Annotated in this window: 45 protein-coding genes, 1 tRNA gene, 1 pseudogene and 2 riboswitches (1 of these 49 cut by a window edge); of the genes and pseudogenes, 19 read left to right on the forward strand and 28 right to left on the reverse strand. The window is 41.4% G+C overall.

Annotated elements, in window-relative coordinates; all coding sequences use genetic code 11:
- The first annotated feature begins 546 nt into the window (after window positions 1-546).
- The 3 genes from RMX98_RS05150 (at window position 547) to RMX98_RS05160 (ending at window position 3,641) form a co-directional block, all read left to right on the forward strand.
- Window positions 547-1,020 carry a TspO/MBR family protein gene (locus tag RMX98_RS05150; protein WP_322676805.1) on the forward strand — a complete coding sequence of 158 codons (474 nt, stop codon included), beginning with the start codon at window positions 547-549 and terminating at the stop codon, window positions 1,018-1,020.
- 89 nt (window positions 1,021-1,109) lie between these two features.
- The gene (locus RMX98_RS05155; protein WP_322676806.1) at window positions 1,110-1,583 is read left to right on the forward strand and encodes a TspO/MBR family protein; all 474 of its coding nucleotides are present in this window, start codon (window positions 1,110-1,112) and stop codon (window positions 1,581-1,583) included.
- A gap of 1,227 nt (window positions 1,584-2,810) precedes the next feature.
- Window positions 2,811-3,641 (forward strand): dienelactone hydrolase family protein, encoded by an 831-nt coding sequence (locus RMX98_RS05160; protein ID WP_322676861.1) that lies wholly within the window; start codon window positions 2,811-2,813, stop codon window positions 3,639-3,641.
- A gap of 67 nt (window positions 3,642-3,708) precedes the next feature.
- Here RMX98_RS05160 and RMX98_RS05165 read toward each other — a convergent pair whose 3' ends face one another.
- Window positions 3,709-6,825 carry an MFS transporter gene (locus RMX98_RS05165; RefSeq protein WP_322676807.1) on the reverse strand — a complete coding sequence of 1,039 codons (3,117 nt, stop codon included), beginning with the start codon at window positions 6,823-6,825 and terminating at the stop codon, window positions 3,709-3,711.
- Window positions 6,826-7,554: 729 nt separating this feature from the next.
- Here RMX98_RS05165 and RMX98_RS05170 point away from each other — a divergent pair.
- Together RMX98_RS05170 and RMX98_RS05175 are read left to right on the forward strand one after the other, a co-directional pair.
- Window positions 7,555-7,758 carry a high light inducible protein gene (locus RMX98_RS05170; protein WP_322676808.1) on the forward strand — a complete coding sequence of 68 codons (204 nt, stop codon included), beginning with the start codon at window positions 7,555-7,557 and terminating at the stop codon, window positions 7,756-7,758.
- 41 nt (window positions 7,759-7,799) lie between these two features.
- Window positions 7,800-8,012 (forward strand): high light inducible protein, encoded by a 213-nt coding sequence (locus tag RMX98_RS05175; protein WP_322676809.1) that lies wholly within the window; start codon window positions 7,800-7,802, stop codon window positions 8,010-8,012.
- A 248-nt stretch (window positions 8,013-8,260) separates the two neighbouring features.
- Here RMX98_RS05175 and RMX98_RS05180 read toward each other — a convergent pair whose 3' ends face one another.
- The 4 genes from RMX98_RS05180 to ntrB all read right to left on the reverse strand — a co-directional run bounded on the left by RMX98_RS05180 (window position 8,261) and on the right by ntrB (window position 12,592).
- A complete protein-coding gene (locus tag RMX98_RS05180) occupies window positions 8,261-8,881 on the reverse strand; it encodes a universal stress protein (RefSeq protein ID WP_322676862.1) in 621 nt (206 codons plus the stop codon).
- Between the two features lie 219 nt (window positions 8,882-9,100).
- Window positions 9,101-9,310, reverse strand: a riboswitch (cyclic di-AMP (ydaO/yuaA leader).
- 16 nt (window positions 9,311-9,326) lie between these two features.
- A complete protein-coding gene (locus tag RMX98_RS05185; RefSeq protein WP_322676863.1) occupies window positions 9,327-10,163 on the reverse strand; it encodes a nitrate ABC transporter ATP-binding protein in 837 nt (278 codons plus the stop codon).
- 50 nt (window positions 10,164-10,213) lie between these two features.
- Window positions 10,214-11,656 carry an ABC transporter substrate-binding protein gene (locus RMX98_RS05190; RefSeq protein ID WP_322676810.1) on the reverse strand — a complete coding sequence of 481 codons (1,443 nt, stop codon included), beginning with the start codon at window positions 11,654-11,656 and terminating at the stop codon, window positions 10,214-10,216.
- An 84-nt stretch (window positions 11,657-11,740) separates the two neighbouring features.
- Window positions 11,741-12,592, reverse strand: a complete 852-nt coding sequence (gene ntrB, locus RMX98_RS05195; protein WP_322676811.1) for a nitrate ABC transporter permease — start codon at window positions 12,590-12,592, stop codon at window positions 11,741-11,743.
- 98 nt (window positions 12,593-12,690) lie between these two features.
- A riboswitch (cyclic di-AMP (ydaO/yuaA leader) is annotated at window positions 12,691-12,898 on the reverse strand.
- A 416-nt stretch (window positions 12,899-13,314) separates the two neighbouring features.
- Between ntrB and RMX98_RS05200 the strand changes: the two genes are divergently transcribed.
- Window positions 13,315-14,505, forward strand: a complete 1,191-nt coding sequence (locus RMX98_RS05200; RefSeq protein ID WP_322676812.1) for a HAMP domain-containing sensor histidine kinase — start codon at window positions 13,315-13,317, stop codon at window positions 14,503-14,505.
- 168 nt (window positions 14,506-14,673) lie between these two features.
- On the opposite strand, the gene RMX98_RS05205 is transcribed toward RMX98_RS05200, so the two are convergent.
- Window positions 14,674-15,984: an aminopeptidase P N-terminal domain-containing protein gene (locus tag RMX98_RS05205; protein WP_322676813.1), complete on the reverse strand. Its 1,311-nt coding sequence runs from the start codon at window positions 15,982-15,984 to the stop codon at window positions 14,674-14,676.
- A gap of 303 nt (window positions 15,985-16,287) precedes the next feature.
- Between RMX98_RS05205 and RMX98_RS05210 the strand changes: the two genes are divergently transcribed.
- Window positions 16,288-16,755 carry an NUDIX hydrolase gene (locus RMX98_RS05210; protein WP_322676814.1) on the forward strand — a complete coding sequence of 156 codons (468 nt, stop codon included), beginning with the start codon at window positions 16,288-16,290 and terminating at the stop codon, window positions 16,753-16,755.
- Window positions 16,756-17,164: 409 nt separating this feature from the next.
- Window positions 17,165-18,406, forward strand: a complete 1,242-nt coding sequence (locus tag RMX98_RS05215) for a VCBS repeat-containing protein (protein WP_322676815.1) — start codon at window positions 17,165-17,167, stop codon at window positions 18,404-18,406.
- 84 nt (window positions 18,407-18,490) lie between these two features.
- Here the strand turns inward: RMX98_RS05215 and RMX98_RS05220 are convergent, their stop codons facing one another.
- From RMX98_RS05220 to RMX98_RS05275, 12 genes and pseudogenes are all read right to left on the reverse strand, one after another.
- Window positions 18,491-19,258: an MBL fold metallo-hydrolase gene (locus RMX98_RS05220; RefSeq protein WP_322676816.1), complete on the reverse strand. Its 768-nt coding sequence runs from the start codon at window positions 19,256-19,258 to the stop codon at window positions 18,491-18,493.
- A 3-nt stretch (window positions 19,259-19,261) separates the two neighbouring features.
- Window positions 19,262-19,861 (reverse strand): aminodeoxychorismate/anthranilate synthase component II, encoded by a 600-nt coding sequence (locus RMX98_RS05225; RefSeq protein ID WP_322676817.1) that lies wholly within the window; start codon window positions 19,859-19,861, stop codon window positions 19,262-19,264.
- A 314-nt stretch (window positions 19,862-20,175) separates the two neighbouring features.
- A complete protein-coding gene (locus tag RMX98_RS05230; RefSeq protein WP_322676818.1) occupies window positions 20,176-20,631 on the reverse strand; it encodes a diacylglycerol kinase family protein in 456 nt (151 codons plus the stop codon).
- Between the two features lie 153 nt (window positions 20,632-20,784).
- Entirely contained in the window at window positions 20,785-21,273 is a 489-nt protein-coding gene (gene ybeY, locus RMX98_RS05235; protein WP_409880799.1) for an rRNA maturation RNase YbeY, read from the reverse strand.
- Window positions 21,274-21,351: 78 nt separating this feature from the next.
- Complete coding sequence (locus RMX98_RS05240) at window positions 21,352-21,507, reverse strand: DUF3285 domain-containing protein (protein WP_094350437.1); 156 nt, start codon at window positions 21,505-21,507, stop codon at window positions 21,352-21,354.
- Between the two features lie 141 nt (window positions 21,508-21,648).
- Window positions 21,649-22,771 (reverse strand): peptide chain release factor 2 gene (gene prfB, locus RMX98_RS05245; RefSeq protein WP_322676819.1). Its coding sequence is split into 2 segments (ribosomal slippage): window positions 21,649-22,698 and window positions 22,700-22,771, totalling 1,122 coding nucleotides; the frame shifts between segments, so codons are not numbered across the junction.
- Between the two features lie 123 nt (window positions 22,772-22,894).
- Window positions 22,895-24,044 (reverse strand): annotated as a pseudogene (locus tag RMX98_RS05250) (PCRF domain-containing protein).
- Window positions 24,045-24,175: 131 nt separating this feature from the next.
- Window positions 24,176-24,904 (reverse strand): Bax inhibitor-1 family protein, encoded by a 729-nt coding sequence (locus RMX98_RS05255; RefSeq protein WP_322676820.1) that lies wholly within the window; start codon window positions 24,902-24,904, stop codon window positions 24,176-24,178.
- Between the two features lie 113 nt (window positions 24,905-25,017).
- Entirely contained in the window at window positions 25,018-27,777 is a 2,760-nt protein-coding gene (locus tag RMX98_RS05260) for a pPIWI_RE module domain-containing protein (RefSeq protein WP_322676821.1), read from the reverse strand.
- Window positions 27,770-28,102: a hypothetical protein gene (locus tag RMX98_RS05265; RefSeq protein ID WP_409880771.1), complete on the reverse strand. Its 333-nt coding sequence runs from the start codon at window positions 28,100-28,102 to the stop codon at window positions 27,770-27,772. The genes RMX98_RS05260 and RMX98_RS05265 overlap by 8 nt, the downstream gene beginning before the upstream one ends.
- Window positions 28,068-31,250, reverse strand: coding sequence for a hypothetical protein (locus tag RMX98_RS05270; protein ID WP_322676823.1), 3,183 nt, complete (start codon window positions 31,248-31,250; stop codon window positions 28,068-28,070). Before RMX98_RS05270 ends, RMX98_RS05265 begins: the two co-directional genes overlap by 35 nt.
- On the reverse strand, window positions 31,250-32,557 hold the full coding sequence (locus RMX98_RS05275) for a Fis family transcriptional regulator (protein WP_322676824.1): 1,308 nt from the start codon (window positions 32,555-32,557) through the stop codon (window positions 31,250-31,252). The genes RMX98_RS05270 and RMX98_RS05275 overlap by 1 nt, the downstream gene beginning before the upstream one ends.
- A gap of 603 nt (window positions 32,558-33,160) precedes the next feature.
- Here RMX98_RS05275 and RMX98_RS05280 point away from each other — a divergent pair.
- Window positions 33,161-33,946: an RNA polymerase sigma factor SigF gene (locus tag RMX98_RS05280; RefSeq protein ID WP_229498888.1), complete on the forward strand. Its 786-nt coding sequence runs from the start codon at window positions 33,161-33,163 to the stop codon at window positions 33,944-33,946.
- 37 nt (window positions 33,947-33,983) lie between these two features.
- On the opposite strand, the gene bchD is transcribed toward RMX98_RS05280, so the two are convergent.
- A complete protein-coding gene (gene bchD, locus RMX98_RS05285) occupies window positions 33,984-36,011 on the reverse strand; it encodes a magnesium chelatase ATPase subunit D (protein WP_322676825.1) in 2,028 nt (675 codons plus the stop codon).
- A 91-nt stretch (window positions 36,012-36,102) separates the two neighbouring features.
- Here bchD and RMX98_RS05290 point away from each other — a divergent pair, with 91 nt between their 5' ends.
- From RMX98_RS05290 to rnc, 3 genes are all read left to right on the forward strand, one after another.
- The gene (locus tag RMX98_RS05290; RefSeq protein WP_322676826.1) at window positions 36,103-36,690 is read left to right on the forward strand and encodes a Uma2 family endonuclease; all 588 of its coding nucleotides are present in this window, start codon (window positions 36,103-36,105) and stop codon (window positions 36,688-36,690) included.
- 43 nt (window positions 36,691-36,733) lie between these two features.
- Window positions 36,734-37,342, forward strand: a complete 609-nt coding sequence (locus RMX98_RS05295) for a hypothetical protein (RefSeq protein WP_322676827.1) — start codon at window positions 36,734-36,736, stop codon at window positions 37,340-37,342.
- 263 nt (window positions 37,343-37,605) lie between these two features.
- On the forward strand, window positions 37,606-38,793 hold the full coding sequence (rnc, locus tag RMX98_RS05300) for a ribonuclease III (protein ID WP_322676828.1): 1,188 nt from the start codon (window positions 37,606-37,608) through the stop codon (window positions 38,791-38,793).
- Window positions 38,794-38,944: 151 nt separating this feature from the next.
- Here rnc and ftsH2 read toward each other — a convergent pair whose 3' ends face one another.
- From ftsH2 to RMX98_RS05340, 8 genes are all read right to left on the reverse strand, one after another.
- Window positions 38,945-40,831 carry an ATP-dependent zinc metalloprotease FtsH2 gene (ftsH2, locus tag RMX98_RS05305; RefSeq protein ID WP_322676829.1) on the reverse strand — a complete coding sequence of 629 codons (1,887 nt, stop codon included), beginning with the start codon at window positions 40,829-40,831 and terminating at the stop codon, window positions 38,945-38,947.
- A 421-nt stretch (window positions 40,832-41,252) separates the two neighbouring features.
- Window positions 41,253-41,747 (reverse strand): hypothetical protein, encoded by a 495-nt coding sequence (locus RMX98_RS05310; protein ID WP_322676830.1) that lies wholly within the window; start codon window positions 41,745-41,747, stop codon window positions 41,253-41,255.
- Window positions 41,748-41,969: 222 nt separating this feature from the next.
- Window positions 41,970-43,415, reverse strand: a complete 1,446-nt coding sequence (gene gltX, locus RMX98_RS05315) for a glutamate--tRNA ligase (protein WP_322676831.1) — start codon at window positions 43,413-43,415, stop codon at window positions 41,970-41,972.
- A 137-nt stretch (window positions 43,416-43,552) separates the two neighbouring features.
- Window positions 43,553-43,626: transfer RNA gene (locus RMX98_RS05320), tRNA-Asp, on the reverse strand.
- Between the two features lie 110 nt (window positions 43,627-43,736).
- Window positions 43,737-45,260: a serine/threonine-protein kinase gene (locus RMX98_RS05325; RefSeq protein ID WP_322676832.1), complete on the reverse strand. Its 1,524-nt coding sequence runs from the start codon at window positions 45,258-45,260 to the stop codon at window positions 43,737-43,739.
- A 95-nt stretch (window positions 45,261-45,355) separates the two neighbouring features.
- On the reverse strand, window positions 45,356-46,978 hold the full coding sequence (locus RMX98_RS05330; protein WP_322676833.1) for a serine/threonine-protein kinase: 1,623 nt from the start codon (window positions 46,976-46,978) through the stop codon (window positions 45,356-45,358).
- Between the two features lie 325 nt (window positions 46,979-47,303).
- Window positions 47,304-48,488 (reverse strand): esterase-like activity of phytase family protein, encoded by a 1,185-nt coding sequence (locus tag RMX98_RS05335; RefSeq protein WP_322676834.1) that lies wholly within the window; start codon window positions 48,486-48,488, stop codon window positions 47,304-47,306.
- A 71-nt stretch (window positions 48,489-48,559) separates the two neighbouring features.
- Window positions 48,560-50,020 carry a TM0106 family RecB-like putative nuclease gene (locus RMX98_RS05340; RefSeq protein ID WP_322676835.1) on the reverse strand — a complete coding sequence of 487 codons (1,461 nt, stop codon included), beginning with the start codon at window positions 50,018-50,020 and terminating at the stop codon, window positions 48,560-48,562.
- A gap of 130 nt (window positions 50,021-50,150) precedes the next feature.
- Between RMX98_RS05340 and RMX98_RS05345 the strand changes: the two genes are divergently transcribed.
- The 7 genes from RMX98_RS05345 (at window position 50,151) to RMX98_RS05375 (ending at window position 56,377) form a co-directional block, all read left to right on the forward strand.
- Entirely contained in the window at window positions 50,151-51,344 is a 1,194-nt protein-coding gene (locus RMX98_RS05345; protein WP_322676836.1) for an aminotransferase class V-fold PLP-dependent enzyme, read from the forward strand.
- Between the two features lie 72 nt (window positions 51,345-51,416).
- Window positions 51,417-52,499 (forward strand): glycosyl transferase, encoded by a 1,083-nt coding sequence (locus RMX98_RS05350; protein WP_322676837.1) that lies wholly within the window; start codon window positions 51,417-51,419, stop codon window positions 52,497-52,499.
- Between the two features lie 219 nt (window positions 52,500-52,718).
- On the forward strand, window positions 52,719-53,132 hold the full coding sequence (locus tag RMX98_RS05355) for a secondary thiamine-phosphate synthase enzyme YjbQ (RefSeq protein ID WP_322676838.1): 414 nt from the start codon (window positions 52,719-52,721) through the stop codon (window positions 53,130-53,132).
- 276 nt (window positions 53,133-53,408) lie between these two features.
- Window positions 53,409-54,158, forward strand: a complete 750-nt coding sequence (locus tag RMX98_RS05360) for a hypothetical protein (RefSeq protein ID WP_322676839.1) — start codon at window positions 53,409-53,411, stop codon at window positions 54,156-54,158.
- A 32-nt stretch (window positions 54,159-54,190) separates the two neighbouring features.
- On the forward strand, window positions 54,191-54,979 hold the full coding sequence (locus tag RMX98_RS05365) for a Nif3-like dinuclear metal center hexameric protein (protein WP_322676840.1): 789 nt from the start codon (window positions 54,191-54,193) through the stop codon (window positions 54,977-54,979).
- Between the two features lie 292 nt (window positions 54,980-55,271).
- The gene (locus RMX98_RS05370) at window positions 55,272-55,490 is read left to right on the forward strand and encodes a hypothetical protein (protein WP_322676841.1); all 219 of its coding nucleotides are present in this window, start codon (window positions 55,272-55,274) and stop codon (window positions 55,488-55,490) included.
- Between the two features lie 575 nt (window positions 55,491-56,065).
- The gene (locus RMX98_RS05375; protein ID WP_012408115.1) at window positions 56,066-56,377 is read left to right on the forward strand and encodes a DUF6679 family protein; all 312 of its coding nucleotides are present in this window, start codon (window positions 56,066-56,068) and stop codon (window positions 56,375-56,377) included.
- A 54-nt stretch (window positions 56,378-56,431) separates the two neighbouring features.
- On the opposite strand, the gene RMX98_RS05380 is transcribed toward RMX98_RS05375, so the two are convergent.
- Window positions 56,432-57,671: the 3' portion of an MBL fold metallo-hydrolase gene (locus RMX98_RS05380; protein WP_322676842.1), read on the reverse strand. 431 nt of this gene lie beyond the right edge of the window; only the last 1,240 of its 1,671 coding nucleotides appear in the window; the start codon falls outside the window, past its right edge — the gene reads right to left on this strand; it ends in the stop codon at window positions 56,432-56,434.

Genomic DNA, 57,671 nt, shown 5'->3' on the forward strand with positions numbered 1-57,671 from the left:
AGTTGCTACAGAGAAGATAAACAGATAAATTTTTTGGTTACGAAGGATTTTGGCCCCTTGCTTTCTCTGTTTTGTTGAGGGTTTTAGATTTGAGCGATCGCCTCGAAAATTGCCCGCGAATCTACCTAACTCATACCTCTCTAGTTACTAAAAGCTCTTAGTTAGAACGAGGTGCACCTCACCAAAAAAATAGAATTGTTGCATAAAGCGATGCTTAGGTTGGGCTACGCCAACGCCTCCAAAGCGATAGCGATGCCAATGCCCATAATAGACCTCTTGCAAAAGTGCTTTTTGCAAGAGAGGGGAAAAGGGAAAAGGTTATGGTTCGGCAAGCTCACCAACCAGGGGAAAGGGAAAATAACAAACCTTTCCCCCTTTCCCATTCCCCTTTTCCCGACTTTTGCAAGAAGTCTAATTTAAAATCCTGCCAAACGATGCGAAGGGTTCAAACTCAGGGATGATGAGTAATTAGCAATTAAATTGACAAAATCAGACTATAAAGAGTGATATTAAGCGATAGATAGCGCTTGTAAAGGACTAACGGGCATGATTAAATCTTGGATGGTGATTGGGGGCGTGGCTTTTTTGGTTGCTTTAGCCGCGAACGTGATTACGCCTAGCGATCGCCAATGGTTCAAGCGTTTACAACGACCAAGATGGCTAACTTTTGAGGGCGCAATTCCGATTATTTGGACTGTAATATTTATTTGCGGTGCTTGGTCAGCTTATATTGTCTGGGAAAAAGACCCAGGAAGCACCTCAACCTGGTTAATCATGGGTTTATATCTGCTATTAGAAATTGTCACCATTGCCTATACGCCTGTAATGTTCAAGCTTCGCAGTCTGAAAGTGGGCACAATTCTCGGTGGCACAGGTTTGATAATTAACGCTTTATTGATACTTGCAGTTTTAAATATTTCTGGTTGGGCAGCATTGCTATTAGTTCCTTATTTGCTCTGGAGTCCCATTGGTACTTATACCACTTGGCAGATGATCCGTCTCAATCCTCAAGATGCCTAAGAATCGCACCAGGGAATGATTAAACATCTAGCCTAAATTGTCAAACTTGCAGTGTATGACTTGACAAATACACAAAACTTGAGTGCATTATGATTCCATCTTGGATAATAATTGGGGCTGTAACTTTCTTTGTCGCCCTTGGGAGTTTCTTGATCACTCCGCGTGATGTTAAATGGTTTGCAAAGTTAAGTCGCCCTCGCTGGCTAGTTTTTGAGCCACTGATTCCAGTCATCTGGACTGTGATTTTTATTTGTGGTGCGGCTTCAGCTTATATTGTCTGGGAAAAAAATCCCGGAGGCATCATTACTTGGCTATTAATGGCTTTGTATCTTTTGGTGGAAATTATCACCGTTGCCTACATACCTATAATGTTGAGGTTTCGCAGTCTCAAAGCTGGGGAAATTCTTGGGCTAATCGGTTTGATTTCAGGTGTTGTTCTTGCAATCTGCGTTTTGCCAATTTCTTTAATGGCGGCGCTGTTACTCCTTCCCTATCTAGTTTGGACTCCCATAGGTACTTACACCACTGACGAGTTAAAAGAACTGAATCCTCAAGATGCTTGAATAAGAATTCAGAAGTCTGAATTCAGTAGCCAGAACGCATGAGGGATGAACGCTTATTCATCCCTCATGCGTTCTGCAAGAAAGATTTAGCGTTCGATTGAGCGCTCATACCAAAATCCGCTATAGGACTCATATTTGATTTTTGAAAAAAATTCGGTACACCTTAATCTTCTAAAATCCCCTTGCCTATTGCCTACTAAGCCAAGTGATTTCAGTAATCAAACCAGATTCCTATAGATTACTTATTAAACCTGAAGAACCCCACCCGCCAAAGCTATGCTTTGTCTCCCCTTGCTAAGGGGCTATCCATTAGTCGCATCTTTCTTAACCAGAATTTACGCAAAACCGACACAACAAGTTCAAGATTTTTTCATGAAAAATATTTTTTAGCGCCCAAAAATTAAAAGTTATAAGAAGTCATCACTTGCACCTTTGACATCAGAGCATATAGCTTCAATAATATTCTTACGTAAAAATCCGTACTCCTATAGAAATTTTATTTGATTTTTGCTAAATATACTGAGATCCAAAACCTAATCCGGTTAGCTCTGAGTCAGCTTGGCTTTGATAAATCAAATGGGATTTCTATATAAACTGGCATTAATTAGGGTTGCATTATGCTTTTCTCGAATTCAAAAACCAGCTTAAAAACTCGCAAAAAAAATAAAATAGGCACAGTTTTTTGGACTCATAGTAATATTGTTCTGCTTACTGGATATTTAATCATTTTCCCGATTTGTACGTTGATAACCTTATCCTTATTATTACCCTTATTCACTGCTAGCTTATTCGCTTCTATTGAAAACTCGTACCACTCTACATCAATTCCTTGGATAGATGATGCATCTGAATGTGAACATACTGGGAGAAATTGGAGCGATCATAAGTGTTGGGATAAGGAACACAATCCTATGTTCTAAATGAAGATTGTACTCAAAGAGTCCGCAAAGAATTTAAACAATTGTCATAGAAAGATAAAACAGGCTTTAGTCTGCCGACAATCTCAAGGCTTCTCTAATTTTCGCTGAATTGACACTCCAGCTTTAAATGCGGCTGGAGTAAGTTAATTTGATTATTTGTAAGCGATCGCTAAATATGGAACAAGAACACTTGGATAAGAAACGAAGCTAATTATTACGGTAAGCTGATTGATAAATTGTAGTATTTGTTTTAAAGTACTGTACGGCTAAGAAATAATCAAGTTTTTGGCAATTCAAGGTAGAGATGATGCAAGAAGTAACTCGCCGCAAATTTATTGCAACAGCCACCCTAGCAACGGGTTTTGCCCTCGCAGTCCAACCCATTTCTGCCCAAGTCATCACCACTGATGCCAAGGGATTAGTAGCTGGTGCGGTGAAAATTCCAGTCCGAGATGGCGAAATTCCTGCCTATAGAGCAGCACCTGCGACTGGTGGCAATTTCCCAATTGTTCTGGTAATCCAAGAAATCTTTGGCGTACACGAGCATATTCAGGATATCACTCGTCGCTTTGCTCGGTTGGGGTATTTAGCGATCGCACCAGAATTATTTGTGCGTCAAGGTGATGTCTCAAAGTTAAGCAACATAGACGAAATTCGCCCAATTGTTGCTAAAGTACCAGATGCCCAGGTATTATCTGATCTTGATGCCACAGTCGAATGGGCAAAGAAGTCAGCTAAGGGTAATGGTAATAAGTTAGGAATTACAGGCTTTTGTTGGGGTGGTCGCATTACCTGGTTATATGCAGCACATAATCCCCAGGTGAAGGCAGGCGTAGCGTGGTATGGACGACTCGTAGGTGATGCTACCGAACTTCAACCCAAATATCCCATCGATATTGTCTCGACGCTGAAAGTCCCCGTTCTCGGACTCTATGGAGGGAAAGATACAGGTATTCCCCTAGATACTGTAGAGCAGATGCGCGATCGCTTAAAGTCCAGTAGTAGCAAATCTGAAATCATCGTTTACCCCGATGCACCCCATGCATTTTTTGCCGATTATCGTCCCTCCTACCGTGAGAAAGAAGCCAAAGAAGGTTGGAAACGTCTTTTGGCATGGTTTAAGGAGTATGGCGTGTAAGTCTGCATAACATAAAAAAGCCTCCCATCATGGGAGGCTTAAAAGTTAGCAAAGACAAATTGTTACACTACCTAACTACAGCGAGCGCTCCTCCTAATGCAGAGAAAATGGCGGAGACGAGTGCTGTGGCAAACAACCACCAAGCGGCTGTAGCTGCGGCTTTGCGGGTTTCTTCTGCTTGCCGTTGTGCTTGATGCTTCACCTGTTCTAGGCGGCGTTGGGCTTCATGCTGTATGCGTTCTGCACGTTGCAATACTGTGTTGCGTGCCCGTTCAATTTGGTCGATGATCCGGTTGGCATCTTCCTCAGAGATGTCCTCACGAGAACTCATAATTGCCACTAGAGTATCACGGTCAAAGGAGGACAAGCGATCGCGCAGGGCATCAAATCCGGCTTGGGGATCGTCAAAAACTGTGCGAATATCGCGCTTAATACTATCATAGTTAAGTTCTGGGCGATCCAGGGAGTTGAGATAGTTACGAATGCGGGCAAAAACCCCGTCAATTGCATCTTGAATGCCCCGTTGGATGCTGCGTACTTGTTCGACAAATTGCTCCCTTACGGACACTATGTTATCGGCAATCCGCGCAGCTTCTTCATCAGAAATATCTTCCCGAATTTTCAGCAGGGCGATGATGGTATCACGGTCAAACTGGGAAAGGCGATCGCCAAAACTTTCTACACCGACTCGCGGATCGTGCAACAATAATTGCAAGTCGCGTTTGATACCTTCTGGGTTGAGTTCTTCTTTACCCGTTTGACGCAGATACTCTTCCAAATAACCTTTGAATGATTCCACTCTTTGTTGTGTACGGCTAGCTAGACGACGAGGCGCACGTACAAAGTTACGAATCGAAGTTTGGGTAGAATCAATGATTTCATTGACTTGTTCTTCACTCAAGTCTTGGCGTTGACTGAGCAATTTCACTAGTGTATCCCGGTCTACCTGCGACAACCGACGGCGCAATGCGACGGCTCCTTCTTTGGGATTTTCAAACAATTTGTTCAAATCTCGCTGAATTCCTTCAGGATTGAGTTCTTGTTTGCCAGTATTGCGGAGATAATCTGCGATCGTTGTCGTCACAGAGTCGTATTGCTCTTTAGCTTTACCGACTACAATTTGGGGTGTGTGGCGGATATTGTACCATGACTCCTCAGTAGCATTGATGATTTGATTAACTTGATCTTCACTCAAATCTTCCCGTTGACTCAACAACTGTACTAAGGTATCGCGGTCAAAGCGAGACAAGCGTGCCCGAATTGAACTAATTCCAGCTTGGGGATCTTCCAGTAGCTTTTTGAAGTCGGCGCGGATGGCATCAGGATTCAATTCTGATTTGCCGGTGTTACGCAGATATGATTCTACATTCAGCCACAGGGTTTCTGCTTGATATTGTGCCTGTTCTGCTAATCCTTTGGATTCTACCAAGACGCGATCGCGTTGTTTTTCCAACTCATCGACAATGCTATCTACTTCATATAACTGGACATCGTTACGTTGTAGCAATATCTGCCGAATTTCTTGGCGGTCAAGGTGCGCTAGTCGCAATGTCAGAGTTTCATAATCTGCCTCTGAGTCTTCCAGCAGTGGTTTAAAATTCTGCTCAATGCCTTCGGGTGTCAAATCTGCCTTGGAAGAAACGAGCAGATAACTTTCTACTGCGCGTTGCAAGTCTTGAACTATATCTCTTTCTTCAATAGCTCTGACTGTTACTAGCACTTCTTGGCGGACAGTTTCTAGCTGATTGGCAATGCGTTGAATTTGACCTTGAGTCAGCAATCCTCGTTGTTGCAAAATTTTGACGAAATCATTGCGGGATAGTCGTTCTAGTTCCCTACGGACGATTCCAGGATCGGCTGCTGGGTCGTAGATAACATCATGAAATTCCTGGGCAATTCTTTCTGGACTCAGTTGCCAAGCATAAGTATTGTACAGGTAGTTTTCGATATCAGCCCGAATTGGGCTATAGGGTTGTGATGGTGTTGGCAAGCCTAACTTATCTGCTTGTTCGGTGACTTTATCTTTCGCGCTAGTAAGACTACCTAAGATTTTTTCCACATCCAAATCAGACAAATCTGCGCGTCCCAACACAATGCCCGTTAAAGCAGATAATCCTTGCTGGAGTGTACTTTGAATTGGCCCTGAAGCAGTTTTTTGGTCAGATTCTTTGGAACCACCCTTTTCTGCTAGTAACCGATCTAGCTTGGCGTTGAGTTCATCTGTCTTGCTTTGTCCTGCGGGGAGTGATTTCAGATAATCGACTAACTCACCCAAACGGTCTTGGGTGGCTGGTTGCTGACTTACCACTTGCTGCCAAACTTTATACAGGGTATCAGCAATCCGGCTAACGTCTTTTTTGGAAAGATCGGTGCGGCTGCTGACTAACTCGATAAACTTTTGGCGGTCGATGTTGCGGATATCTGGAGTCCCCGCGATCGCTTTTAGTTGCGGATCGTTGAGTAAATTTTCAAAATCACTCCGAATCTTCGACACATCTAACTCTGGAGGTCGCAGCTTGTCTAAGTAATCTTCAATGTTTTCCCGGATACTCACGGGGTCGATGGCGCTTCCTAGTTCTCGACGCACGGCGGCGGCGGCGGCTTCAGCTGTCGCTACCACTTGGTTATTCACAGCTTTAGCGCCCAAGGCGGCGGTAGCAGTCCCCATAATCGCCTGAAACCCAGATGTTGCTGTATTCACAACTGAGCCGATTAAGGAGCCTACAGTGGTGGAACTTACCCAAACGAGGAGCAGAAAGTAAGCGCCCCAAATCACCAAACCGAGAATTGCTCCCAATGTTGGGTCTAGAATTACAAGGCTCAATTTTACCGCCAGAAAAGAAGCAATTAATAAGGCGATCGTCACAGTGACTAATGTCCAAATCCCCACTGCTGTGCCGATTTTGCGAATGCTGCCGCCCAAACTTCCTACTTCCCCATTATCTGAATCCGAGTCAGATGAGTGCCCCAGGTAGGAAATACCAGCTGCAAGAGAAAGATTAGTTAGAACTAATTGGAAAGCAAAGGCTAGAATCACGCCAGAGATTAAAGCCACAAAAAAGCGCGGCCCAGAAGTGAGAACCGATGCCTGTGCTGGCGTGACGTTTGAGCTATCTACTGAAGTCTGTGCCACCCATAATAGTGGTTTGTAGAGCCCCAGCATGATTTCCGTACTTTGGAACATTGGATTTCCTTCTTCTAAGTAAGTTTAAATTTGAGCGAATTAAGAATTTCTTGAGAAGCAACTCTTAGTATTTCTGTCTGTATCTATGGCAATATCCAACTCTCTTTAGCTCAGAATCGTAGAATTTAGCTGTTTAAAGCATCTCTCCAAAGATTGAAAACTGTATCCAACGGAAGATATAACTTTTACTTTCTCTCGGTGGTAATTTTAATAAAATTGACAATTACTATTAATTATGTATTGCTATCTTTTAATTGCTGATTTTTTGTAGTGATTAATTCTGTTTAAATTATAATTTTATTCTAGATACTTTACATTTGTTTACATATCTATTTTTGCTCACCCTCTTAAGGTGGATATCTTTACAAGAATAGATTTTTGATAATCGTCCAGAAGAAGTGCTTATAGTTTGTGCCTACAGGCAGAAAGAATTCTAGTTACAAATAGCTACATTAAAGTTAACAAACGAATCGTTGAGGATAAAAAGATGGCAAATCGTTTTTATAAACTAAATATTTGTCATTAATTGCAACAGAATAAAATCATTGCGATCGCAATGATTTTATGTTTGATGAAACTCCTCAAAGCTAAATTTTAAACGGTCGTTTTGCAATGATTGGCTTTCTTGCCTATTTAGTTTGGGATTTAGTTGGCTACAGAGTTTTGCACTTAATTAGTTACGAAAGCATTTAAAGAATAAAAACCAACTTGATTAGGAAGGAAAAAACAATGGAAACTCGTCCCTCTACTGATTTACCACCTGTTGCAGCAGAATACAACGGCATAGATCGCAATGCATTTTTGTTTGGCTGGACTCCTCAAGCGGAAATTTGGAATGGTCGCTTGGCGGCTATAGGCTTTGTTGCTTATTTGCTTTGGGATCTAGCTGGTTATAGCGTCTTGCGTGACGTATTGCACTTAATTGGCTACTAGAAACTAAACACCTAAAAAGCTACTAAATTTTGGAGAAAAAAATGGCAACTCAAGAAACTCGCCCTTCTACTGATTTACCACCTGTTGCAGCAGAATACAACGGCATAGACCGCAATGAATTTCTATTCGGTTGGACTCCTCAAGCGGAAATTTGGAATGGTCGCTTGGCGGCTATAGGCTTTGTTGCTTATTTGCTTTGGGATTTAGCTGGTTATAGCGTCCTACGTGATGTATTGCACCTAATTGGCTACTAGTATTCTGCCACAAGGATTCTGACATATTAAGTAAGTTAGTAGTAAGCACTTAAGTACTTACTACTAACTTACCAATATATCAAGCAACTTGCTATTCTACTGATTTAGCAATTGTTACATCAAAATATAAAAGTGCTAGTCTTCTACACTTACGTTATAGAGTTTAATTAATTGCATAATAGTGAAAAAAGCCACCTAGTTTTAGGTGGCTTCTCTATAATAAAAATTACTGAAATTTCCAACAACGATTATTCATCAATACAACTGGGAATACCCAAAACAGCACACGGAAAATTAAAACCTAAAGCCTCAATCATCGGATGATTGACAGAGTTGCAACCTAAAAACAGAATATCGGCAGTTTCTGATTCAACAACTTTCTTAAGTTCTATGGCAATGGAGCCAAACCGGAGGTGAGATTTGAAGGAACCTTGCCATTCTTCAGCCAGACTTCTAGCTTGCCAAAGAATTATATCTGCTTGTTGCAGGGGAGCGATCGCTGTCTGTAATTTAGGTTGAGTTAATACCTGTGTGATAGACTTTGATACTTCACTGAGTTCACATTCCAATGAAGACTTTTGTTGGGGAAAGCTTAAGATATTTGGATACTGATTGCTTTGATTATCTTCTACTACATAAACGGCTTGAACTGTAACTTCTGCATTAGTGGCTAAACGCGTTTGATGGGCAATCCAAAAGGCAATATCTAATGCTGTATGACTGTTAGGAGATGCGTCATAAGCAACAATTAGATTAACTGCTTTTGGTTCTTGAGATTTTTTAGAAAAAGGTTTTTTTGGTTCTGGTAACAGTACCATTTGTTCAATTAAGTCATCTCGACCTGTGGCACTTTGCAGACGTGCTAACATTGGCTTGATTTGCACAGCTTTACTTCTCCTAATGAAATGAATTAGCAATGAGAAGCAGGGAGACAAATTTTGGATTTTGGACTTCGGCTTACCTCGGCTCCGCTCGGCACAAGTCGCTCAGTCGAACGATTTTAGATTGAGTGACGATAACCAAAATCTCAAATCTTAAATCAGTCAAGGAAACCCCAATAATAACTGTATTACAGCCAAAGTCTTGGGGGTTCCTTCCATTGCCTACGGAGTTAGCTGACGGGCTAAGACTGGAAGGTGTCTCTCTCTTAGGAGTGCTGAGTGCTGAGTGCTAAGTTAATATTAATAATTCTTAACTTCTGACTCTTAACTCCTCATTTTCTATGAGATACGCCCCACAATATGGTTCCTCCGTTCCAAATCCAGCTTTCATGAATTTGAATTAGGCTACCCACTAAAAAAATGATAATCTAATTTACTCGTCTTGGGCAAAATATCGATCAAGGAAATTTAAGGCGTGGTTGCGGAGTTCAAAATACTCTTTTGAGTTTCGCATGGCAGCGCGATCGCGCGGATGCTCAAAAGGAATTTCTAAAATCTCCCCGATATTAGCAGCTGGGCCATTGGTCATCAAAACGATGCGATCGGACATATAAATTGCTTCGTCTACATCGTGGGTAATCATCATCACTGCTTGACGATTATTTTCCCAAATATCCAATACCTGCCGTTGCAATTTGCCACGAGTTAGTGCATCTAATGCCCCAAAAGGTTCATCCATTAGCAACATTTTGGGACGAATTGCTAAGGCTCTGGCAATACCTACTCGTTGTTTCATACCTCCAGAAATTTCATCGGGATATTTGTCAGCCGCCGCCGTCAAGTTTACCATTGCCAAGTGTTCATTTACAATGCTAATTTTCTCGGCACGATTAGCATTTTTTAACACTTCATCTACGGCTAAACGGATATTTTCTCGCACTGTTAACCAAGGTAACAGCGAATAGTTCTGAAATACCATCATCCTTTCGGCTCCCGGCTGACGAATTTCTTTCCCATCTAGCCTGACTGAGCCGGAAGTTGCTTTTTCTAAACCAGCGACTATCTTTATGAGAGTTGATTTCCCACAACCTGAGTGACCAATTACAGAAATATATTCATCTTCACCAATCGTTAGATTAACTCCATCTAAAACTACAAAGTTATCTTTATCAGGTGTCGGATAAGACTTGACTAAATTTTCAATTTCTAAAAATCCAGCGCGGGGCATAACTTCGGTCTGGGTATTAACAGGTAATGAGGTATATTCCATCATCAAAGGCTCCGGAAATAATTTAGTCAATCAATATTTAAACTTGGGAATTAAGACATGAAAAAACGAGTGGGAGCGTTAGCCCTGATGGCAAAACTATTCAGATAACCCACTGGATCGCTGGGGTCGAAGCCTTTCTTATCTATAAATACCTCTGGTGGTTCGACCTTGTAATCATCCTTGGGACATTGGATGCCCATTTCTGATGCTATCTCCCGATATAAATCTGCTCTCCAGCCAAGTTCTGCTAGTTTCTCGGCATTTTTGGGGAATTGCTTGATTTGTCCCCACCGCGCTGCTTGTGTCATCAACCACATACTTCTCGATCTCCATAAGAATGTGGAATGTTCTCCTGGCTGTTTGGGAACGTTGTCAGGAATATCGAAGAAAATCGTGGTGTCGGCGGCTTTGATGGTGCGGTCTTTGCCGTCAAAGCCGCCATAGTTGTAGTTGCCGAGAATACCCGGACTTGTATATTTCGCAATTGGGGCATTTTTCTTTTTGGGTTTAGCACCTGTAAAGGAACGGTCTGTAAGCAGTTCGGCTACTTCTTGGCGGTTTTCTGCTTTGCTGCAATACTGACAGGCTTCAATCATCGCCTTGACTAGAGAACGATAGGTTTTGGGATATTGGTCGATGAAAGATTCCATCACGCCCAAAAGTCGATCTGGGTGTCCCAACCAGACTTCTTTACCTTGTGCGAAGGTAAAGCCGATGTTTTCGTTACCTGTTATTGCTCGTGTGTTCCAGGGTTCTGCAACCATATAAGCTTGCATCGCACCAATCCGCACGTTTGTTACCATTTGCGGGGGCGGAACGATGATGATCCGAAACTCTTTAAGCGGATCTACACCCGCAGCAGCGGATAAGTAACGAATAAAGTATTCGTAAATGGAGGAACTCAAAACAACCGCCCAAACTTTACCTTCTGGCGGTTGCTTGTCAAAGTAGCCTCGGAAATCGCGCCCAAAGGCTTCTAGCGCGCCATCACCATATTGTTCTTGGTACTCATACCACGGACGCAGCCCAAAATCCCACATGGCTTTGTCCATTGTCATGGCGTTACCGTGGCGGTGAATGGTCATGGCTGCACACAAGGGGGCATGGCGTGCGCCTTCAGCACCAATTCTGGCGTTGGTGACGGCACCAGATACTACAGGCGAAGCATCCAAGCGACCAAAAATTACACCGTCGCGGGAAGTAGCCCAACTGGCCTCACGGTTGAGTGTGACGTTCAAACCATATTTGCGGAAGAAGCCTTTTTTCCAGGCGATCGCAAATGGCGCACAATCATTAACGGGAACGTAACCAACTGTAAGATCGGCTTTTTCTAGGTCGCTGCTTTTAACTACTGGTTGCACAACTAAAGCTTCTTCAGTTAGTCCTTTGGCGGATCTATCTCCTGAAATCGCACAGGAAGATAACGCTATTCCCGTTGTGGTTGCTCCTATTCCTTTGATAAAATCTCGTCGAGTCCAGTTATTATCACCCATTTTTGTAGCTCCATTGGTGATTAATTGCTCACGCTCTAGGCGTGAGTTAATGAGTATATGGTGTATTGGCGGGAAAAAGTTTAATTAGTTAGAAGCTGTAGGACGGTGAGTTGCTAATTCTTGGATTTTGCCCACGACATAATCAAGAATCAATCCAGTTAAGCCAATTATGAACACAGCTAAAAAGACTGAACTTAAATTTAAGCGACTCCATTCATCCCAAACAAAAAAGCCGATACCAATACCGCCTGTGAGCATTTCCACGGCAACGATAACCAGCCAAGCTATTCCTAAACTAATTCGTAAGCCCGTAAAAATATACGGTAAACTTGCAGGCAAAATTATTTTTGTAATCCGTCGCCAATGCGGCATTTCCAAAACTCGTGCCACATCTAAATAATCTTGGGGAACGCTAGAAACTCCTAAGGCAGTATTAATAATTGTTGGCCATAAAGAGGTAATAAAGATGACAAAAATAGCTGAAGGATCTGCTAAGTTGAAAATTGCTAAAGCGATGGGTAGCCAAGCTAGGGGCGATACAGGTTTAAAAATTTGAATGATTGGATTAAGCGCTAGCATTGCCGGTCTGGACATACCAATTAGAAACCCCAGAGGAATCGCTACTACTGCACCCAACAAAAAGCCTATTAATACTCGGCGCAGACTTGCGATCAATAGCCAACCAATTCCTAAGTTGCCTGGGCCTCGCTGATAGAAGGGATTTAAAATGTAGTCTAGATTAGCAATTAACGCTTCTGGTGGGGTGGGCATCAATTCATGGTTGGCAAGTGCAACGATCCACCACAACACAATTATTCCTAAGAAACCCAATATAGGTAGAAAGAAAACATCCTTGACAATTACAGGTTTTGTTTTTTTCCAAGCAGCTTGTCCAGCGATCGCCGCGATCGCAGCCAAATTTAGTTGAAATATCATTTACGACCTCAACAGATTTAAGTGCAGGTACAAAAAATCCGAGCAGTACCAGCCTTGGACACTGATGAGATTGGAACATTATAAATAATGCCGTCTCTTCAGTCTCCTCTCAATGCCTACGAAGTTAGCTGACGGGCTAGGGCTGAGAGATGCCCTTCTGAAGAAAGTTATAAGTTATGAGTTAAGTATTTAGTAAACTAACTCCTCACTCCCAACTTTTGACTTTCTATGAGATACGCCCCACAATTTGGTTCCTCCGCTCCAGCGTTATGCACTGTGACACGCTGAATTAGGCTGACTTACTCTAATGGATACTAAATTATGCACAATATAACATCGATCCTCAGTAAAAGCCATCTATCTTATGAGAAATGTTGTTTATTTTAATACTTAAATTAAGTGTTATCAATTACTTACTAAAAATAAATAAGACTTGTATGTTTAGTTGTGTTGTGAGTTAACTCCTTGCACAGACAGCTAAACAAGATAGTTAGGCAAAGTATCAAAAATGTTACGTGCTTAATTAATATTTTTTAATACAAAACAGAATATACCGATAAAATTTTATATACGACTACTTAATTAGCAAACAAAATAACATGTATAATCTATTCCTTTTGGTAGGTGAACTAAGTTGTTAAATTTGGTAAAAACCCACTGCACTCGTTAAACTAATTGGATATGGAAGTTTACTCATCTATCTCCTAGCTGAATTTAACATAATGGATTTTAGTCAAGTACTGGCTGAAAAAACGGATACCATCGTCGATAAATGGATTTTAGCAGTTCGCAAGGATAGACGGATTGAAAGTGCTGATGACTTATCTTATACAGCAGTAAAGGATCACGTCCCTGATGTTTTGAAAGCTATGGTGACAGTACTTTCAAAATCTCAGGATAATGATATTCAGTCAATAGTTACAGCCAGTTTTCAGCATGGAGCTATTCGAGCCGAACAAGGCTTTGATCCAGCAGAAATCGCCAGAGAATATCATCTGCTGCGAACAATAATACTTGATGCTCTACAAGCAGATTTATTGGCAGGAACACCTGTAGAGATAATTCGTTCTATGCGTTTGATTGACGCTATCCTAGACGAAGCGATTGCTCGATGTTTCAAGAGTTATGTTGAGGAACGCTTGCGGGAATTACAGCAGTTGCAGGCATCACTAACGCTCCATAATGAGGAACTTACACGGTTAATTAGCGCCAATCAAGAGTATCTTTCTCAACTAGCACACGAATTAAAACATCCTCTAACTTCTATAATTGGTTATTCGGATCTGTTTTTACGCCAACAACGACGAAAGGCTGATATAAAAGAGAACTATACTAATTTAGAACATATTGAGCGGGTACTACGCAATGGTAGACAGTTACTCCATTTAATCAATGATGTACTAGAACTTTCTCGCTATGAGGCAGGACAGATAAAAATCCAATTAGCGCCTACCGATGTGCGGGAATTAATCGATAATATCTGTCAAATGTTGGAACCTTTAGCTGCGGGAAAAAATTTACAAATCGTAGTCGATTGCGATCGCATCCCTGAAAAATTAATCACAGATTCGTTTCAGTTGCAACAGATTATTACAAATCTTCTTAGTAATGCGATTCGTTATACAGAGTCGGGGACTATTATTATCATGTGTCAGATGTTGGAGAAGCAGAGATGGGCGATCGCAGTATCTGACACTGGGATTGGCATTGCACCCGAAAACCAAGGCCAAATATTTGAACCCTACTTTCGCGTCAGTTCTAGCGATCGCCCCTATCTTCCTGATAGTACAGGATTGGGATTAGCGATCGTCTCACGTTTAGTAAAACTATTGCAAGGTCAAATTAACCTAGCCTCACAAGTAGGCGTTGGTTCTACTTTCACCGCAATTTTTCCTTTAGAAGTGGAGTTTTAAAAGTATTGGGCGATTGAAATCGCCGGAGCTTTACAAACATCTTCTTATACCATTTCACTAAATTTTTGATACAAATCACGTTTCTTGCTCCCCCTGCTTCCCCTGCAAGAATCTGTATCAAATTTATGGTGAAACGGTATTAGGGATGATATCTACCATCCCCATTTTTTATCTTTCGATTTCATCTATTTCTTTGGGAACCCCCGCAGTTAACACCTCATGTCCCCCAGGTGTAACTAACACATCATCCTCAATCCGAATACCAATACCAACCCATCGAGGATCGGTCTGTGGCTGGTCTTCTGCTAGTTTAGTATCTGGCACAATATATAGTCCCGGTTCCACTGTCAAAATTTGACCTGGTTGTAAAATTTGTGGTTTGTCTTCACCATGCTGATAAACACCGACATCATGGACATCTAAACCTAACCAATGACTAGTGCGATGCATATAATATGGTTTATATTTCTCTTCTTCAATTAACTGATCAATTTCACCCTTGAGGATGCCAAGTTCGACTAAACCTTCTGTAAGAACGCGCACTGCTGTATCATGAACTAAGTTGAAAGGATTACCTGGTTGGATTTGAGCGATCGCTTGTTTTTGCGCCTCCAAAACAATCTCATACAATGTCTTTTGTTCTGGCGTAAATTTACCCCCAACAGGAAATGTCCGCGTAATATCCGAGTTGTAATAACCGTAAGCACAACCAGCATCAATTAGCAGTAATTCTCCATCCTGCATTTGACGATTATTTTCAATGTAATGGAGTACGCAAGCATTGACACCAGATGCCACAATCGAAGGATAAGCAGGCCCCATTCCACCCCGGACTCGAAAGATGCGTTCCATCTCCGCCTGGATTTCGTACTCATAACGTCCAGGTGCGGCGATTTCTTGGGCGTAATTGTGTGCTTCGGTGGCGATCGCAGCTGCTTGACGCATCAATTCCAACTCAGCTTCGCTTTTGATCAATCTCATGCTGTTGAGGATAGGGCCAGTATCTTCAATAGCGATCGGCCCTGTACCGCGCTTCGGATAAGTCCGTAGTAAACTTTGGTAATGTTTCAAGATTTGATCGTTAAAATTGCGATCGCGTCCTAAGTGATAGTAAAGCCGGCTGGCTTTTTCTAAATACTGCGGTAACTTTTCATCTAACTCGCTAATGGGATACGCTTCATCAGCACCATAAATTTCTTTTGCTGCATCTACTCCACAAAGATAACCAGTCCATACTTCCTTTTCGCGATCCTTCGGTTGGACGAACAGCACAAACCGATGTTCTGCGTGATGCGGCGCTAACACTGCTACTGCTTGTGGTTCATTAAAACCAGTTAAGTAAAAAAAATCACTTTCTTGGCGATAAACATACTCAACATCGTTGTGCATCACTGCCATTGGCGCACTGCGAAAAATGGCTGTACCATCACCAATTTTTGCCATTAACTGTTCGCGACGCTGCCGATATTCTGCTTGCATAGTTGATATACTTTTAAAAGCATTGTGTTATTTTACACTTTTGCAACTGGCAGATGCACAGATTATGCCTCTTAATAGTTGCTAATCTAAGTTATTCTAACCAATATTTCTTTCCACCCAAGTTATAAATTATTAGAGAAGAATTAATTATCTTGAAAGACTCAGATCCCCGACTTCTTAAAGAAGTCGGGGATTTTGTTATTATCGAGTGATTTAGGATATTCATGAAGTTAAATAAGTTTTAAATATTTATTTTATACAAATTTTGATATTTCAGAAATTTAACAACACATAGTAAAAAATATGTCTACTCAACCTCTAATAAAAAAAGCGATCGCTTACGTGACCAAAAAAGATGAATTAATGGTGTTTACACATACTGATTTTCCTGAAGCTGGCGTGCAAGTACCTGCTGGTACAGTTGAAGAAGGTGAGGAGCCATCTGAAGCTGTGCAGCGAGAAATTTATGAAGAATCTGGTATTAAGGGAGTTCGGATTATTGAATTATTGGGTATTTATGAATACAACATGACTCCCTATTGGGATGAAATTCAAGAACGTTATGTTTATCATCTCGAATTAACTCAGTCTACACCATCTACTTGGCGGCATTGGGAAATATATTCAAGTACTAGCAAAAATCCTATATCCTTTGATTTTTATTGGGTTAAGCTGGATAGCTCAAATTTAGGTTTAGCTGGTGGTCAAGGTTATTTTTTATCTAAGCTTGTTCACAAAATAAAAACTAGTGGATCTTCAGCCAATACTTGAAAAAGTGCCAATCAAACAAAGGTAAGATGATACAAATCCATTAGGAATAATGTAGTGATCGCTTCTATTTTAATTAAGTCTGTTTAATTAAACATGAAATAGTTTTCTGGTTTATAGGTAGATTTTTGATACAACCTTCAAATATTAAAGAAAACAGATAAAGTAATTATCTTTGTTTATAAATAATCATATATAAATTACAAAATATATTTTGCAATTGCTTATATAGAACTTGAAAATTTTATAAGGATAGTTTAAAAAAAACAAATATTTATCTTCAAAGAGTGACATTAATAAATAAAAAATAGTTATAAAGAAATCCTGAAAACCAGGTAAATGTTATTTCGTTACAGAAAGAGATTGCCAAAAAAAGTTAAAAAAATATGACAGCCAATAATAAAAATTCACCATGCCTGAAAATCAAAATTCCTCACCCTTAGCTTTGAATACATCTCGATTAGCATCAGATTCTTTTGCCAAATCAGAAATCTTAACAACTTCACTTAAGAGTATAAATTATGATTTGGGGTTTGGAAATAAGAGTTCTTCACTAGCACTAGAAAGTGAACCTGTGACTACGCCTGTTAAAACGTCAGCAAATCCCAATCCTAATCCTTACTTAACTAGTGCGGCGATTACTCCTGACTTTAACGGTGATGGCAAAACAGACAAAGTTTGGGTCAATTCTTCAACTGGTGAGATTATCATTCGGTTGATGGATGGCACAAAAGTTATCGAACAGGGTTCTTTGGGTCAATTTGACCTATCCGCCTATGATTACAAAATTGCTGACTTCAATGCTGATGGCAAAACCGACTTCTTATTACGCAATAAGACAACCGGTGAGAATAGCGTTGTCCTGATGGATGGCACCAAAGTTGGTAGTGCGGCTGCTCTAAGTAGCGTCGATCCAGCTTGGACTCCTCAGATTGGCGATTTTAACGGCGATCGCAAAACCGATATTTTCTGGCATAATGCAACCACCGGTGAGAACGCTATTTGGGAGATGGATGGTACAACAGTTCTGAATGCAACTGTTTTAGACACTACAGACGCAGCGTATACTCCTACCATTGTTGATTTCGACGGCAATGGCAAGAGTGACATCTTCTGGCGCAATCAAACAACTGGCGATAACGTCGCTTGGTTTATGGATGGTACGCAAAAGACTGACTTTGCTCTACAATCACAAGATGCCGCCTGGACTGCTAGCCTTGGTGATTTCAACGGCGACTATAAGACAGACATTCTGTGGAGAAACGCTCAAACTGGTGAGAACAAGGTTTGGACGATGAATGGTATCTTAGTCACCGAGGGTGCTTTGGGGACACTTGACTCATCCTGGACTTCTAAAATTGGCGATTTCAATGGGGATGGCAAGACTGACATATTCTGGCACAATGGCACAACTGGTGAGAACACCGCTTGGTTGATGGATGGCACAACAGTTGCAACTGAAGCTTTCTTACCAGCTAATAACGCGGCCTTGACACCATCTCTTGGCGACTTCAACGGCGATGGCAAGACTGACGTTTACTGGCGCGATCAGACAGCAGGTACAGACACCATCTGGACTATAGATGGAACAACGGCGGTTGATAATCCTATCGGCGACGCAGATAAGCTGACCGGAGAGTGGTATACATTCTAAAATAAGAATTCAGAATTCAGAAGATGGAGGCAGGAGTTATCATTCTCCCCCTGCTTCCTCTGCTTCTTTCCCAGTGCCCTTTATTCAAAACTTGTAACTCAAAACTTGAATCTCGCCATTCTCCGGCAAATCTTTAGGGCTAATGGAAATGCTATCTCCATTGCTACGCCGCACTTTCATACCTTGCATTAAGGTTAGAAAGTTATCTAGTGGTGAAAGATCGCATTTAGCAGCATCAGCAGCCTGTGTCCGGTAATGGGTTGGAATCACTAACTTGGGATTTAACACTTGAACAGCCTGCTTCGCTTCCTCAGCATTGTAGGCTTTTGCACTACCTCCCACAGGAATAAACGCCACATCGGGACGCCCCATCAAGATTTTTTGCTCAATGGAAATGGGTGCAGCAGCCCCACCTAAGTGTAGGATATTAATTCCGCCTTGCTTCCAACTCCAAGCAGTATTTGAGCCAAACTGCTTACCACCTTTGCGATCGTGGTCTATAGCAATTCCTTGGAACTTAATGCCTTTAAACTCATAAACTCCTGGTTCGTAGATCAGTTTTGCATTTCCCGGTAGTATGTCAACAGCACCCTCATCAAGCAGTTGGCTGCTAATCAGTACCAAATCTGCTGCAACTTTTGGTGGACGATACTTAGCAGTACAGCCGATCGTCCGAAATGGATTGACGAGAACTTTCGCACCACCACCAGTAAAAAGAAAGCAAGTATGACCCAACCACTGAACTGATAAACCGCTAGATTGTGCGTCAGCTTGAGGTTCAGAACCGAAGGTAGTAAACAAAGCTGTTACCAACCCCGCCCCAGCATAGCCCATCAACTGTCGTCGTTTCATTAATTATGCTCTTGACTGTAACTGTTCCAGAAAATTTCGCAATAACTGTTTCCCTGAAGCTGTCAGGACACTCTCTGGATGAAACTGGACGCCCTGAATGTGAGGATAGTTCCGGTGTCGCACTCCCATAATAGTGTTATCTTCAACCCAAGCGGTGATTTCTAACACATCTGGGCAAGTCTCACGTTCGATTACCAAACTATGATACCTGGTGGCGGTCAGAGGATTTTCTAATCCCCGGAAAACCCCCACTCCAGTGTGAGACACCTGAGAGGTTTTGCCATGCATCAACTCTGGAGCAGAAATTATTTTACCACCGAACACTTGACCAATGCTTTGATGTCCCAAACAGACACCCAAAATTGGTAACTCTTGTCCTAGCTGTTCAATCAATTCTAAAGAAATGCCGGCATCTTCCGGGCGACCAGGCCCAGGAGAAATAACTACGGCTTCCGGCTTTAATGCCCGAATCTCATCTATGGATATTTTGTCGTTACGAAAAACTTTAATATCATCTGCCACTGGAAACTCTGATGCCAATTCTCCCAGATACTGCACTAAGTTATATGTAAAACTATCGTAATTGTCGATAACTATAATCAAAGCTTATCACTCCTGGTTTTTACCACTTATCAGTTGCAAAAAGCATAGATAAGTATCTCATGCTATTTGTTCGTTAGGTGTAAAAATAACGCTGACGTGGACGCGTAAGTATGAAGCGGCTATTCTGCGGCCACTTCACAAAGATTACCAAGGAATCCTTTAGTCAGGATGCTTGGCACGTTGGTGTAGCCCGTTGTAGATATCGCATTACTTAAATTTTGAATATGTTTTCCAAAGGGGATTGGACAGAGTGCGATTTTCTTACCGAGTTACTTAGCGATGCTTGCGGTGGGCTAGTCCTACGCAAGTCACATCTATAAAGCCGATATAATCAACGTCACCAGAGGAGGGAGTAATAGGATACCAGCTACTAGCACTGCTACCAAAGCAGACACAAGCACTGCACCAGCCGCACAATCTTTAGCAATTTTTGCCAATTCATGGTATGTCTGCTTAACGGTTAAATCCACAAGGGATTCGATCGCTGTATTTAGTAACTCTAATGCTAAAACTAAACCACTAGTTATACCAATTACAGCTATTTCCACGGCTTGCAGATGCAAAAAAACACTTAAAGCGATAGCCATTGCACAAACACTTACGTGGATGCGAAAATTACGTTGAGTTTGAAAACTATAGCTGATTCCAGCCCAGGCATATTTAAAACTAATAAATAAATTAGAGGCTACTTTCCAGGAGAATTCCCGTTCGTTAGACACCAGTGTTTGTAACGAGGTAGGCGTTGGTGATGGAGAAATTTTTTGGGTCATAGACTTAAAAACACGAGAACAGAGTTGCTACAGTGGGAATATTCGCCGATCTTAATGGCAGAATTAACTTTGAGGCAATCTTTAAGCAATTTTCCACAGAAGTATTATAAAAGTATTACCTAAAATTAACATTAAGAGATACATCAGCTACTGCTATTCGATGTCAATAGCAATACCTATTGCATTCAGCAATCTCACTTGCTGTTCTAACATTCGCTCCAAACTTTTTTCATCAGGATGATCCCAGCCCAACAGATGCAATAAACCGTGAGCAGCTAACCAGGCTAGCTCGCTTAGTAGGCTATGTTCCTGTTGTTGAGCTTGGCGTTGTGCTGTATCTACAGACACAATAATGTCACCTAAGTATAATGGTACAGAGTCAAGCATTTCTTTGCTTTGAGGAAAATCTACTTCCAAAGCAGCAAAGGCTAAAACGTCTGTCGGCTTATTTTGCTGACGATATTGAGCATTGAGTTCTTGAATTTGCGAGTCATCTGTCAAACGCAGCCCAATTTCATAACTTGGCGCTGGCGGAATCTGAGGTTGAAGTATTTCCAACCAGTAATTAAACCAGTTTTCCCAAGTTTCAGGGGGAATTTGGGCATCAGTCTCGTCAATTTTTACAGATGTTGTCGGGGACAACTCATAAAAATACTCCTCCACATATAGTTCAACTCTCAGGGGCACACAGTCTCCTTGTCTGAGGTTTACAATTTGTCGTTAATGAGTGAGGTAAGCAAGACCAACAAGCAGAGCTAAAAGCCCTACAGCAGTCAATCCAAAATGCTTTAGCGAAGTTCCACCCTTCCGCACCATGTTTCGCATGGCGAGTTTGACGTAGCTAGGTTGAGGTTCTGTCGAAGGTGAGTTGCTCATAGTTATTTGTCTACAGACTCTTTTATAACTGTAACAGTTGGTCTGGGATAGAATTGCGATGTAATTGCGATCGCCCATATATTGCTAAGGCGTTTCTCAGGGAAACGCCTTAGCAATCGGGATGTTATGTAATGAGTGCCTTTATGCCAGAGTGTTTTCTACTAGTTTATTTTCTTGGCGCAGATAAGCTTGGATGAATGTATCAAGTTCGCCATTCATCACATCGCCAATCGCTGTAGTCTCCGTGTTTGTACGTAAATCCTTCACCATTTGGTAAGGGTGAAACACATAGTTACGGATTTGGTTGCCCCAAGAGGCTTCCACCATATCGCCACGAATTTCGGCAATTTCTTGGGCACGTTGCTCTTTAGCAATGACCAACAGCTTGGCTTTGAGGCGATTTAGGGCTTTTTCTTTATTTTGCAGCTGCGATCGCTCTTCTGTACAGCGCACAGCTAGACCTGTGGGTAGGTGAACAATCCGCACCGCAGTTTCTACTTTGTTGACATTTTGCCCACCTTTACCACCAGATCGAGTTGTGGTGATATCCAAATCTTTGTCTGGAATATCCAATTGCACAGAGTTATCAATCTGCGGCATCACTTCCACGCCTGCAAAACTGGTTTGTCGCTTGCCGTTAGCATTAAAAGGTGAAATCCGCACTAAGCGATGTGTACCCATTTCGGATCGCAAGTAACCATAGGCATAGCGACCAGTAATTTCCAGGGTTGCCGATTTAATTCCGGCTTCATCACCCTCCGACTCTTCAGCTAAAGTTACCTTATAACCGTGAGCTTCGCCCCAACGGATGTACATCCGCATCAGCATAAATGCCCAGTCTTGAGCATCTGTGCCACCAGCACCAGCAGTAATTGTCAGTACAGCACCTTCCGCATCATAGGGCCCAGAAAGTAGCTGTTGTAACTCCCACTGATCTAGGTCACGATTGAGTTTAGTGATGGTAGATTCTGCTTCTTGGAGTAGTGCCTCATCGGTTTCTAACTCCAACAATTCAACAACTGCCTTAGTATCTTCGAGATTAGCGTGCCAGCGATCATATTGCTGAAGATGAGCTTTCAGATCGTTAAGTTCTTGCAGCGTTTGTTGGGCCTGGGTTTGGTCATTCCAAAATTCTGGCTGTGCTGATATTTTTTCGAGGTCTTGAATTTTGGCTGTCAGTGCAGGTACGTCAAAGATAGTCCTGGGTTTTACCCAGGCGGCCAGACAACGTTTCGATTTCGCGTTTGAGTTCTAGGACATCCATAAATGCTTGCTGAATGATAGATAGAGCGCTTTGGATTGGAAAATTGCTCTTTTTATTTATGTTTCTTGATTTTAGCTGTAGTTGGGCAAATTTTTTCTGCATAACTTGTATAGGTTACAAAAGTTACTTGAAATTATCAAGCACTTTCTTATCCCCTGAAGTAGTGTGATTTAGCTGTTGCAGATAGGCTTTGATAAACAAGTCAATTTTACCGTCTAATACCTCTGTCGCAGCAGGTGTTTCTACATTGGTACGTAAATCTTTCACCTTGGTGTAAGGATGCAAGATATATTCCCGGATGAGCTTGCTAGATAGAGATTTTATCTGTTGGGGTTGAATTTCATCAAGCTGGATATTTTGGGCTAGTGCGTAGGCGTAGCCCGTCGTAGACATCGCAAACAGTTTACTCTTAAGAATAGCCAAGGCTTTCTCTTTGTTTTGCAGCTGACTACGCTCTTGGTTACAAGATACACTAATCCCAGTCGGAATGTGAACCATCTTGACCCACGTTTCTGTTCGGTTGACATTCCCCCGATGCCGATAAAAAGTAATTTCCAAATCCTTTTCTGGAATCTCAAAATCAACAGACTCATCTAAAATCGGGCTGACTTCTACACTAGCTAGGCAAGTACGCTGCTTGCTGTTCCTGCTAAAGGGAGAAACTGTTATTACGCGATGAGTTCCTTGTTCGGATTTCAGTCAGCCATAAGCATAACGCCCTGTAATTTCTAGGGTGAAATATTTAATCCCTCCTAAATCATCTGCTGACTCTTGTACTAGATATACTTTGTGGTTATGATTTACTGCCCAACAATGATATTGCCGCAATAACATTGCAGCCCAATCTTGAGCATCTATACTTCCAACCTCAGCCGTAATTGCCAAGAATGCCCCCTTTTGGTCGCAGGGATCGGACAGGAGTTGTTCTATTTCTACTGTTTCAAGTTCTTGCTGGAGTTGAGTAAGGTTGGTTTGCGCCTCTTGTAACAATTCCTCATCAGCAGATAATTCTAGTAGTTCTAGTGCAGCTTTGATATCTTCTAGAATGAAGTGCGATCGCTGATATTGTTTCTTTTTAGCGTTGAGGTATTCAATTTCTTGAAGTTTCTGATAGTAAGTGGCAGAATTATGCCAGAAAGTAGGTTCAGAAATCAATTGATTCAACTCTTGAATTTTTGCATTCAGTTCTGTCAGGTCAAAGACACTCCTCAGCCTTACCCAAGATATTAGACAACCTTTCTACTTCACGTTTGATGTTTAAGAGTTCTAGCATAGTTTTGCTCACTTGAGGCTGAACTTATCTAGATATTCTACTATTAAAACGACGAAAAAACCGTGGTTGCTAAAAATTTAACCACGGTTTTAACTTTATAAAACTTGACTTTTGTTAGTGTCTACAGACAATTAATCGCGGCCATTAATGGCAATTAGCAACCGCAAGATAAAGACAAACAAGTTGATGTAAGTAAGGTACATCGACAAAGCAGCAGGCAGATATTGGTCATCGCTGTAAGTGCGGGGCAAGATGTAGAAATCGACAACAGAAACCCCAACAAACAGGAATACTCCTAAACCGGAGATGGCAATTTCTAACCAATTTGGCGCGTAAACACCAAACATGGCAAAGCCGAATTGGGCAAGACACACAACCACCAAGGCCATAACGCCGAGATTGATGGTTTTCGTCAAAGCCATGCCATCTTGTTCAGAAAGATTTGAACCAATTTGACGGGCAGCAATAAAACAAATGCCACAACCAAGGGCAGCCAAACCAATACCTTGAATGCCAACACCTTTTTGTCCTAAAGCAACATACACCAGGCCACTGAGAGTATATCCAGACAAAAGGCTGTAGGTTGCCAACAGGGGTAGTGCAAGCCCCTTATTACCCTTTTGAGCAACATTTTGGGCAACAAAGAACAAAATTAACTCCAAAATCACCGCACCAATGAAGGTGGGAAAGAATATTTCACGGTTAGTACGGATAACTCCCAAACCGCCGTAGGTTCCTAATGCTGTTAGCACCAATCCACCACCGACGTAGGGGAGGGCGTTGGCAATCACGTTTGGGCCAACGAGGGCGTGAGATTTAGCCTCACGCATAGCTTCACGAAAATTACTGGTATTGCTCATATTGAAAAACTGTTTTTTAGGAAAACGTTGTGCTTATTCCTATTGTTACCAATCTTTGCGGTTAACAACCAACGATTTAATATTGTTGCCAAATCTGAAAGGTAGCTTCGTTGTTAAAAATTGGAATCGTCAGTCTCTGAGGATTCCACTGGATCTTTAGTAGTGATAGCATACTCTTTAGCCTTGATTGCAAAGGGAAAAGGCAAAGGCAAGGAAACGTCATTTGCAAAATAAGGCCAGCGACTTCTGAGAGAATGGACAAAATGGGCTAGCTTGTCGCCTTTGATTTCTGGGTGATGAATCAGGGCAATTTCTAAGATTCTGGCTTTTCCAGGTTGTCTGCTGCCATTGTCAAGGCGAGACTGATTTTTTTGTAATATTGTTGTGCCTCGTTCAGTATACAACGCCTTTCTAACGCTCAGGTAGAGCGATCGCTCCCCATCATCACATACATCCCGCCATCGGTAAACACCACTAGTTCGACTCCCAGGAGAATCTTTAACAATAGCAACTGGTACTTCACCAGTATCTGCAATTCGTAAGCGCACAACCCACAGACGATTGATTTGTTCTTGTGAAAGGTATTGTTTTAGTGCTTGCAGTGGGTCATTAGTAAGTAGATTTTGGTTTTGTAGCCAGTTCAGCATTTTGCGGGCATTTAGTGCCTCTGCCATGAACAGTACACGCGGGAGTTTATTATCAGTAAGTGGAGTATTTAAACACTCTTGTAAACATTCAGCAACAAACTTCTTGATTAGCCTTTGTTCTTTCGTTTGCTCTTTATGCTTTTGTTCATCATCAAGCTCTTCATTACTTTGATCATAAGAGTTAGAATCCCAGTCTTCATCAAGGAGATGCGCGAGTCCAACAGGATATGATATCCAGCCTTGTTCTTTAAATAAATCAGGAGTTGTTAATTCTACTTTAGCTGTTATTGGATTAACTCTGATCATCAAAACAACAGTTTTGGGGATGTTTTCGGCATTGGTTTTCCGGGTGCGGCGTAGGACATAAAAGTACGTTAACCAGACATCAGGATCAATGCCATCTTTTTTGGAATTAATTAAAGTAGTATCAGGTAAAATCCCAAATTGTCTTAGTAAGTCTGATACTGCTCGTTTTACTGGTTCCAAACCAGATTTCTTCAGTTTTTCTGCATCATTTTCGGTGGTTATTCGGTGAATGTGTTGATTGAGATAGCCTGCCTTCATTGCTCCAATTCGCCACGCCAACTTGGGATCAGCCTCAGATATACGAGGTTTCGGTCTAATTTCGATTAATGCCCCACTTAGTTCTTTAGTTTGGGGTAGGAACGCGGTAATTTGATTAATGCGCTCTACTAATAAATTAGGACGTTGCTGTTGATAAGTTTTCCTCACTTCAGAGGAATGTTTAATTTCCAGGTCTTGTGTAAGGTCGCCAACATGTTGAGTTTTAATATATAAAGAACCGTATAAACCTTGATAGATGTTTTCTACCTTTGTGGGTGATAAATACAGTAACTGGCAAATTTCAGCAATTAGTGCATCACGGCATTGTGGAGTTTCCCACAAAATTAGTATGGTACGAAGGAGATTTTCAGTTTCACGAAATACTGCTGGCGCTGCTAATTTTGGTCGCAGCATTGGGGTGTGTGAATGATTTGGATTGTCAGATTTATTGGCTTTTTTAGGTTTGGGAGATTGGTTATCTTCGTCAGCAAGGAGAGGAACAATTTTCTGTTGGGGTTTATCTAAAGGCCAGAAAATAAAAACGTTACCTGTTACCCTCTCAGCGTCACCAACTCTTTGAACAGGGAGATGTGCTTCAATAGCTTGATCTAAACTAGCCAAATCTTGTGGACTGACACCAGGGAAACAAGGTGGTTCTCCTAATTTAGAAGTGTAGGCGATCGCAGCTTGGATACCACTAGGAATTGTGTTGACACCTGACCAGTTGTGATTTGGGTTAGAAACGAAATTATTTGCGTCAGGAAGTTGAGAGTCATTGAGAGAAAGAAGATTGCTGATGGCTTGAGGCCACTTTACTTCCTTTCCATAACGGTTCATCATCAGTGGAATAAAGCAAAAGGGTTGGCGTTGTCCATCTAACCAGCGACGGTTATCACCAATATGAGCTTTCACACCTGGATAAGGTACATAATTCAAAGGTTTAGTCAGCCAACGTCGAATTGATAAATGATGATAAACAATAGGTTTTTCGCGCCAGGGAACTGTTTGCAAAACAAACTCAATGACAAATGAAATGTAAGCTGTTTCTGTTATTTCTTTTCCTGTTGTTACCGTAACTTGACTGGGAGGCCATGACATCAACTCAGCACCTTGAAGGCTGACCACTGGGTAAAATGTCAATTGATACTGCTCATCAACGCCAAAGGAAACTGTTGGTTTTTGGAGAAACTCCTTGGCAAGGTAATCTGGAATTGCTTGGTAAAGGTTGCTTGTTTCGACTTTGTTTTGAGGATGGAGTAACTCATAGGTTTGTGAATTTCCCCATTGCCAATCATCATTATTCAAATTTGCAAGCTGTGACTCAACATCCTCCAAGGAACTAAATTCTTCTATTAACCAATCTTTGATCAAATTACCTAAGTCAGAAAGTCCTGTGGTTTCTGTTGCTAATAACCAAGGTACATTGTCTTTTTGCCAGCCATTACGCAAAGTCTTGATAATTTTGGGAAAACTACCAACTACCAGGGGATCGAGGGAGTAAACTGGCACAGCCCGATAACTTTTACCTTGGAGTCTGGCACGCTGTTGAGCAAGGTTGTTGGCGACTTGTCGCCATGTAGTAGGAACATAGATTGCAGAGAGTTTGTATGTTGGATTCGTTGCAGTAAGTTCCCAAGCACCAGGAAGAATAATTTTAGTCATAGTTTAAATTTCTTTGTTTCATTTGTTGAAGTGCGTTCAAAAAAGCGCCATAAAGCGATCGCGCCAGAACATCCTCACCTTCTACATAGGGTTCCAGCACCTTGATGATGGCAACCAAAAGTGAAGTAACTTCGCTGTCTTGTTCGCCAATGGCTGAATTTGGGGCGAATTTTACATCTATAAAATGAACTACTGCTGGTACTCCACCACGCACCAAACGCCCGATGATTTGCCAGATACTCACTAACTGAGTCCAGCAAAGTACCGATCGCTCTCCTTGTGTTAATTGTTTAAAAGCCCACGCTGTGTAGTTCAAGTTGACCATTTCGGCGACAGCATTCTGATAGAAGATATCTGCAATCTGAGTTAGGGTTAGATTTCCCGATATTGATTGAGCTTCTTCGTAAAGTGTGGAGTCTTTTTCGTGCTTCATTCAGTGCCCAAGCATTGAGTTGCTGAACAGTAGATTGCCAGTTATCAGGTACTGGCATAGGTCTATTGAGGAATAACACTGCACCGAATGCAGCTTTGCCTTGAGCATTCAAGATGTTGTGACCCCGCTCTAGAGCCATCAAAGGAGCAACTACAATCTGGGTGGGTAAATGTTGTAAATTCCTAATTTCGCTTCGCAAAATACCATGAAGATGAGTAGGAGCATTGTCACGGCGGAGGGTGGCAATACCGTCATCGTTGATGTTTACGTCGAAGCGGTAGCGCGATTGTAAGATAGACGTGACCCATTCGGATTCATCGTAGCTACCCACGACAATCAAGATGCGATCGCGATCGCTCCACCATTCAGGTTGCTGTTGTTTTCGCTGTGCTAAATCCTGAAATACCCCATCTAGAAAATTATCTCCACCTCTTACTGAGTGGCACATAGCCTCAACCATTTCTTGGGCAGCAAGTTTGCGTCTTGCAGGTGGCAATCCTGATAAAGCAATATAGTTTGCTTGCGGATTCTGTTTGGGACTAAAGAAAAATTGACTCTCAGCTATACCTGCCTCGCCAGTTCTAGGTTGCAACAATACAGTGGGTTTTATATTAATGTGATAAGCTGGCGAACCTGGAGCGTAGCTAGTACCTGATATCAAAACAGTATGTGGGCCATCCCAATCGTCAACTGCAAACAGTTTTGGGAAATTTAACAGTAATGCACGACCTACACCTACATAGCGGAAATAGTCCAACTTGCCAGCTTTTTTAGCACTACGTTCTTGCTTATACAAAAAACCTAGAATATTTCCCACTGGCGATTCTGGTAAAACTGGGAGGAAGTCATCTGGTGGACGATGTAAAAGGTTTTGGCTTGAGTCGTGCAAGTTAATTACCCGGCCGAGGTCGCTCAGATTATCAACTATAAAACCCAGGCGGTTGTCGAGTATGGTGACTAAAATCGCAAACTGGAGATTTCGGGTTAGTTCCTCAAATTGAGTTTCATCTGGTAGGGAAAGATTATGGATTTCTATCCATCTTTTGCACCAAGGAGCAATTTCAGCTAAGGCTTGACGGTCATCTTCTGCAGTTAGTATTGTCAGCGCCAAACCTGAAAGTTCACCACCACGACGGGGATTGAGCGGATGTTGCAAAAATCCATCTAGTTGATCCATCATTTGTTTGCGGCGGCGACGTTGCTCTGTGGGAGCCAAGTCTGCTTCGATGATGCGTTTACGCCGTTCTTCCATGATTTGTTGGCGAGTTAGTTTCGGTTTCGCTGAGACAGTAATCTCAGGCGGATCAACCAAGTCACGGATAATCCGAGCAAATAGAGAACGACCTGTAAAAGGAAGTGGCCCCAACCACGCAATCAATTTTGAGTGAGTGAGGAGTAGGTGATAGATGCGGTTAGTTGCATTTTGGGTATGGTAATGTGCGCTTGTCCAAGCAACAAAGCGATCGCCTGCCATATCACCGCGATCCGAATTGTAAATCGTAGACTGATTAAGTCCGAGTTTATTTAAAAAAGAGTTTCCAGAACCATCGACTAAGACTTCATCCGGGGCAAACTCTTCGTCAAATTGAATCTGTACGCGATCGGCTTCGTCAACAAATAGATATTTACATTCTCGATAAACAGCCTCAGCAAAGGTCAAGTCTTGTTCAAATCCCTGGCGGGGTACACGAGTATGAATGAAACTAGCAGGGGTGAAAATCCATACTGAAGCTGTAGCAATATCGTGTTCTAAATGGTGACGTGGACATTTGTAATAAAAGGGACAAGTGTATTTTTCATCACTTTCCTGCCAGTCTTCATCATCAGAATCATCATTATCAGCTACAAGAACTTTTTGATAAAGCTTGTGACAAGGTTCATTGCCAAATTCCCACTTATCTTCTGATTGCACTAAAACTAAAAGTGGACAGACTGGGCTGAACCAACGCCAAGCTGGGTGCATTCCTCCTTTAGTAATTTCCTTACCCTCAGTTTTGAGAATAGGTTCGTAGACTTTTGCCAGTTGCTCTTGGCGTTTACTACCCAACACTGGTGCAGCAGGAATTCCTAATTTGTGGCAGAACAAAGAAGCTAGACGCACTGCTGTAGCAACATCATTCACCATTAACCCACAGCGATCTCCCTGTTTAGCGAAGAAGTAAATCATAATTTCCAACAAGGTAGACTTACCCACATTCAAAAGCCCGACAATGTGGATAAGACCCTCTAAAGTTAGCTGATTACCTTGCTGGAAATTATCTGATTCGGCATCGTATAGCTGGAAGAGGATATTTTCCAAGCGGTTATGATAATTTTCTTGTTGCCCAAACTGGGACAATTTATCGTCCATTTCTTGGGCAGCTAGTATTAATTCTTCACGGGTAACGCTACACTGTGGATTCTGCTTAGTCCGTGTGCGACCAAGGGTTACTACAGACAAAGGTGCTATATTAGCAACTTCCTTAGGAATATCAATAGGAACCTCAACTGGAGAGTTACCTTTTTGGGAAATTTTGGCATACCACCGCCCCTCATCTGCTAATTTGACTTTTCGTTGTCTATGCTGTGGAGTTTTTAATAAAGTTGGAAGATATATCTTCTCTAAACGAGTTGGGTAGGTACTGGATGGAATAGTTTGAGGAACATTCCTTGCCTCCTCAAGGCTGTAGATTCTAATAATTTCAGGTAAGTTGATGTACTCCTGAAGAACTCGCAGCCATTGTCTGCCTTTACGCTTAATCAAATAGAAACGAGCATTTTGTATAAGTTGCCAGTTGCGATCGCTTTGTAATTGTTCAACTAAAAAGCGATATCCTTTCAGCAAAGCTTCCACAGAAGTCGCAGGTTCTTCAGGTGCTACTTCCTTAAGTAAGGTTAATCCTAATTCCACATCAGCAATGAGTTGGGCAAGACGCTTAAGTTCTCGCTGTTGTACCTTAGTATCTGCGTTAACTAAACTAGATACTATATACTGTTGTAATTCATCCGAGTTGCGGAGTTTTTTACACAGATCCTTGCGCCAGCTAATGGTGTCACGCATTATTTTTTCTTCCCTAAAATTGCTTGAGCCTGAGTGATGATTTCGCTAAATAAGCGCAAGCGCACCCCTTCAAGTTCAGGTTCTAGTTGTTCGCGCACTACCTTTATCCGCAAATACTCTTCGCGTTCATCTGGAAAAACTACAAAAGTTTCCGTTGCATCACGCCGATACTGCACCTTTTGCAAACGTTCTTCATCCACGGATGCCCAATCTTTAAAATCAATTGCCCAGCGAACTTTACGCGGGAACTCTACGAGTAAGTCAAATTCATCGACAAAAGGCCAGAGAGTAACGCGCAAACCCAATTTTGTCAGTTCTTCTTGAAGTTGAATTTCCCAAATTCCTGGAAGCGTACCGTACAAATGCACGCCAGGGGTAACAGCTTTCCAGTCTGCTGCTTTTTCTTTAGAAATAGATGGCAATGATTGAAAGTTGCCGATTGCACAAAGTCTTTCACACCAAGGGTTACGGCAGGTATATGTACCATCAGGGCGTTGGCGTTGCACATACTTGCAGCGCGGACACAGATGATAGACGCTGCCCTCTGCCAACTTATCCATATCGACATAGATTTCTAACCGTGACAATAACTCGCGCAGTGGTCTGAGTTCGGGTAAACGTAGCTGTTGCCGATATTCTGAGTAATGAAGAGTAGGTTTAGGAATGATCAGTTGTCGAAAAGCGCGATAAGCATCTTCTAACTGATTTCCCCGACAGTATTCCAGTACATCTTTCAGTACTGACTCTTGTACCTGCGCCACCACATCATTACCCGAAACTTGCCATTCTGTAGCAAAATCGGAAACTACTCCGTCTTCTATAACGCTGACATCTGGTGAAAGATATTTAATCTCTTGGGCTGGTTTCCAGGAAGTAATTGATGTTTCCGCCCAATCAAAAAATTGAGGTAGGTTCTCTGGGGCTTGTTCTCCCCGTAGTAAGGAAGTTAAGTACATACGGGACATCCCAATGCGAAGGGCTTCTGGTACTTGACTTCGCTTTTCTAGCCCAAGTTTTTCCCACTGCACCACACCAGTAGCTAAATACCGCAGAGTGTCAGTTACAGATAGCTGTAAGGAAGGTTTTTCCGGTTCAGATGTGAAAAGGCGAAGACTACGGGCGCTGTGGTCATCCCATTCCACGTCTATACCGCGCATAGTTTGCAACCACTTCTGAACTGTTGCTTTCTGACGTGGTTGCATTCCTAGTTCTTGACACAATTCTTCTAGAGTTGGCCCTTGTTTATGGATGCTGAACCATTGCTGAAGTGTATCGAGAATTTTTTGTCGGTGTTTGGTGATTTTCATTGTTCACCCTCCTGTTTTGCAGAAGTGTGACACCTACCAAACTGGCATGTCAATCACCTGTTTCCATGTTTCCACTAAGTTTCCAAAGTTTCCATCTTACCAATATTGAATAGAAATATATCTCAACTAAGTACAAATCTCCATAAAAATGAGTCGGAATTCTGTTTTTTGTAGCTTAGGTTTTGTTCTTTCACCTAACTTTCAATTTGGATTTTCGACCTTTATTAATGACGGTGCGTACTAAAAGATAAAATTGCCCAGTCTCTTTTGCGATTAATTTAGTACGGATTCAGGTTGCTCTCAGTATGACAGATGGCTATTAGGTCAGTTATGCATTGTTCAGGATAAATAGCTAGTTTTTGTTGCAAAAGCTAAAGATTATGCGTCCTTCAAAAGTTATCTAAAAAACAAAAATAACCTGTAACAGTGATAGCAACAAAATCATGCGTACAAATACTGAATTGTGGAGTTTGACCCCTAACAAGTTCAGTGAAACGACGATGGCTTATTCTTCCCTGACTCAGCAAAATAATAACAGCTTAGAAGATAAATATACGCAGCTCCATTTTCTCAGGAATAGGAGTTACAACAAAGGTAATGTATATGGCAACAAGTGAGTCCTCTTTACGAACTGATGGTATAGAATTATTACACTTGTACCACCAGAATCCTTCTATTAAACTTCGTAATAAACTTGTACAGTTACACACTGGCTTAGTGCGGAAGATGGCTCATAAATTCAGTCATCAATGCAATGAACCTTATGAAGATTTAGAACAAATCGGTTATTTTGGTTTAATTAGGGCAATTGAGCGCTTCGACCCTAGCCAAGGATATGCTTTTAGTTCCTTTGCTGTGCCATATATTCGCGGTGAGATGCTGCACTTTTTGCGCGATCGCAGTACTCTATTAAAAATTCCCCGTCGTTGGCAAGAATTATACAATGAAGGACAAAAGATTCGCAAGGATTTATCAATCTCTTTAGGTCGCCCGCCCAAGGATGCTGAAATTGCCAGCCAACTTCGAGTATCTGTACAAGAGTGGCAAGAAACCAAATTAGCTGCTCAAAACCGGATGCCTTTGAGTTTAGATGCAACCGCAGTTAACTATGTTGATTGCCAAATAACCTTGGGTGAGGCACTTCCTTGTCCTCGTTCTCATGTACTTCTGCAACAAGAAGAAGAACGCCAACAACTCCAAGGCGCAATCAATATGTTGGAAGAAAAGCCCCGCATGGCAGTTGAAATGGTATTTTTGAAGGAACTTTCTCGCAAGGATGCAGCTAAGAACATTGGTACTAGTCCAATGACAGTAACCCGCTATCTGCAAAAGGGAATTCAAGATTTGATTTGCTATTTACAACCACAGGTAATGCCTACTGGGTCGTAGTCATAGCTAAGTCAAAAATCCAATGACAAATGACAAATTATCTAGATTTTAAATCAGCGATCGCACCTTTGGTCATAGCAGCAATAGCTTGATCTGTGGCTTTTGGCAAATGATAATATTTACCGCCTGCTGTTTGCGATAATTCTTTAGCAAAGCCAGTAGACACAAATTTACTTTCTGTATCAATTACTAATAATTGCATCCCCAAAGCACGAATTCTTGCAGCAATTTCTAATAATTCTCCTTTGATATCTGGCTTTTCTCCTGGTTCTAGCTGTTCACCCAAAGAACGCGCTAAGGGAATATTACCCCGTCCATCGGTGATTGCTACAAGGACAACTTGCCCAATATCTCCACTCATCTGAGCATTTAAGCCGACGCGCACAGCTTGAGTTAAACCATGCGCTAAGGGCGAACCCCCACCACAGGGCAACCTTTCCAAACGGTTACGCGCCAAAGCAATAGAACGTGTTGGAGGCAATAATACCTCTGCCTGTTCTCCCCGGAAGGGAATTAATGCTATTTGGTCGCGGTTTTGATAAGCTTCAGTCAACAGTTGCATCACCGCACCTTTAGCTGATTGCATTCGATTCAGTGCCATTGAGCCAGAAGCATCTACCACAAATACTACCAACGCCCCAGCTTTACGTACTAGGCGTTTCGAGCGAATATCAGCCTGCTCGACAATAACTTTTCTTTCTGGGTGTCTTTCTCTTCGTGATTTTTGATAAGGAGCCGCAGCTCTCAAGGTGGCATCTACTGCAATGCGTCGCGCTTTTCCCTTGGGTAACATTGGTTTAATATAGCGTCCCCTGTCATCAGAAAAGATGACACTGCGACTACCAGATTTACCTTGCCGCTTCGCTGTTTGAGTAAAGTAAAGCACGCTGTCATCAAGAATTACCCCTTCTGGATCGAAGATAAACTCTTCCGGGATACTGGGCGGTTCTTGCTCTTGATTTTCTTCCTGTTCTTCTTGTTCTTCTTGTTCCTCTTCTGATTCGTCTTGGGGTTCTTCTTGATTTTGTGGCGGCGGCGGCGGAGGTGGTGCTTGATCTGGTGGTGGTGTCTGCACAACTGTGGCGCGTGGTACAATTACCAGTTCCACCGCACGGCGCAAATCTTCGGCATTAACTGTTGTTCGTCCCTCTAAAGCTGCGGCGGCCTTGGCAACCCGCGTGGCGAATAACTCGGCGCGATGTCCTTGAACTCCGCCGCGAATAGCCTCATCTACTAAGTAGGCAATTTGTTCGTGGGTGATGATTACTTCTTTTAGCCATTCCCGCGCCAAGATGATTTGGGTTTTAAGCGAGTCTAAATCTTCGTTGTACTGTTGGAGAAAGTCTTGGGGAGATTTAGAATAAGCGATCGCTTGATCGACTGCTTCGACTCTTTGATCTAAGCCGAGTACACCATCAGCAGAGAGTGCGATCGCAATTCTATCTAATAAATGCTCCCGTAATCCGCCTTCTTCTGGATTATAGGTGGCAATAAATAGGGATTTGCATGGATGCTGAAAACTAATTCCTTCCCGTTCAATTTGGTTGCGTCCCTCAGATAATACTGTTAAAAGCTGATTTGATATTTGGTCATCTAATAAATTAATTTCGTCTACGTACAGTACACCCCGGTTTGCTGTAGCGAGTAATCCCGGCTGAAAAATAGTATCACCTTGTTTTACCGACTTTTCAACATCTACTGAACCTAATAGTCGGTCTTCTGTAATACCTAGAGGAATTTGCAAAAAAGGCGCGGGGATAATTTCGACAGGCACATCTTGAATGTCTTTGTCTGCGTACTCCGCCAATAGTTGATCGTCCCATTCTTCTGGATAGTTGGGGTCACAATTACTGATTGAGCCTTTGACAACTTCAATCGGCGGTAGTAGAGCGTGGATAGCACGAGCCATTACAGATTTTGCCGTACCGCGACGACCTGCGATTGCCACTCCTCCCAAACCAGGATCGACAGCTGCTAACAGCAAGGCTAATTTAATTGCTTCTTGACCGACTACGGCTGTTAAGGGAAAAGCAGCGATCGTGGAATTAATAGTAGGCGCAGGCATTGTTTTTTCAATAGCGAGTCTCGGCCTTTAGCATACCAATTTCTGACACATTTAGAATAAGTATTATGGCAATGAGATCAAAGGTAAGGTTATGAGTATTGCTCAGGCTAAACGCTTCACACTGGATGAATACCACAAGCTTGGAGAATTGGGCTTTTTCCATGAAGATGACCATATTGAATTAATTAATGGGGAAATTATTGAAATGGCATCCAAAGGTAAAGCCCATGAAACTTGTTTAAGAAAACTCTTGAAGGAACTCCCCAAAATACTGGGAGACAAGGCTACTTTGCAATCACAAGCGCCGATTACTTTGCCACCTAACAGTGAACCTGAGCCTGATTTTGCGATTGTTCAAAACCGTACTGATGATTATCTATCGGCTCATCCTAAAGCAGCTGATGTGTTATTGGTGATGGAAGTTTCCGATTCTTCTTTAGCTTATGACCAAGATGTGAAAATCCCCCTCTATGCTAAAGCCGATATTACTAATTATTGGATATTCAATTTATTTGATAATTATTTGGAAGCTTATAGTGAACCATATCAGGATAATCAAGGCAGATATGGTTATTCAAATAAGCGAATTTTCTTATCAAATGAGATAATAACTTTTCCTTGCTTCCCTGATTTATCTCTTGATTTAGCTAAGGTGTTTTCGCCAAAGCTTAATTTTTAAACTTTGTTATAGGATTCAGTCATAAGACAAAGGAGTAAGTTTTATGGCTTATAGTGATTTTAAACTTATTGAAGTTATTGATTCTTTTGGGTTAGTAATCCACGAGTCATCTGGGCTATTCGCAAATGTGCAGGAGCAAGAATGTAGCGATTTATTATCTACTCTTCTTAAGGAAAATGTTGATTTAGCAGTAGCGATCAGTTCGGAAAAAGCTCGAAGCGAAATGATAATTAGTCCAATTTTATTAGAAATTAGACGCAAGTTTAATTATGAAATAAGCTTTTTTTCGGGAGTTGATTTTACTGTTGATAGCCAGCGAGGATTAAACGGCTTTTGTGATTTTATTTTGAGTCTTTCTTCAGAGCAGTTGCTTGTACGTAGTCCGGTGATTGTCTTAGTAGAAAGTAAAAATGAGAATTTGAGGTCTGGTTTAGCGCAATGTATTGCCGAAATGGTAGCGGCTCAGTTATTTAATGAGAGAGGTGGAAATCAAATAAAAGCTGTATATGGTGCTGTTACTATCGGTACTATCTGGCAATTTCTCAAGCTTGAAGGTAATGTAGTTTCGATTGATTTGAGTGAATATTATATTAAGGATATTAAGAAAATTTTAGGTATTTTGTATGGTGCGATCGCTCAAAGTCAGTTGTAAATTATTTAACTAGGTTGGTGTAAATATTTATCGTTGATATGAGGCAGAAAGCAGGAGGTAGAAGGGAAGAGGGTTTGAGTCTATTTGATTTTTCTTAACATAGTTTCGTTTTTCCACATCGTTCTACTTATTAACTCGAATATTATTTACACAACCGTTTCATTACCCTGAAAACTCAAAACCCTGAATAATAAAGCTACATGAACTAAGTCCGCCTTTGCAAAACAAATACCAGAAAATCATTTGTAATATCAAATACCTCAATGGCTATTAGTAATCGCAACCGAATCGAAAGTGCTCTAATTTCTTTAAATCAAGGTCTATATCCTTATTTTGAACAGGAAATGCGAAAAGTTCATGGTGAGCGCTGGCTGAAAATAGCGACATCTAGTCTATCCGATAACCAAAGTTTAAAGCGCAATCCAGAAGATATTCTGCGTGATGATATTTCTGAGTTACTAAAAGTAATAATTGGACAGTGGAATCAGGTTTTTAAAAGAAAACTGGGTCATGGTGAACGTGCCTTAGTTAGCGAACTCATTGAAGTTCGTAATAAATGGGCGCATGAAATGAATGGAAAGCGTTTCTCTACTGATGATACCTATCGCGCACTTGATAGTATTGTTCGACTTCTTAAAGCTATTTCAGCATCAGAAGCAGATATTGTAGAAAAGCACAAGCAAGAAGTTCTGCGAATGCTTTCTCCAAAGCAAGCTGAAGAAGCACGTATAAGAGAAAACTTGGATGAACTACTAAAACAATTGCCCTTTCAAGATGCATCTCTCTTGCTCCGCGCACTCACTCATACATCCTATATGCATGAAAACCCTAATTCAGGTGAAGATAATGAACGACTGGAGTTTTTGGGTGATGCGTTACTAAATTTCCTGAGTGGCGAGTATCTATATCGTCGTTATCCAGACAGAAAAGAGGGCGAATTAACACCTTTACGTTCTCGGTTAGTAGATAAACCACAGTTAGCAAAGTTTGCAGTTAGTTTAGACTTGGGCCGATGGATACGGCTAGGTAGAGGTGCAGCAAAAGATGGAGGACGAACACAATCTAGGTTGCTCAGTAATACTTTTGAAGCCATTATTGGTGCTTATTTTCTAGATTCTGGAGTTGATTCAGTCCGCGATTTTGTAGAACCATTGTTTGATTTAGCAATAGTTGAAAACTCGCCGATTTCTCATAAATCTGATAGCGACTACAAGAATTTTGTAGACTCCAAAAATCGTTTTCAGGAATGGGTGCAGCGCAACATTACTCCAACTCCTCCAAAATATTTCACAGAACAAATAGGAGGTTCTTCTCACGCACCGGAATTTATAGCAAAAGTATTGGTGGATGGAAAAATTTACGGCGAAGGGAAGGGACGTAATAAAAGAGATGCAGAAAAAGTTGCTGCTGAAGATGCGTTAGCTAAGTTGAAAAAACAAGGTTTGTTATAGAGTTTATGGGTTCATAAATTTTGAAAATTTTAAAATTAGAAGTTTTCTAACACTGAAAAACCACAAAAAAATGAGGATGGCGTATACCATCCTCATTTTATTTTTTGTTACTTTACTCATTTCCAGATGGTATCTAGAAAAGAGTTAACTACTACAGTTGCGGTACGTACTGCTGTTTCTCAGGTACTTCAGCGTACTCAGCCACAATCTGGCGGAATTCTTCGCCGTCAATTGTTTCTTTTTCGATGAGCAAATCTACTAAGCGATCGGTGACAGTGCGATGATCGCGGATGATCTTCTTAGCATTGTCGTAGCACTGCTCAACAATTTCCCTGACTTGTCCATCAATGCGGGAAGCGATGGATTCAGAATACTCAGATCGGGTTGTCCAGTCACGACCCAAGAAAACTTCTCCCTGCTGGCTTTCTAACGACAGTGGCCCTAAATCGGACATCCCGAAACGAGTCACCATTTGTCGGGCCATTCCTGATAACTGCTGCAAGTCTCCACCTGCGCCAGTTGTAACTTCCGCAGCTCCAAAAATTACCTCTTCGGCGGCGCGACCACCCAAAGCACCAGTAATTCTCGCTTTCAACTGAGAACGGGAAATTAACCCCTGTTCTTCGTTGGGCGTAAACCAAGTTAAACCCTGTGCTTGTCCCCGTGGGATTAAGGTAACTTTCTGCACTGGGTCATGGTCTTTTAACAAAGTCCCAACTAAGGCATGTCCAATTTCGTGGTAGGCAATTAAGCGCTTGCTCTTGCTGTCCACCAAGGGAGTACCTTCCATCCCAGCGACTACCCGATCCACTGCATCATCAATTTCGCGGAGGGTAATGGCTTCTTTGCGTCTTCTCGCTGTGAGAATTGCTGCTTCGTTGAGCAAGTTAGCTAAGTCAGCACCAGTAAATCCAGGAGTGCGGCGAGCGATCGCATCCAAAGATACACTAGGGTCTAATTTCTTATTCCGCGCATGGACTTGCAAGATTTCCAAACGCCCTTTGATATCGGGTGCATCGACTGTTACTTGGCGGTCAAAACGACCGGGACGCAACAAAGCTGAGTCTAGTACGTCGGGACGGTTGGTGGCAGCAATAATAATGATACCTGTGTTACCTTCAAACCCGTCCATTTCGGTGAGCAACTGGTTGAGGGTTTGCTCTCTCTCGTCGTTACCGCCACCGATACCAGCGCCCCGTTGCCGTCCTACAGCGTCGATTTCATCGATGAAGATAATACAGGGGGCATTGTCTTTAGCTTTCTTGAACAAATCGCGGACGCGGGATGCACCTACACCAACGAACATTTCCACAAATTCCGAACCGGAAATACTGAAGAAAGGTACGCCTGCTTCGCCTGCGATCGCTTTTGCTAGGAGAGTTTTACCAGTTCCAGGAGGCCCAACTAACAACACTCCCTTAGGAATCCTTGCACCCACAGCCGTAAATCTTTCTGGCTGCTTAAGGAAGGTGACAACTTCTTGTAGTTCTTCTTTAGCTTCTTCGATTCCGGCTACGTCGTCAAATTTGACCCCGGTTTTGGCCTCCATTTGAAAGCGGGCGCGAGATTTGCCGAAGTTCATTGCTTGACCTGGCCCGCCGGGGAGGTTGCTAGAACGCCGGAACAAAAAGAACAGCCCGGTAATCAATAAAACTGGAAACACGAGATTGCCCAATAATCCCCAAATTGCGCCGTCATTCCGCATGGGGTGAGCATCGAAACTAATGGCTTTTTCTTTGAGCTTGCTAATTAACTCAGGAGCGTTAACAGGCAAATCCACACGCCACCTTTGGACACGATTTTCGATGTCTGGATCGCGGGCTTCTATAATTGCTGTCCTACCGCCTTCGTACAGATCCACGCTGGTGACGCGATCGCCATTCAAGTATTCTAAAAAGCGACCATAAGTCATGCGAGTATTGGCTGCATTCTTACTCATGTCGGCAGGAGCGCTTGCAAAAGCCCCTTGCCAGAAGAAAAAGCCAATTACCAAAGCTGGTAACGTCCAGAGTGCTACGACTTTCCAAGAGAATTTCATGTTAATTTGCCTCTAGATGCCTATACAAATCATCAGCCCTAGTAACAGAATGTTCATTACTCTGTCACTTTAAGCCGTTAAACGGATGTTTATAAATCCATTTTGTTTAATTTGACCTCTTATATGCACTGTCATAAGGCAATTAGAGCATTATGGCGATGCCAACAAGAATCTTAATCAAAGTTAACTTAATTTTAATACAATATCGCACGATAAAAGGGAGTGCAACGGGATGCTCCCGCCACGGAGAATTTTTTCAGAATGCTCCTCGTGTCGTTCAAGCCTCTCTCAATCATCATTGTGGGAGATGAGAGATATGAGGAAAATAACCAATGCCCCATGCCCACTTGCCCTGAGCGTATCGCTAAAGCGAAAGCTCCGCTAACGCGTAGCGTCTCGCAGAGAAGGGATGCCCCCTTCCCTACTTAACTTCTGTAATTTTTAGAGTGTAAGGAAGATACTTGCCTTTTTCGTAGGAACCAACCCAAAGTTGGTAAGTTCCAGGTAGCCATTCACCAACAATGCCAGCATTTTTACCATCAAAATCGTCATTGCACCAAGTACCACCGGGCCCCTTGATAATCATGGTGGTGTCTTCAGGGCTTTGCACTTGCAACTTTAGGTAGTCAAATTTACTTGTTAACACTAATGTATGGTCTGGTGTTTCATCAACAAATCCCGTACAAGGGCCAGTGGCTGTTTCGCTTCTCCCACCTACTTGACTTCCAGATATTGAACCACCACTCATCCCGCGAACTGTCAGGGGATCTGGCGAAAACTGAGGGCTAATGGTGACATCTCCAAATATTGTTGGCGCTTCTTGAGCATCAGTCACAACATTAACTGTCGATGTGATCAAGAGCGTAACTATCATCAACGATAATCTCATCCCTCTATTGAACGCTTTTGTCGGCATTTTAATTACGTTTGCTTCTAAGTGTTTTTGAAGACATTAATTTTACACACCAAGTTCCCAACATGAGGAGAATTGACTACCTATTTTAGATTTAGAATTGGGGATAATTCATTAGTAATTAGTTAATGATTTCTTGTTCTTATAGTTGCTCTACCTAATGGATAGGGGCGCATAAATATACGCCCCTAAAATCTGAAATATTTCTAAATCTGGAAGTAATCGCTACTTAGCTTCCGTTATAGCCCGACTCAAGCGCGGTTTATCTAAACCAATCTGATTTAGTAGTAACCAAGATTGGATTAAATCAGGGCCATGAACATCTCCAGTTAAAGCTGCTCGGAGCGATCGCATTACTAAGCCTTTTTTGACTTTTTGCTCTTTCACCACTTGTTTAATAATGTCCTGTGCGGCGGCTTCCGAGAGTTGCGGCTGATTTTCTAAAGCTGTGACAATCGCTTCAAGAACAGCAGTAGAACCTTCTTGCTTCAGTTGCGTACTGCCTTCCTCGCTAAATTCAACTGTATCGCTAAAAAATAGTTGGCTTTGAGCTACTGCATCCACTAAACGAGTCAAACTCTGACTAATTAAAGTTACTAACTGTTCTAACCAGGCGCGATCGCGTCCACCATCAAATTTATACCCAGCCGCTTCCCAAAAGGGGATGAGTAAATCTGTAAGTTTATCTACTGGCGTTTTGTGGATATACTGACTGTTCAACCAATCCAGCTTGTCCCAGTCAAACTTTGCGCCTGCTTTATTGACGCGCTCAAAGCCAAACTCTTTAGCTGCTGCTTCTAAGGTAAATATTTCTTGCGTTGAGTCCGGTGGCGACCAACCCAGCAATGTCATATAATTTACCAAGCCTTCAGCAGTAAAGCCCATTTTCTGAAAGTCAGAAATGGAAGTTACGCCATCTCGCTTAGAAAGCTTGCGCCCTTCCATGTTTAAAATCAAGGGTGTGTGGGAAAACTCTGGAATTTTTGCACCCATTGCTTCATACAGCAGAATTTGCTTGGCAGTGTTGGCGATGTGGTCTTCTCCCCGAATGACATGGGTGATTTGCATATCAATGTCATCAACTACAACGACAAAGTTGTATAAAGGTTGACCGCTCCCCTCTTCTGAGGCGCGGGCGATGACCATATCACCACCTAAATCGCTACCTCGCCAAGACATTTTTCCCCTTACTAAGTCATTCCAGACAATTTCTCGCCCATCTTCGATTTTGAAGCGAATCACAGAGGAGCGACCTTCGGCTTCATAAGCGGCGCGTTGTTCTGGAGTAAGGTTGCGGTGACGGTTATCATACCGAGGCGCTTCACCTCTAGCTTTTTGGGCTTCTCTGAGTTCCTCTAGTTCTTCGCTAGTCGTGTAGCAACGATAGGCTAATCCTTGATCTAGCAGTTTTTGTACTGCTTCTTTATAAAGATCCAGGCGTTGGGATTGGAAAAATGGCCCTTCATCCCAGTTAAGTCCTAGCCAGCGCAGTCCTTCAAGAATATTGTCGGTGTATTCAGGACGCGATCGCTCTATGTCTGTGTCTTCTATTCGCAGGAGAAATTTCCCGCCGTGGTGACGGGCAAATAGCCAGTTAAATACAGCCGTTCTAGCTGTACCAATATGTAAATTTCCGGTTGGACTCGGCGCAATACGGACTCTAACAGTCACAGTTAATTCTCTCTTTCGCAAAGCATGATAAATGTAGCTTATATTCAAATCTTGAATTCTGAGTCAATGCCTTTGGGGAATTCAAAATCAAAAATCACCGAAGTTCGTTCAGTGATTTACTACTCATAAACTAAAAACGGGACTGACGGGGCTCGAACCCGCAACTTCCGCCGTGACAGGGCGGTGCTCTAACCAATTGAACTACAGTCCCTTGTTTGGCAACTTTGCTATTATCACTATTTTTTTTCTACTTGTCAAGCGTTTTGGAATCGGGAATTAGAAATTATTTTTTTGTTGTCTCTCCAAGGTGCGAATTTTTCGTTAAAACCTTGATAATACAACCTGTGGCTCGGATTCCAAATGCTGCAATATTCGGGATTGCATTTGTTTATACTGTTGCTTTAATAGCTGTCTGCTCAACTGGGGTTGAGAAGCGGGTGGTAGAATGTGACTCTGTTGCACCCAGGTTTTCAACATTTGCCGCTGAGTTGGTTCAATGCGACTGCTAAGAACGTTGGTACAGGAATGTGGTGCTTCTAGAGTGAAGAAAATCAAAGGATAGTGTTCATTTTCTGCCAGGGAACTTACCATCTTAAGATTTTGGGGATTTTGCATATCTAAGTAGCAGGGTAGCCACTTAGGAGGTAATTGCCGATTGTAGAGTAGAGTCACCCACAACAGCATTGGGTGAGGGGAAGTTATGAAGATAAATCGGTTGTAACGGGTAGAAATCGCATAATTTTTGATTTCTTGTTTAGACAACATCAACCATAATGCTGTCATAGATCCTTGTGCGGTGTCTACAAGCTGGGGAAAAACAATTTCTTGAATTGGTTTCTTGTCAGGCCACAAAAGTTTTTGACAGCTTTGTTCTACTGCGATTGGTAGTCCAGAATTTAAGGGACTGCTAAGGATGGAACTAGAGGCTAAAATTGTCGGTATTTTGGGATAATTTGGCTGTTCTAAACTATTTAAAACTTGCAAAATTTGAGCGATATTTTGGGGGCGGTCGCTGGCTTTTTTGGCAATACAAGACATGATTAAATCATTTAGTTTTTGAGGAATTTTAACAGTCGGTTTAACCTCTGCGATTGTTTTTGGCAGTTCAAAGTGATGTGCCTTATACCAAGCACCAAAGTAATCAGTTTCTGGTTGCCAAGGTTTTTTGCCTGTAAGCATCTCAAACATCATTACACCCAGGCTATAAATATCAGAGCGGCTATCTAATTTTTCACCATCTAGTTGTTCTGGAGAACAATAGGGTAATGTGCCATTAAATCCCCTACTTGTACTAGCTGTTGATGCATAGTTTAAAAATCTAGCAATACCAAAATCGAGAATTTTAACTAACTGACCTAGTATCGGATCGGGAATAACTAATATATTGGCAGGCTTGATATCTCTATGAACCAACGGACAAATTTTGCCATCAATATTAATACCTTGATGGGCGCATTGTAATCCTAAACAAATCTGCCGAGAGAGAGTCAAAAATATATGTAGGGGTAATGGAATTAAATCTTTTAAACTCTTGCCACATAGATATTCCATGACGTAGTATGGTTTTCCTTTCTCATTTACACCATAATCATACGCTCGCACTATATGTATACTCTTTTGACTCAAAGCTGCACTCATTAAAGCTTCACGAGCAAAGTCTTGTTGCATCTTGTGATCGACAACAGTTTTAGTCAAAAATTTGACAGCAACTGGTATGCCTCCTAACAAAGTATCATTTGCTAAAAAAACTTCGCCCATACCACCGCTACCAATTAATTGCTTAAGTTGATACCGATTGGCAAGCAAGCCCGTACTACTTGAAGATGTAAATGGGCTTTGATTCACTTTGTTCACCTCTGCTGTTGAGTCTATTTAAACTTAGGAATACACACATTAGAATATCATTAGATAATTGTAGCAATAATTTTAATACCGGACTTTCAAGGACGTGATAAAAGTTTCAAAAAAATCTCAAAAAATTTAACCATCCAATTTTTTAAACCTTCTTTTTCAGCTTTTTGATGTGCAGCTAAGTTTCGTAAAATGTCTAACTTCAGCTTTTCGTACTCTGTTTTCAGAATGCTTTTGGCTTGATTAGGCAAAATTAATTCATTTGACTGTTGGCTCATATCTAACCAATCTACAAGTTGCTGGCGCTGGTTAGCTGTGAGGTTTAAAGTGGTGACATGAGAGCAATGGGTTGGATCTTCTAGGGGAAAAAATAGTAGATGATAGTAACCTACTTCTGCTAAACTACGTGCTATATTTTGCCCTTTATTATCTTTCAAATCTAGAAAATAAGGTAGCCATTTCGTCAAAGAAGGTTGGGTATCGTATAGTACCGTTATCCACAATAGCATCGGATATATATTCATTTTACTTATAAATTCAGTACCATGTATTTTATCCAAAAAATTTGTAATATCTTGTTTGGGCAACATTGCCCAAAAAGTGGGTATAGGTCTTTGAATAGTATGTAGTAAATGGGGAAATCCAATTGGCGCAATTGGTTTATTTTTAGGCCATGTTTTCTGCAAACACTCTTTCTCTGATAAGAGAGTTGCGGGTACTAATTGAACGGGAAATGACAGTTTAATAATCTCACTACTATTGCTAGGGATAGTATTATTAAGCTGAACATTTACTTTTTCTAAATCTTCTAATATTTGGTTTATATTTTGAGGGCGATCGCTTATTTCCTTCGCTAAACAACTCATCAATATTTTTTCTAATATTTGCGGAATTTTGACTTGCGGATTTACTTCTTCAACTGTAGGTGGCATTTGAAAGCGATGGGCTTGATACCAAGTACCAAAGGAGTTACTTTTTGTCTGAAATGGATGCTTTCCTGTCAGCATTTCAAACATTAATACTCCCAAACTATAAATATCAGAGCGCACATCTAGCAGTTTGCGTCCTTCCATGTGTTCTGGAGAACAATAAGGTAAACTACCAATAAAAGAATCTGTGAGAGTCATCCCACTTCGCTCGGTTAGAAATTTGGCAATACCAAAATCGAGTATTTTGACATTTTCTCTTTGTTGACTATCTTCAGTAATAAATATATTCTCTGGTTTAATATCTCTATGAACAATAGGATAAATCTCTCCTTTAAGACTAATACCTTGGTGGGCACATTGTAAGCCTAAACAAATTTGATTACAAATTTCTAAAAACTTTGAGATTGTTAATGGCTGAATTTTAATAATTTGTTTAAGGTTTTTCCCTTGAAGGTATTCCATTACATAAAAGGGAGTTTTATCCTCAGTAACGCCATAACTTAAAATCCGAACAATATGTTTACTTTTGCGGCCTAATTGAGCGCCAATAAAAATCTCTCTAGCAAAACGTTGAGACATTTGTTGGTTTGCTAAACTAAGTGATAAGATTTTGATTGCGATCGGCATACCGCCTTTAGCAGTATCTTCTGCTAAATAAACTCTACCCATCCCCCCTTTGCCAATCAAATCTCTGATTAAATAGCGATTGTTTAAAAATTGTCCAATGTAATTGTCTAATTCTGCTTTTTGCCCTACCATACCCTCAATTTTATTTTCTGGCATAAAAATCATTTATGAACAATATTATTGGCAGAATACTTTAATAAGTCTAACTAATTATTAAATTTAAATCTAAAAAATATCCGATTTTTGAGAAAATTAACTATATCCTGTAAATATGCTTAAGCTCTCTGAAAAAGATCCTAAACATTATGTAACATATTTATTAAGGATTACGGTTGAGAAATTACACGTAAACTACTAATAGGGGAAATAAAGTTGCCTAGTAGATTACGTAAATACCCCGGAATAATTATAAATAAGTAAGTAACAGTAAAGACGCAATGTCTACGATGTGCTAGGTCTACCCGCCTTTACGTCTGTACAGTTAAAAGTTAATATTCGGAAGTAAACGGCGTAACAATCTAATTAGTGGAGTTTCAATTTTAATTTTAAAGGCTAATATCTGAGTACGTTGCAGGGAGTTAAAATTGTTATCACTGATGAGAATTAATGATTGCTGCCCATTGGGTAATTTAGGGCCAAGAGTTAAGCCTTCAATATTATCTAGCAATACATCTAGTTTTCTCAAATCTAACAGCAGTTTTTTCTGAACTGGTTTAATATTTTTGGAGTCAACTGCTAAAAGGCTGTTAATATTATGAATATCATCGGCTCCTTCTAAAGAAACCTGAAACAGGGAAACAGCAAATCCTAAACCAGTAAAAGATCGTTCTAAACTTAGGAAGTGTCCTTGATTATCGAGAGCAAGTAAATCTGGTAATCCACTAGCGAATTTACCAATCAAATTCAAAAATGGTGCAACTGGTTCAGTTTGGTAAAGAAATTCCTTTTCTGGCTGATTGTTGAGCAAGTTGTATTGCAAAATGCGGCAAGGACTACCGATGTTAGGTTTAGCTGCGACACCATCTTGAATTAGAGCATTTTCGGTGGCTGTGAATAGATGTTTTTTATCAGGTGTGATGGTGAGGCTTTCAAAAGCCAAATTGTTGCGAATTCCTTGTTGACTAGTTCTATCTGGCAAAAATTTTTTTGGGATGGGTAGTGTGACGATTTCTTTGCCAGAAGATAGTGAGAATTCTTTAATAAAAGGATTGATTAATTTTGCAGCATCGCCTTCAGAAGAAATAAACACACTTTCTTTATTAGTTAAGGCAATACCTTCTGTATCAGTTTCACCAGGGCGAAATGTTTGACCATTTTCATTTAATAATGTGGTCATGCTGACTGGAATAATTCCAGATTTTTGTAGTAAACCTTTGCTCAAATCGATTTTTAATGTGTAGAAACGAGCGGCAGCTTTTTGTCCCCGGTCATCTGAAATAGCGTAATAAAGGTTATTTTTGGCATTATATGTAATTCCAGATAAACCTCCTACTTCAGTTTTTTGGAAAATTAAACCTTTCGGTAAGGTGGCTTCCCCGATAAATTCTATACTACTAACTTCAACACCATTTGATAGTAAGTTTGTGAATAGGATACTAATAATTAGAATCGGGATAAAAAAGTAAATAATTCGTGGAAATACAAATAATTTTTTAATTAACTTCATGGAAAACTATAAATTTTGAAAATCATAAACAAGATAGTACTGAGTGCTGAGTAATCAGTACTCAACATTCATTAAGCAAGTCGCAAACCATATTGATCTTGAAAAAAGTTGACAAGCCAATCTTTCACTTTATGGGTGGCGCGGCAATCATCTTCGTTGTAGCGTTGGATAATTTCTAGTAAGGTGCGATCGCCTGTCTCTAACCATTGATCGTACCAGTAAATGCACTTAGCACCACTAGCTTCTTTATCACGCCACTCAAATCCTATCCAACGAGCGATCGCTTTCAAGGCATAGCTTTCTACAGGCAATGCTACACTTTGGGTTAATTGTTCATACACATCGACAAACCGATTCAGTACAGGACGCACTAAGGAGTGTGGAGTACCGTAAAGTTTTGCCAACCGTTTGACTGTATCAAACTCGTAGACACAAAAATGATAAATTGGCGCTTCGGGATATTGCCAAACCAAATCCAAAAATTGCTGCCAAACTAATTCTTCGTCTTCTGGTTTATCTGCTAAAAAGGAATAAAATTGTTCTGTATTAGCTTGTCTATTAACAACCAAAACCCCTAAGAGATAATCTAAATCTAAGTCTGGCTGGGCTTCAATATCAAAATAAAGCTCTATAGGCGCTGTAAATGTAATATCTTCTGTTGGTAGGGGGTAGGGTAAAATCAACGGTCGTTTTTCTAGCGCAGATTGAGCTTGCACTACCAATTTGGGCGCTACTTGGCTATCAAAACCAAGTAGGTTTTCTAGATTGCTAGGACTGGTGTTAGCAAGAGATTCCAGCGTGGTAATATCTAAAGCTTGGAGTTGAGTGTAGCGCAGTGGTGTTACGCCTGGTAGCAGTGAGAGATGTTTTTCAGATTGAGCGATCGCATAACATTCACTATACCAATGGCAAAAATTGCACTTTTGGCGAGAAATAAACACTTCTGGCGGATTCGGTGACTCTAAAACTTGAATAAACTCCTCCAGAATCTGCTGCATCCTCGGTGTCCATTTGCACAGATCCACTGCATAACTTGTATTTTTGGTTCGCAATATGAGCGAAGCTGTTTCAGGTGCAACTCCCTGCACTTTTGCCAACACTTGAGCATGAAATGCAGCGACAACCTGATATTCTTGCTTAGGGCGCTTACCCAGTTCAATACTAGCGGGGACGTAGATCCAATCTCCAAAAAGAGATTGTCCCGGTTGTTTCACGAGTAAATCTGGACGACTTAGCAGGGTGTCTGCTTCAGAATAATTTGCTAACAATACTCCTTTATAGATATACTCAACCCCACGCTGCATCAATTCTAAAGTTGCCTTCTGTGCCTTTTCCCAGTTTCCATAAGAATAATCTGGTTGGTGATAAGTCATCTGTGCTAAAGCACTCAACTGATGAGCGATTTTATCCTGTTGCAGTTTCCGTAGCAACTCATTGGGGGCATCGCGCTGACTTTTGTCCCCGTGGATATCTAGAAAAGGTCGGCGTTTACAGCGTTGGTATTGCAGTAGGAGTTCAGCATTAATTAGCATCCTTTTAAGTTAACAAGAATTAGCACAATCTGGGAGTAACTCAGACAATTAATAATGGAGTGGGAGAATGAGAGAGATGAGGGAGATGAGAAACTAATGACTAATCCAAAATCTAAAATCTAAAATTGATATGACCAGTACTTCTGTTGCACAAACCAGGTTGCATAGCCATCGAGAGCAATTTCCTGCTTTAGCGAATAAGACTTATTTTAACTATGGGGGACAAGGGCCCATGCCCCAAAAGGCAATGGATGTGATTGCCCAAACTCAAGCTTATGTTCAGGAAATAGGCCCTTTTGGTAATGAGGCGTATAGTTGGATAGCGCCCCAGACTCAAGCTGCTAGAGTTGCGATCGCTTCTGAGTTTCATGCACCATCTGAAACAATTACCCTCACGCAAAATGTCACAATTGGCTGTAATATCGCCATGTGGGGCATCGAATGGCGTGCTGGAGACCATATACTGCTCTCAGACTGCGAACACCCAGGCGTAATTGCCACAACACAGGAAATCGCGCGGAGATTCGCGGTGGAAGTTACCACCTGTCCTCTCAAGGCGACTTTAAATGAGGGCGACCCTGTAAAAGTTATTGCCCAGCACTTACGCCCCAATACCCGTCTTGTAATATTGAGTCATGTTTTTTGGAATACTGGTCAAGTTTTACCTCTTGATAAAATTGCCGAAGTATGCAGGAATAATCATTCTTTTTTACTGATAGATGCTGCCCAATCTGCTGGTTTATTGCCTTTAAACTTGACTGAATTGGGAGTAGATTTTTATGCTTTCACTGGTCATAAATGGTTATGTGGACCTGCGGGTGCTGGTGGCTTGTATGTTAGACCAGAAGCACGAGAAAGCCTAAAACCTACATTTATTGGCTTGAATGGCATTGTTGTAGATAGTCAGTCTCAGCCTGTGGATTGGCTTCCAGATGGGCGGCGATACGAAGTGTCTACATTAGCTTATCCGTTGTATCTTGGGTTAAAGGAAGCGATCGCAATTCATCAGCAATGGGGAACGTCACAGGAACGTTACGAGCAAATTTGCCATAACAGCGAGTATCTTTGGCGACAATTGACGGCATTACCTGATATTAAATGTTTGCGAACTTCCCCACCGGAAAGCGGTATAGTCTCCTTTCAACTTGAAAATAATCAACCTCAAGCTAATTTGAAGTTGGTAAAATTTTTCGACTCACAAAGGATATTAACTCGGACAATTGCCGATCCTAGCTGTATACGCGTCACCGTTCATTACCTGACTTTAGAATCGGAAATCGACCAATTAATTGAGGCAATTCAAAGCTTTTGTAAAATTAATTAAAACTTAGGAGTTATAAGTCTAGAAATTATGATTTTAACTCCTAACTTCTAACTCCTAACTCCTAACTTAAAAATGGAACGCCCAATTTTATACTTAGCGATAACTAACCACGGCTTTGGTCATGCTACCCGCATGGCTTCTGTAGCTGCAACAATTCAAAAATTATGTCCAGAAGTTCTACTAATTCTTGTAACTACTGCCCCACGCTGGTTGCTAGAGTGCTACATAGAAGGCGATTTTATCTATCGTCCCCGTGCATTTGATTTGGGTGTGGTGCAAACCGATAGTTTGACAATGGATAAAGTAGCGACTTTAGAAAAGTTGCTAGATATTAAAAAGCATCAAAATTCGCTGATTGCTTCAGAAGTGAATTTTATCTGCCAAAATCGCGTTAATCTCATTTTGGCAGATATTCCCTTCCTCGCTCCTGGGTTTGCCAAAGCGGCAAATATTCCCTGCTGGATGATGAGTAACTTTGGCTGGGACTTTATCTACCGAGATTGGGGAGGCGAATTTACCGCAGTTGCAGATTGGATTAGTGATTGGTATTCAAAGTGCGATCGCCTGTTTCGTCTCCCTTTCCACGAACCAATGCCAGCTTTTAATAATATCACAGATGTCGGCTTAACAGGCGGTTCCTCCCGTCACTCTATTGATGATTTACGTTCTCTTTGGGGAATAACTGCACCAGTTGAAAAAACTATTTTGTTGACCTTTGGTGGGTTAGGTTTACAGCAAATTCCTTATGATAACCTACAGCGATTTCCAGATTGGCAATTTATCGTATTCGATCAATCTGCTCCTGATTTACCTAATTTAGTGAAAATTAATGACCGCAAATACCGCCCTGTAGATTTTATGCCTATTTGTGGGCGAGTCATCTCTAAACCTGGTTATGGTACTTTTTCGGAAGCCACGATATTAGGAGTACCAATTGTCACTATACCGCGTGAAGACTTTGCCGAAGCAACTTTTATAGTAGAAGGCATAACTAATTATAATCAGCATCAAATTATCACCCCATCTGAGTTTTTTCAAGAAACTTGGAATTTTCTCCATGAGTTACCCCAACCTCCAAGGCAATCTCAACCAATTGCAAAGGATGGTAATGAAGCGATCGCTAAAGCTGTTATCAATTATTTACAGACAAAATAAAATTACTCAAAACAACATCAATGTAATAATGCCATCTCCAACCATAGATAAATAAATCTATGTCTCAAGAATACAATTTACAGATGTTAGCTGACTTCAGAAAGATTTATAATAACTATACCCAATTTAGATTTAGCGCTCAACCACCGACAAAACAACAACATCAAGCAGATTGAACTGCTAACTAGCTTTTACTGTTATCAATAATTACTGTTTGAAATGACTCACTACCAAAAGTTACTAAAAATTTCCACCACTGGCAAATCTTTTTACAATATCACCGCAAAAATTGCAGCCGCAGTTGCAGAATCGGGGGTTGAAACTGGTCTTTGTACTTTATTTTTGCGCCATACTTCAGCCAGTTTAGTGATCCAAGAAAATGCCGATCCTGATGTTCTTGTGGATCTAGCTAATTTTATGGCGAAACTCGTGCCAGAATCAGGCAAATACATCCACGATGCAGAAGGCCCCGATGATATGCCAGCACACATCCGTACCGCACTCACCCACACTTCTGAACATATCCCCATTAATCGCGGTCACTTAGTACTGGGAACTTGGCAGGGAATTTATATTTGGGAACACCGCCAGCGCAGTCATTCCAGAGAATTGGTTGTTCACATTTCTGCATAGCCGATTCTCAAATTTTCTTGAAGCTGTAGTTTTGTAGAGTTTAAATACTCTGGTTATACTGTCTACCTTTTAGATACAATCTCCTAAAGTCACGGTGATATGTATTAAATAAATATCGCCTTGATAACTTTGCCATCAAAATTAACTAGATATAGACTAAATAATTCGTATATATTTGTAAATTCAGAAGTTAAGTTTATTTGTAATTATTAAATAATCTATATTTTGGATATACACTAATATTTAGTGTAAGCTTTCTGGGCGATTGTTGTTACTATGAAGCAAAAACTAACACCAACTCATACTTTCCAACTGATTGATGAAATCCTTGCCCAGAAGTCTGTTAGCTTATTGTCACTTAGTCCCCAAAAAAGATTAATTACCAGCTTTGCAGAATTGGAAAATTTGATAGGGGAACAAAACACTGATCCTCAAATTCTCATAACTATTCAAGAAACTCTCGAAAATATAGTCCGTACTCAGTTACAGAACTTCCCAGAAAACATCTTCTGGGATTTTGATTTTCTTGTAAGTAGTATGCTTAGACAGGCTTTAAGCGCAGATGAGGGTGCTGTTCCTTTCCTAAAAGTTTTTGGTGAAAAGATGGTTTGTCTAACAGAGATGTTCGGCAATAAAACGGAAATGCGCTTTCGTTATGTTCATGATTTTATGTATGGATTTGAGTGGGCAAGATGGATACAAAAAGAGCCGCAAAAACGCGCACATATAGAGCCTTTTAGTCTAATCTTTTTGGATTATTTACTCGTCAAAGGGAAGGAACTTTTACAACGTATTAAGCATGGTCAGGTTGTATCTTATAAACTGTGTGAGACGGGCTACCGCAACCCCTTCACCTTTTCTCGTGAACCAGAAGATGAATACCGTTTGCTAACTTATCTTGCTGAAGAACAATTGATTCCAGTAGCAGTATGGAACTGGAATGCTACCCCTGTGTGGAACAAACCTTTCCAAGAAATGCGCCAACAATTAGCATTAAAATTAAATATTCAACCACAGAAACGGTGAGTAGCAATTAAAAATTGCTGAAGAAAATAATTATGAAAATTGCTGATTTAATTACTTGGTTTGAAGCATGGGCAAATCCCGCTTGGTGTGAAAGTTGGGATAATTGTGGCTGGCAAATTGAACCGGGAGTTTTGCAGGAAAAAGCACGGGTTTTGGTGTGTTTGACGCCGACTTTAGCGGTAATGCAGGAAGCGATCGCAGAAAATGCTAATCTGATATTTGCCCATCACCCCTTGATTTTTAATCCCCTCAAATCTTTACGCACTGGTGAAGCGATCGCGGAAATGCTACGGTTAGCCTTTACCCATAATATTGGTATTTACACTGCCCACACGAATTTTGACCAAGTGCAAGATGGGACTGCTGACGTTTTAGCTCAGATTTTAGGACTCAAAGAAGTTACTCCCATAGAGCTTACACAAGGAGGATTAGGATATGGTCGTGTTGGTTTGCTAGAGCCATTTCTAACATTACAAGAATTACTCGCAACCATTCAAACCCGACTTTCTCCCCCTAATTTGATTTTTTCCCCAAGTGTTGATTTACAGCAAACAATTTCACGAGTTGCGGTTTTGGGTGGTTCGGGTGCTAGTTACATTTCAGCCGTTGTCAAAACTGGTGCTCAAGCTTATCTGACTTCTGACTGTAAATTTCATCAGTTTCAAGAAAGTCGCGATCGCAATCTCATTTTAATCGATGCTGGACATTACGCTACCGAACGTCCGGCTTGCGATCGCTTGGTGCAAAAATTCCAGTCCTTAAATCTTGACTGGGTGCAATTAAGTCAAAAAGATGAAGATTTCCGCCAGTTTTTTGCTTGATTGCTGATGTTTAATCATAGTTTGTGAATGCTTGTTGAAAAGTTTTTTATCTTTTAATTTTGTTAAAGTATCCAGCTTTTCAACGTTAATGCTGAAAAATATCGTAATTTTTTATCTACGCATACTAAGAAACAGAGCCGCGAAAACTTAATTTTATCAGCCATTATTGTGATACGAATCACTATTTAAATGTAATACTAGTCACACAGTATTGATGTTCCATATCAATTAGCAACAGAGGAAAATATTCCACACTAGACCTAATAAATTGCTCACTCTGCCCTAATCTAAGATGATTCGCACAATCATTGCGTCTGCTTTCGAAACTGGATATCTTAGTGTTGAATCTGAGGGTTTACTCCAGCAAGTGCTGGCCACTAAATGCTATCAGGCAGAGGATTTGCCAGACCTCGCAGCCTTATACGATGCAGTTCGCGCAGGTGAAATTAAACGAGAAGCATCCTCGTCGAACGTACTTATGGAATTCCCCCTACCGTATAAATCTTCCTAAGATTCTCACAGTAGAATTTTCTCATGGTCTTTCCCCTCTACCTCTTCCCTTACTCTGTTGTCTTTTTCTAGCCAAAAAGAAAAAAAACTCAAAACTCTTTGGCTGTTGTTGTGGAAAAGCATCAAGGTCAGCAAGAGAATGAGTTAAGATCAGATACAAGTGGGTAAAAGTAAAGCCAAGTCCCCGGACTTCCCAATAATGCCAATGATTAAAAGCAGGCAAGTTAAACAACCGCATTCAACGATTGTTTTGGAGTATTCTTTATTACATAATGGTAAGAATGACTCACCAAGTAATATGAGCCTGCTTAGGACAGGTACCGAATTGTTTGACTTCTATGAAGCAGACATTCCCTAGAATCAGCCGGAGGGAGATTAAGTTCATTTCTAGAGCAATTGATTGATGACCCAACATTATCCTGATATTTTGACAACTAGAAGCAAATCTTGGGATTGGGATTATGAAGCATACTTGTTCTGAACAGTGAAATTAACCTCTTAAAGGTGTAATGTAATGGGGTAGAACCCAGATTTTGACAGGTTTAACTACGTTGTTTAAAAAGGCAGAAACAGTACATGCTACACCGCAAGATTTATCAACTGTGTTGCGATGGGCGCGAGGTATGTGTTTTCTTGCGGGACCAGCAACGCTGGATTGAACGCGCCCGCATCATAGACATAGAGGGAGATTTAGTGACCCTACGCTATGAAACAGAAGAAGAGGACGAAGTTTGTTCTTGGGAAGAAATGGTTCGCCTTGAGAGCATTGGTGCTGTAACGCAAAAATTGGCTTCAGTACCACGCGGTAATGTAGAACCTCTGATGACTGAAGATTGTCCCGAAGCAGAGCGCATCCACAACCGTTACACTGACTCGAATCCAGAATAATTCAGTGCTGAGTGCTAAGTGCTGAGTAACAAATCCTAACTCAGCATTAAGCATTCAGGACTCAGGATTAGATAAGCCTTCAAAGGCAGGACAGTAACCTTCGAGAGTTACCTTAAAGTTATATAACGGGGAAGCTGGGTTCCAACACCTCTGCCCCCTTTGATGTCGACAAGTACCACAACAATCTACATCTGTCCACGTATAGCGATCACTATTTTGGTTGAGCAGTTCTCGTTGAGACAATCCTCTTAATACTAGTTCTTCCCCTTGCCAACGAGCTTCGATTAAACCAGTATCAGCAAATTGCCGCCAACGTGGATCAGCAGTAATCACATCCGCTAGGGTGATTGTGATTACTGTTCCCAACTCTGTCAGTTCGCCTTCGTAGTTAGTCTCTGGTGCTGCTGGTTGTAAAAATGTGTCGCCGATGGGCAGTTCTACTAAGGTGTCAGCCGCCGGGGAATGTACATGGTAGCGGTTTTGCAATTCCTCTAGGCTAGTCAGGTCTGCCAAATAGGCAGGAGAACCGTGGACAAAAATGACGTGCTGGGGTCGCAAATTATGAATTAGCTGCGTAGTACCAGGGCCATCACTATGTTGAGCCAATAAATAGGTTTCGACAGTGGTAGGTGCTAAATATTCTTTATTAATTTTTATATCAATTTTTTCTGGTAGGAGAATCAGCCAAGGCCCGGTGTTGACCTGGCAATGTTCACCTAAATCAGATGTAGAGTCAGTGAGGACAATACAAGGGGACTTACCCACAGTGGGACGATGTTCTGCTTGTAAACGACGCACGCGAGGACGCACCCGTTCATCCCAAAACAAGGGTTGATGACGGGCGAAGTTCTGTACGGATGGGGGGAGGTGGGGTAGCAGTTCTAGATAAGCATCACACCCAGTGGCGACAGCACCATCTACCCAGATATCTAAATCTCGTCCAGTGAAGTGGTGATGCGATCGCAAGAGCATTAATAATTCTTGACCCAATCCTAAAGCCGGGGTGGGAAGGATTACAGAACAATGGTCAGCGATCGCTCGATTAATTCGCTCTGCAAGTTGATTTTCTTGGTTGCGGCGGTGGGGATGACGGGATGTGCCATAACTACCTTCAATGATTAGCACATCTAAGTCTAAGCCCCGCAGTTCCTCTAAACGCAAACCTTCTACCAACCGGGAGTTAGATAAGAAAAAGTCACCTGTATACAGTAACTTGTAAATACGCTGCTTGGTAGTGTAGGTAAGTAGAATTGCCACTGCCCCTGGTAGATGCCCTGCGGGAAATAATTCTGCC

This window comes from Nostoc sp. DedQUE02, from assembly GCF_034531035.1.
GTDB lineage: Bacteria > Cyanobacteriota > Cyanobacteriia > Cyanobacteriales > Nostocaceae > Nostoc.

What these genes read in the sequence shown, in the direction of transcription:
- RMX98_RS05155 (WP_322676806.1), top strand. Translation starts at nt 1,110, where the DNA reads ATGATTCCATCTTGGATAATAATTGGGGCTGTAACTTTCTTTGTCGCC.
- RMX98_RS05170 (WP_322676808.1), top strand. Translation starts at nt 7,555, where the DNA reads ATGGAAACTCGTCCCTCTACTGATTTACCACCTGTTGCAGCAGAATAC.
- RMX98_RS05185 (WP_322676863.1), bottom strand. Translation starts at nt 10,163, where the DNA reads ATGGAATATACCTCATTACCTGTTAATACCCAGACCGAAGTTATGCCC.
- bchD (WP_322676825.1), bottom strand. Translation starts at nt 36,011, where the DNA reads ATGCCTGCGCCTACTATTAATTCCACGATCGCTGCTTTTCCCTTAACA.
- rnc (WP_322676828.1), top strand. Translation starts at nt 37,606, where the DNA reads ATGGCTATTAGTAATCGCAACCGAATCGAAAGTGCTCTAATTTCTTTA.
- RMX98_RS05335 (WP_322676834.1), bottom strand. Translation starts at nt 48,488, where the DNA reads ATGAAGTTAATTAAAAAATTATTTGTATTTCCACGAATTATTTACTTT.
- RMX98_RS05355 (WP_322676838.1), top strand. Translation starts at nt 52,719, where the DNA reads ATGACTCACTACCAAAAGTTACTAAAAATTTCCACCACTGGCAAATCT.
- RMX98_RS05370 (WP_322676841.1), top strand. Translation starts at nt 55,272, where the DNA reads ATGATTCGCACAATCATTGCGTCTGCTTTCGAAACTGGATATCTTAGT.
- RMX98_RS05310 (WP_322676830.1), bottom strand. Translation starts at nt 41,747, where the DNA reads ATGCCGACAAAAGCGTTCAATAGAGGGATGAGATTATCGTTGATGATA.
- RMX98_RS05260 (WP_322676821.1), bottom strand. Translation starts at nt 27,777, where the DNA reads ATGACTAAAATTATTCTTCCTGGTGCTTGGGAACTTACTGCAACGAAT.
- RMX98_RS05265 (WP_409880771.1), bottom strand. Translation starts at nt 28,102, where the DNA reads ATGGTCAACTTGAACTACACAGCGTGGGCTTTTAAACAATTAACACAA.
- RMX98_RS05375 (WP_012408115.1), top strand. Translation starts at nt 56,066, where the DNA reads ATGCTACACCGCAAGATTTATCAACTGTGTTGCGATGGGCGCGAGGTA.
- RMX98_RS05200 (WP_322676812.1), top strand. Translation starts at nt 13,315, where the DNA reads ATGGATTTTAGTCAAGTACTGGCTGAAAAAACGGATACCATCGTCGAT.
- RMX98_RS05270 (WP_322676823.1), bottom strand. Translation starts at nt 31,250, where the DNA reads ATGCGTGACACCATTAGCTGGCGCAAGGATCTGTGTAAAAAACTCCGC.
- RMX98_RS05280 (WP_229498888.1), top strand. Translation starts at nt 33,161, where the DNA reads ATGGCAACAAGTGAGTCCTCTTTACGAACTGATGGTATAGAATTATTA.
- RMX98_RS05215 (WP_322676815.1), top strand. Translation starts at nt 17,165, where the DNA reads ATGCCTGAAAATCAAAATTCCTCACCCTTAGCTTTGAATACATCTCGA.
- RMX98_RS05255 (WP_322676820.1), bottom strand. Translation starts at nt 24,904, where the DNA reads ATGAGCAATACCAGTAATTTTCGTGAAGCTATGCGTGAGGCTAAATCT.
- RMX98_RS05240 (WP_094350437.1), bottom strand. Translation starts at nt 21,507, where the DNA reads ATGAGCAACTCACCTTCGACAGAACCTCAACCTAGCTACGTCAAACTC.
- RMX98_RS05275 (WP_322676824.1), bottom strand. Translation starts at nt 32,557, where the DNA reads ATGAAAATCACCAAACACCGACAAAAAATTCTCGATACACTTCAGCAA.
- RMX98_RS05220 (WP_322676816.1), bottom strand. Translation starts at nt 19,258, where the DNA reads ATGAAACGACGACAGTTGATGGGCTATGCTGGGGCGGGGTTGGTAACA.
- RMX98_RS05360 (WP_322676839.1), top strand. Translation starts at nt 53,409, where the DNA reads ATGAAGCAAAAACTAACACCAACTCATACTTTCCAACTGATTGATGAA.
- RMX98_RS05165 (WP_322676807.1), bottom strand. Translation starts at nt 6,825, where the DNA reads ATGTTCCAAAGTACGGAAATCATGCTGGGGCTCTACAAACCACTATTA.
- RMX98_RS05230 (WP_322676818.1), bottom strand. Translation starts at nt 20,631, where the DNA reads ATGACCCAAAAAATTTCTCCATCACCAACGCCTACCTCGTTACAAACA.
- RMX98_RS05295 (WP_322676827.1), top strand. Translation starts at nt 36,734, where the DNA reads ATGGCTTATAGTGATTTTAAACTTATTGAAGTTATTGATTCTTTTGGG.
- RMX98_RS05365 (WP_322676840.1), top strand. Translation starts at nt 54,191, where the DNA reads ATGAAAATTGCTGATTTAATTACTTGGTTTGAAGCATGGGCAAATCCC.
- RMX98_RS05160 (WP_322676861.1), top strand. Translation starts at nt 2,811, where the DNA reads ATGCAAGAAGTAACTCGCCGCAAATTTATTGCAACAGCCACCCTAGCA.
- RMX98_RS05175 (WP_322676809.1), top strand. Translation starts at nt 7,800, where the DNA reads ATGGCAACTCAAGAAACTCGCCCTTCTACTGATTTACCACCTGTTGCA.
- ntrB (WP_322676811.1), bottom strand. Translation starts at nt 12,592, where the DNA reads ATGATATTTCAACTAAATTTGGCTGCGATCGCGGCGATCGCTGGACAA.
- RMX98_RS05350 (WP_322676837.1), top strand. Translation starts at nt 51,417, where the DNA reads ATGGAACGCCCAATTTTATACTTAGCGATAACTAACCACGGCTTTGGT.
- RMX98_RS05150 (WP_322676805.1), top strand. Translation starts at nt 547, where the DNA reads ATGATTAAATCTTGGATGGTGATTGGGGGCGTGGCTTTTTTGGTTGCT.
- ftsH2 (WP_322676829.1), bottom strand. Translation starts at nt 40,831, where the DNA reads ATGAAATTCTCTTGGAAAGTCGTAGCACTCTGGACGTTACCAGCTTTG.
- RMX98_RS05205 (WP_322676813.1), bottom strand. Translation starts at nt 15,984, where the DNA reads ATGCAAGCAGAATATCGGCAGCGTCGCGAACAGTTAATGGCAAAAATT.
- RMX98_RS05180 (WP_322676862.1), bottom strand. Translation starts at nt 8,881, where the DNA reads ATGTTAGCACGTCTGCAAAGTGCCACAGGTCGAGATGACTTAATTGAA.
- RMX98_RS05340 (WP_322676835.1), bottom strand. Translation starts at nt 50,020, where the DNA reads ATGCTAATTAATGCTGAACTCCTACTGCAATACCAACGCTGTAAACGC.
- RMX98_RS05210 (WP_322676814.1), top strand. Translation starts at nt 16,288, where the DNA reads ATGTCTACTCAACCTCTAATAAAAAAAGCGATCGCTTACGTGACCAAA.
- RMX98_RS05345 (WP_322676836.1), top strand. Translation starts at nt 50,151, where the DNA reads ATGACCAGTACTTCTGTTGCACAAACCAGGTTGCATAGCCATCGAGAG.
- RMX98_RS05290 (WP_322676826.1), top strand. Translation starts at nt 36,103, where the DNA reads ATGAGTATTGCTCAGGCTAAACGCTTCACACTGGATGAATACCACAAG.
- RMX98_RS05330 (WP_322676833.1), bottom strand. Translation starts at nt 46,978, where the DNA reads ATGCCAGAAAATAAAATTGAGGGTATGGTAGGGCAAAAAGCAGAATTA.
- RMX98_RS05190 (WP_322676810.1), bottom strand. Translation starts at nt 11,656, where the DNA reads ATGGGTGATAATAACTGGACTCGACGAGATTTTATCAAAGGAATAGGA.